The sequence below is a fragment of the Enterobacter cloacae complex sp. IR5401 genome (assembly GCF_049238425.1).
Classification (GTDB): domain Bacteria; phylum Pseudomonadota; class Gammaproteobacteria; order Enterobacterales; family Enterobacteriaceae; genus Enterobacter; species Enterobacter hormaechei_C.
The window spans coordinates 459,557-517,227 of the sequence record NZ_JBMKHN010000002.1; the positions used below are offsets into that span (position 1 = coordinate 459,557).

Annotated in this window: 54 protein-coding genes and 7 tRNA genes (2 of these 61 running past the window's edge); 47 read left to right on the forward strand and 14 right to left on the reverse strand. The window is 54.1% G+C overall.

Going from position 1 to position 57,671, the window contains the following annotated elements; genetic code table 11:
- The 3 genes from chiP to nagE all read right to left on the reverse strand — a co-directional run.
- Positions 1-1,092, reverse strand: partial view of a chitoporin ChiP gene (chiP, locus tag ACOTX1_RS05190; protein ID WP_023315635.1) — the 5' portion only. Its footprint begins 306 nt before the window's first position; the window shows 1,092 of its 1,398 coding nt (coding positions 1-1,092); its start codon is at positions 1,090-1,092; its stop codon lies off the left edge, out of view.
- A gap of 447 nt (positions 1,093-1,539) precedes the next feature.
- Entirely contained in the window at positions 1,540-3,207 is a 1,668-nt protein-coding gene (glnS, locus tag ACOTX1_RS05195; protein ID WP_023315634.1) for a glutamine--tRNA ligase, read from the reverse strand.
- A gap of 169 nt (positions 3,208-3,376) precedes the next feature.
- A complete protein-coding gene (gene nagE / locus ACOTX1_RS05200; protein ID WP_003858662.1) occupies positions 3,377-5,326 on the reverse strand; it encodes a PTS N-acetyl glucosamine transporter subunit IIABC in 1,950 nt (649 codons plus the stop codon).
- Between the two features lie 325 nt (positions 5,327-5,651).
- On the opposite strand from nagE, the gene nagB reads away from it, so the two are divergent.
- The 12 genes from nagB to ACOTX1_RS05260 all read left to right on the forward strand — a co-directional run bounded on the left by nagB (position 5,652) and on the right by ACOTX1_RS05260 (position 12,516).
- Positions 5,652-6,452, forward strand: coding sequence for a glucosamine-6-phosphate deaminase (nagB, locus tag ACOTX1_RS05205; protein ID WP_003858663.1), 801 nt, complete (start codon positions 5,652-5,654; stop codon positions 6,450-6,452).
- 55 nt (positions 6,453-6,507) lie between these two features.
- Positions 6,508-7,656, forward strand: a complete 1,149-nt coding sequence (nagA, locus tag ACOTX1_RS05210) for an N-acetylglucosamine-6-phosphate deacetylase (RefSeq protein WP_003858664.1) — start codon at positions 6,508-6,510, stop codon at positions 7,654-7,656.
- Between the two features lie 8 nt (positions 7,657-7,664).
- Entirely contained in the window at positions 7,665-8,885 is a 1,221-nt protein-coding gene (gene nagC / locus ACOTX1_RS05215) for a DNA-binding transcriptional regulator NagC (RefSeq protein WP_017694286.1), read from the forward strand.
- A gap of 45 nt (positions 8,886-8,930) precedes the next feature.
- The gene (nagD, locus tag ACOTX1_RS05220) at positions 8,931-9,683 is read left to right on the forward strand and encodes a ribonucleotide monophosphatase NagD (RefSeq protein WP_003858667.1); all 753 of its coding nucleotides are present in this window, start codon (positions 8,931-8,933) and stop codon (positions 9,681-9,683) included.
- 250 nt (positions 9,684-9,933) lie between these two features.
- Positions 9,934-11,598, forward strand: a complete 1,665-nt coding sequence (asnB, locus tag ACOTX1_RS05225) for an asparagine synthase B (protein ID WP_003858669.1) — start codon at positions 9,934-9,936, stop codon at positions 11,596-11,598.
- Between the two features lie 225 nt (positions 11,599-11,823).
- Positions 11,824-11,900, forward strand: a tRNA-Met gene (locus ACOTX1_RS05230).
- An 8-nt stretch (positions 11,901-11,908) separates the two neighbouring features.
- Positions 11,909-11,993 (forward strand) — tRNA-Leu (locus tag ACOTX1_RS05235).
- A 23-nt stretch (positions 11,994-12,016) separates the two neighbouring features.
- Positions 12,017-12,091, forward strand: a tRNA-Gln gene (locus ACOTX1_RS05240).
- 32 nt (positions 12,092-12,123) lie between these two features.
- Positions 12,124-12,198 (forward strand) — tRNA-Gln (locus ACOTX1_RS05245).
- A 17-nt stretch (positions 12,199-12,215) separates the two neighbouring features.
- Positions 12,216-12,292, forward strand: a tRNA-Met gene (locus tag ACOTX1_RS05250).
- Positions 12,293-12,333: 41 nt separating this feature from the next.
- Positions 12,334-12,408, forward strand: a tRNA-Gln gene (locus ACOTX1_RS05255).
- A gap of 33 nt (positions 12,409-12,441) precedes the next feature.
- Positions 12,442-12,516, forward strand: a tRNA-Gln gene (locus tag ACOTX1_RS05260).
- Between the two features lie 108 nt (positions 12,517-12,624).
- Here the strand turns inward: ACOTX1_RS05260 and ubiF are convergent.
- Positions 12,625-13,800, reverse strand: coding sequence for a 3-demethoxyubiquinol 3-hydroxylase (ubiF, locus tag ACOTX1_RS05265; RefSeq protein ID WP_023315632.1), 1,176 nt, complete (start codon positions 13,798-13,800; stop codon positions 12,625-12,627).
- A 135-nt stretch (positions 13,801-13,935) separates the two neighbouring features.
- Here ubiF and miaB point away from each other — a divergent pair, with 135 nt between their 5' ends.
- From miaB to ACOTX1_RS05330, 13 genes are all read left to right on the forward strand, one after another.
- On the forward strand, positions 13,936-15,360 hold the full coding sequence (gene miaB / locus ACOTX1_RS05270; protein ID WP_003858672.1) for a tRNA (N6-isopentenyl adenosine(37)-C2)-methylthiotransferase MiaB: 1,425 nt from the start codon (positions 13,936-13,938) through the stop codon (positions 15,358-15,360).
- 163 nt (positions 15,361-15,523) lie between these two features.
- Entirely contained in the window at positions 15,524-16,570 is a 1,047-nt protein-coding gene (locus ACOTX1_RS05275; RefSeq protein ID WP_003858674.1) for a PhoH family protein, read from the forward strand.
- On the forward strand, positions 16,567-17,034 hold the full coding sequence (gene ybeY / locus ACOTX1_RS05280; protein WP_003858677.1) for an rRNA maturation RNase YbeY: 468 nt from the start codon (positions 16,567-16,569) through the stop codon (positions 17,032-17,034). Before ACOTX1_RS05275 ends, ybeY begins: the two co-directional genes overlap by 4 nt.
- An 84-nt stretch (positions 17,035-17,118) precedes the next feature.
- Positions 17,119-17,997 (forward strand): CNNM family magnesium/cobalt transport protein CorC, encoded by an 879-nt coding sequence (gene corC / locus ACOTX1_RS05285; protein ID WP_003858679.1) that lies wholly within the window; start codon positions 17,119-17,121, stop codon positions 17,995-17,997.
- Between the two features lie 5 nt (positions 17,998-18,002).
- Complete coding sequence (gene lnt / locus ACOTX1_RS05290; RefSeq protein ID WP_023315631.1) at positions 18,003-19,541, forward strand: apolipoprotein N-acyltransferase; 1,539 nt, start codon at positions 18,003-18,005, stop codon at positions 19,539-19,541.
- A 383-nt stretch (positions 19,542-19,924) separates the two neighbouring features.
- Entirely contained in the window at positions 19,925-20,830 is a 906-nt protein-coding gene (locus ACOTX1_RS05295; RefSeq protein ID WP_003858681.1) for an amino acid ABC transporter substrate-binding protein, read from the forward strand.
- A 155-nt stretch (positions 20,831-20,985) separates the two neighbouring features.
- Positions 20,986-21,726 (forward strand): glutamate/aspartate ABC transporter permease GltJ, encoded by a 741-nt coding sequence (gltJ, locus tag ACOTX1_RS05300; RefSeq protein ID WP_015571133.1) that lies wholly within the window; start codon positions 20,986-20,988, stop codon positions 21,724-21,726.
- Positions 21,727-22,401 (forward strand): glutamate/aspartate ABC transporter permease GltK, encoded by a 675-nt coding sequence (gene gltK / locus ACOTX1_RS05305; protein ID WP_003858686.1) that lies wholly within the window; start codon positions 21,727-21,729, stop codon positions 22,399-22,401.
- Positions 22,401-23,126: an amino acid ABC transporter ATP-binding protein gene (locus ACOTX1_RS05310; protein ID WP_006809622.1), complete on the forward strand. Its 726-nt coding sequence runs from the start codon at positions 22,401-22,403 to the stop codon at positions 23,124-23,126. The genes gltK and ACOTX1_RS05310 overlap by 1 nt, the downstream gene beginning before the upstream one ends.
- Positions 23,127-23,245: 119 nt before the next feature.
- On the forward strand, positions 23,246-24,181 hold the full coding sequence (rihA, locus tag ACOTX1_RS05315; RefSeq protein ID WP_023315630.1) for a pyrimidine-specific ribonucleoside hydrolase RihA: 936 nt from the start codon (positions 23,246-23,248) through the stop codon (positions 24,179-24,181).
- A 305-nt stretch (positions 24,182-24,486) separates the two neighbouring features.
- Positions 24,487-24,786, forward strand: a complete 300-nt coding sequence (locus ACOTX1_RS05320; RefSeq protein WP_023315629.1) for a hypothetical protein — start codon at positions 24,487-24,489, stop codon at positions 24,784-24,786.
- A gap of 126 nt (positions 24,787-24,912) precedes the next feature.
- Positions 24,913-25,188 (forward strand): hypothetical protein, encoded by a 276-nt coding sequence (locus ACOTX1_RS05325; protein ID WP_050583760.1) that lies wholly within the window; start codon positions 24,913-24,915, stop codon positions 25,186-25,188.
- A gap of 234 nt (positions 25,189-25,422) precedes the next feature.
- Positions 25,423-25,869 carry an Hcp family type VI secretion system effector gene (locus tag ACOTX1_RS05330; protein WP_032634450.1) on the forward strand — a complete coding sequence of 149 codons (447 nt, stop codon included), beginning with the start codon at positions 25,423-25,425 and terminating at the stop codon, positions 25,867-25,869.
- A gap of 163 nt (positions 25,870-26,032) precedes the next feature.
- On the opposite strand, the gene ACOTX1_RS05335 is transcribed toward ACOTX1_RS05330, so the two are convergent.
- Positions 26,033-26,515 carry a zinc ribbon-containing protein gene (locus ACOTX1_RS05335; protein ID WP_032634656.1) on the reverse strand — a complete coding sequence of 161 codons (483 nt, stop codon included), beginning with the start codon at positions 26,513-26,515 and terminating at the stop codon, positions 26,033-26,035.
- Positions 26,516-26,730: 215 nt separating this feature from the next.
- Here ACOTX1_RS05335 and leuS point away from each other — a divergent pair, with 215 nt between their 5' ends.
- From leuS to lipA, 14 genes are all read left to right on the forward strand, one after another.
- Positions 26,731-29,313 (forward strand): leucine--tRNA ligase, encoded by a 2,583-nt coding sequence (leuS, locus tag ACOTX1_RS05340; protein WP_022650605.1) that lies wholly within the window; start codon positions 26,731-26,733, stop codon positions 29,311-29,313.
- A gap of 14 nt (positions 29,314-29,327) precedes the next feature.
- Complete coding sequence (gene lptE, locus ACOTX1_RS05345) at positions 29,328-29,897, forward strand: LPS assembly lipoprotein LptE (protein ID WP_022650604.1); 570 nt, start codon at positions 29,328-29,330, stop codon at positions 29,895-29,897.
- The gene (gene holA, locus ACOTX1_RS05350; protein WP_023315625.1) at positions 29,897-30,928 is read left to right on the forward strand and encodes a DNA polymerase III subunit delta; all 1,032 of its coding nucleotides are present in this window, start codon (positions 29,897-29,899) and stop codon (positions 30,926-30,928) included. The genes lptE and holA overlap by 1 nt, the downstream gene beginning before the upstream one ends.
- Positions 30,921-31,586, forward strand: a complete 666-nt coding sequence (nadD, locus tag ACOTX1_RS05355; RefSeq protein WP_023315624.1) for a nicotinate-nucleotide adenylyltransferase — start codon at positions 30,921-30,923, stop codon at positions 31,584-31,586. The genes holA and nadD overlap by 8 nt, the downstream gene beginning before the upstream one ends.
- Positions 31,587-31,854: 268 nt before the next feature.
- Entirely contained in the window at positions 31,855-32,172 is a 318-nt protein-coding gene (gene rsfS, locus ACOTX1_RS05360) for a ribosome silencing factor (RefSeq protein ID WP_003858696.1), read from the forward strand.
- A 3-nt stretch (positions 32,173-32,175) separates the two neighbouring features.
- Positions 32,176-32,643: a 23S rRNA (pseudouridine(1915)-N(3))-methyltransferase RlmH gene (gene rlmH / locus ACOTX1_RS05365; protein WP_003858701.1), complete on the forward strand. Its 468-nt coding sequence runs from the start codon at positions 32,176-32,178 to the stop codon at positions 32,641-32,643.
- 28 nt (positions 32,644-32,671) lie between these two features.
- Complete coding sequence (mrdA, locus tag ACOTX1_RS05370) at positions 32,672-34,573, forward strand: peptidoglycan DD-transpeptidase MrdA (protein ID WP_015571138.1); 1,902 nt, start codon at positions 32,672-32,674, stop codon at positions 34,571-34,573.
- Between the two features lie 2 nt (positions 34,574-34,575).
- The gene (mrdB, locus tag ACOTX1_RS05375; RefSeq protein WP_015571139.1) at positions 34,576-35,688 is read left to right on the forward strand and encodes a peptidoglycan glycosyltransferase MrdB; all 1,113 of its coding nucleotides are present in this window, start codon (positions 34,576-34,578) and stop codon (positions 35,686-35,688) included.
- A 16-nt stretch (positions 35,689-35,704) separates the two neighbouring features.
- A complete protein-coding gene (gene rlpA, locus ACOTX1_RS05380; RefSeq protein ID WP_003858712.1) occupies positions 35,705-36,811 on the forward strand; it encodes an endolytic peptidoglycan transglycosylase RlpA in 1,107 nt (368 codons plus the stop codon).
- 138 nt (positions 36,812-36,949) lie between these two features.
- Positions 36,950-38,161, forward strand: coding sequence for a D-alanyl-D-alanine carboxypeptidase DacA (dacA, locus tag ACOTX1_RS05385; protein ID WP_003858714.1), 1,212 nt, complete (start codon positions 36,950-36,952; stop codon positions 38,159-38,161).
- A gap of 107 nt (positions 38,162-38,268) precedes the next feature.
- Positions 38,269-38,532 carry a DUF493 family protein YbeD gene (ybeD, locus tag ACOTX1_RS05390; RefSeq protein ID WP_003858718.1) on the forward strand — a complete coding sequence of 88 codons (264 nt, stop codon included), beginning with the start codon at positions 38,269-38,271 and terminating at the stop codon, positions 38,530-38,532.
- 94 nt (positions 38,533-38,626) lie between these two features.
- A complete protein-coding gene (gene lipB, locus ACOTX1_RS05395; RefSeq protein ID WP_022650601.1) occupies positions 38,627-39,268 on the forward strand; it encodes a lipoyl(octanoyl) transferase LipB in 642 nt (213 codons plus the stop codon).
- Between the two features lie 291 nt (positions 39,269-39,559).
- Positions 39,560-40,513 carry a YbeF family transcriptional regulator gene (locus ACOTX1_RS05400; RefSeq protein ID WP_023315623.1) on the forward strand — a complete coding sequence of 318 codons (954 nt, stop codon included), beginning with the start codon at positions 39,560-39,562 and terminating at the stop codon, positions 40,511-40,513.
- Between the two features lie 207 nt (positions 40,514-40,720).
- Positions 40,721-41,686 (forward strand): lipoyl synthase, encoded by a 966-nt coding sequence (lipA, locus tag ACOTX1_RS05405; protein ID WP_006809637.1) that lies wholly within the window; start codon positions 40,721-40,723, stop codon positions 41,684-41,686.
- 80 nt (positions 41,687-41,766) lie between these two features.
- Here the strand turns inward: lipA and tatE are convergent, their stop codons facing one another.
- Together tatE and ACOTX1_RS05415 are read right to left on the reverse strand one after the other, a co-directional pair.
- Positions 41,767-41,970, reverse strand: coding sequence for a twin-arginine translocase subunit TatE (gene tatE / locus ACOTX1_RS05410; RefSeq protein WP_003858723.1), 204 nt, complete (start codon positions 41,968-41,970; stop codon positions 41,767-41,769).
- Positions 41,971-42,095: 125 nt separating this feature from the next.
- Positions 42,096-42,884 (reverse strand): deaminated glutathione amidase, encoded by a 789-nt coding sequence (locus ACOTX1_RS05415; protein ID WP_263521489.1) that lies wholly within the window; start codon positions 42,882-42,884, stop codon positions 42,096-42,098.
- Between the two features lie 67 nt (positions 42,885-42,951).
- Between ACOTX1_RS05415 and crcB the strand changes: the two genes are divergently transcribed.
- On the forward strand, positions 42,952-43,335 hold the full coding sequence (gene crcB / locus ACOTX1_RS05420) for a fluoride efflux transporter CrcB (RefSeq protein ID WP_017382474.1): 384 nt from the start codon (positions 42,952-42,954) through the stop codon (positions 43,333-43,335).
- A 219-nt stretch (positions 43,336-43,554) separates the two neighbouring features.
- On the opposite strand, the gene cspE is transcribed toward crcB, so the two are convergent.
- From cspE to ACOTX1_RS05455, 7 genes are all read right to left on the reverse strand, one after another.
- Positions 43,555-43,764 (reverse strand): transcription antiterminator/RNA stability regulator CspE, encoded by a 210-nt coding sequence (gene cspE, locus ACOTX1_RS05425; protein ID WP_002439184.1) that lies wholly within the window; start codon positions 43,762-43,764, stop codon positions 43,555-43,557.
- 190 nt (positions 43,765-43,954) lie between these two features.
- The gene (gene pagP / locus ACOTX1_RS05430) at positions 43,955-44,530 is read right to left on the reverse strand and encodes a lipid IV(A) palmitoyltransferase PagP (protein WP_032657580.1); all 576 of its coding nucleotides are present in this window, start codon (positions 44,528-44,530) and stop codon (positions 43,955-43,957) included.
- Between the two features lie 161 nt (positions 44,531-44,691).
- Positions 44,692-47,808 (reverse strand): efflux RND transporter permease subunit, encoded by a 3,117-nt coding sequence (locus ACOTX1_RS05435; protein WP_023315620.1) that lies wholly within the window; start codon positions 47,806-47,808, stop codon positions 44,692-44,694.
- A complete protein-coding gene (locus ACOTX1_RS05440) occupies positions 47,805-49,004 on the reverse strand; it encodes an efflux RND transporter periplasmic adaptor subunit (protein WP_023315619.1) in 1,200 nt (399 codons plus the stop codon). The genes ACOTX1_RS05435 and ACOTX1_RS05440 overlap by 4 nt, the downstream gene beginning before the upstream one ends.
- Complete coding sequence (locus tag ACOTX1_RS05445; RefSeq protein WP_023315618.1) at positions 49,001-50,257, reverse strand: TolC family protein; 1,257 nt, start codon at positions 50,255-50,257, stop codon at positions 49,001-49,003. Before ACOTX1_RS05445 ends, ACOTX1_RS05440 begins: the two co-directional genes overlap by 4 nt.
- 11 nt (positions 50,258-50,268) lie before the next feature.
- Complete coding sequence (locus tag ACOTX1_RS05450; protein ID WP_023315617.1) at positions 50,269-50,562, reverse strand: copper-binding protein; 294 nt, start codon at positions 50,560-50,562, stop codon at positions 50,269-50,271.
- 53 nt (positions 50,563-50,615) lie between these two features.
- Positions 50,616-51,017 carry a hypothetical protein gene (locus tag ACOTX1_RS05455; RefSeq protein WP_023315616.1) on the reverse strand — a complete coding sequence of 134 codons (402 nt, stop codon included), beginning with the start codon at positions 51,015-51,017 and terminating at the stop codon, positions 50,616-50,618.
- A 339-nt stretch (positions 51,018-51,356) separates the two neighbouring features.
- On the opposite strand from ACOTX1_RS05455, the gene dcuC reads away from it, so the two are divergent.
- The 7 genes from dcuC to ptsP form a co-directional block, all read left to right on the forward strand.
- A complete protein-coding gene (gene dcuC, locus ACOTX1_RS05460) occupies positions 51,357-52,724 on the forward strand; it encodes an anaerobic C4-dicarboxylate transporter DcuC (RefSeq protein ID WP_017382481.1) in 1,368 nt (455 codons plus the stop codon).
- A gap of 94 nt (positions 52,725-52,818) precedes the next feature.
- On the forward strand, positions 52,819-53,628 hold the full coding sequence (gene rna / locus ACOTX1_RS05465; RefSeq protein ID WP_023315614.1) for a ribonuclease I: 810 nt from the start codon (positions 52,819-52,821) through the stop codon (positions 53,626-53,628).
- A 173-nt stretch (positions 53,629-53,801) separates the two neighbouring features.
- Positions 53,802-54,125, forward strand: a complete 324-nt coding sequence (locus tag ACOTX1_RS05470; protein WP_017382483.1) for a PTS fructose transporter subunit IIB — start codon at positions 53,802-53,804, stop codon at positions 54,123-54,125.
- 27 nt (positions 54,126-54,152) lie between these two features.
- The gene (locus ACOTX1_RS05475; protein ID WP_023315613.1) at positions 54,153-55,403 is read left to right on the forward strand and encodes a PTS fructose transporter subunit IIC; all 1,251 of its coding nucleotides are present in this window, start codon (positions 54,153-54,155) and stop codon (positions 55,401-55,403) included.
- A gap of 11 nt (positions 55,404-55,414) precedes the next feature.
- Entirely contained in the window at positions 55,415-56,497 is a 1,083-nt protein-coding gene (gene ypdF / locus ACOTX1_RS05480) for an aminopeptidase (protein ID WP_023315612.1), read from the forward strand.
- Positions 56,498-56,499: 2 nt separating this feature from the next.
- Positions 56,500-57,540, forward strand: a complete 1,041-nt coding sequence (gene ypdE / locus ACOTX1_RS05485) for an aminopeptidase (protein WP_023315611.1) — start codon at positions 56,500-56,502, stop codon at positions 57,538-57,540.
- Positions 57,541-57,562: 22 nt separating this feature from the next.
- A protein-coding gene (gene ptsP / locus ACOTX1_RS05490; RefSeq protein ID WP_023315610.1) for a phosphoenolpyruvate--protein phosphotransferase crosses the window boundary here: on the forward strand, positions 57,563-57,671 show its start. The gene runs 2,387 nt beyond the window's last position; the window shows 109 of its 2,496 coding nt (coding positions 1-109); the start codon lies at positions 57,563-57,565; its stop codon lies off the right edge, out of view.

Here is a 57,671-nt window from a genome sequence, read left to right on the forward strand (position 1 = left end):
TTTCAGGTCATACATTGCCCCGAAGAAGACCGCCTTTTCGCCGTCGGCGTTAAAGTCAGAGCGGTTATCCCACCAGATATCCAGACGACCGTTAGAGGAGGCGTAGGTTGGGGTCATACGTTGCAGGAAGTAGCCCTGCTGCCCTTCTGCCTTGACCCATGTTCCCTCCAGACGCAAATCAACCTGACCTACCTTGTAGCCGAAGGTCAGCGCCTGTAACCACGCGGTGCCGTCATAGATATCATTTACGCTGCCATCACTGACCTTGTCGCGCGTACCGTAGAACTGATAGCTGGTGCTCAGCGGGCTACCCGCGATATCAAATTTGTAGCTGGCTTTAGCAAAGTACTGATCGATATAGCCTTCAGCCTGACCAAATGCAGCTTCCAGCACCAGATCGTTTTTAAAGTCGTACTTCGCTCCCAGCGAGTGGAGATAATCAACTTTGGTTTTTTTATCGTTCTGATAGAACTTGTCCATCTCAATGTGCCACGGCGCTTTGTACTCGTTGGTCCACATATAGGAGAAGCTCAACGCCCCCGCATCGCCGTAGTCAAAATTAGCACCGGCTTCCGCCCCCTGATAGGTGCCTGGCATAAAGCTCCAGTGCGGCGCTAACAGCGTCTGACCGGTTGGCTGGATATAACCTCCGCGCGCCCAGACCGGACCATATTTGAATTTTGCAGCCGCTTTATACAGGCTGATTCCGCTTTTATCGCCGGACCAGTCTTCGTCGTAGGCTTTATTGCTGGAGGAGAACGCAATTTCGTTCGGATGGCCGCTGTCGCCATTTTCGGCCATTTCAATTGCGGTGAACGCTGCAATATCGATCCCGAACATATCGGCGGCATATCCCGACTGGAAATCAAGGTTGGCGTTCCAGGTCGAGTGAGAAAGGTTGGTTTTGTATTTATCTTCAGTGACGTCTTTACGGTCACGCTCACGCTGCCAGTAATAAATACCGCCCGTGAGGGTGGAATCTTCGATGAAACCTGCTGCTTTTGCCTCTGGCGCAACCACCAGGCCCGACATTGCTGTCACACCGGCGATAGCCAGCGCCAGCGCACTACGTTTGCCACTGAACGTACGCATAGATTATTCCTCTTTGACGAATTAAAACGCCTTAAACGGCGAAAAACAGAAAAGACCAAGTGGTCAGGGGTAGTCAGAAATACCCTCGAATTAACTACCGTCTTTAGGTTATTTTTCGCGACGCGAATTATCAATGCTTTTAATCAGGCAAAAGTCAGGATTATGACGAAGAGCACATATTTCGTAGTGCTTTGTAACATTTACCGGGAAGCGAGTACTGGCGGGGGAATGCGCTAATTTTCAGTAAGTAACATTGATATTGTGAATATATTTTTCAGTGTTTCTGTTTTTGGAAAACAACAAACTTTTTTTAAATAAAATAAGTAGCACCACATTGACCTGGAATGTTGGGTTTAAATGATTACCTCGATGCTTAACGACATGATCGTTAAATAAAAAAACGCCGCATTACGCGGCGTTTGTTTCTCATTGACCAGAGCAGCGTTATTATTCGCCGATCTTAGTCCAGGTATCACGCAGACCGACGGTACGGTTAAATACCGGTTTTTCTGCCGTGCTGTAACGGCTGTCCAGGCAGAAGTAACCCTCACGTTCAAACTGGAACGCTTTACCGGCTTCAGCGGCTTTCAGAGACGGCTCGGCATACCCCTGCTTGATAATCAGAGACTCAGGGTTAATGACCGCCAGGAAGTCCTCCGCAGCGCCTGGATTAGGCACGCTGAACAGACGATCGTAGAGACGGATCTCAACCGGCAGCGCATGCTGCGCGCTCACCCAGTGGATTACACCTTTTACTTTACGACCATCCGCCGGATCTTTACTCAGCGTCTCTGCGTCGTACGTACAGAAGATGGTCGTGATGTTACCTTCCGCATCTTTCTCTACTCGCTCTGCTTTGATCACATAGGCGTTACGCAGACGCACTTCTTTGCCCAGCACCAGACGCTTGTACTGCTTGTTCGCTTCTTCGCGGAAGTCGGCGCGATCGATCCAGATTTCACCGCTGAACGGCACGTCGCGGGTGCCCATTTCCGGTTTGTTCGGATGGTTAGGCATCGAGACCTGTTCGCTTCCGCCCTGCGGATAGTTTTCGATAACCAGTTTCACTGGATCGATCACTGCCATCGCGCGCGGCGCGTTTTCGTTCAGGTCTTCACGAATGCAGGATTCCAGAGACGCCATTTCGATGGTGTTGTCCTGCTTGGTGACGCCAATACGTTTGCAGAACTCACGAATGGACGCCGAGGTGTAGCCACGACGACGCAGGCCAGAGATGGTCGGCATACGCGGGTCGTCCCAGCCTTCAACGTGCTTGTCGGTGACCAGCAGGTTCAGCTTACGCTTGGACATCACGGTGTATTCCAGGTTCAGACGAGAGAACTCGTACTGACGCGGATGCACAGGAATGGTGATGTTATCCAGCACCCAGTCGTACAGACGACGGTTGTCCTGGAATTCCAGCGTGCACAGAGAGTGCGTAATGCCTTCCAGCGCATCGCTGATGCAGTGGGTGAAGTCGTACATCGGGTAGATGCACCACTTGTTACCGGTCTGGTGGTGTTCAGCGAACTTAATGCGGTACAGCACCGGATCGCGCATCACGATGAACGGAGACGCCATATCGATTTTGGCACGCAGACACGCTTTACCTTCTTCGAAGCCACCGGCACGCATTTTTTCAAACAGCGCCAGGTTCTCTTCCACGCTACGATCGCGGAACGGGCTGTTTTTACCAGGCTGAGTCAGCGTACCGCGGTATTCACGGATTTCGTCAGCTGACAATTCGTCGACGTATGCCAGACCTTTGTTAATCAGTTCAACCGCGTAGGCATACAGCTGATCGAAATAGTCTGAGGAGTAGCAGATATCGCCAGACCAGTTGAAGCCCAGCCATTGCACGTCGTTTTTTATCGACTCAACGTATTCGATGTCTTCTTTTACTGGGTTGGTGTCATCGAAACGCAGGTTGCACTGCCCCTGGTAATCTTGCGCAATACCAAAGTTCAGGCAGATCGATTTGGCGTGACCAATGTGCAGGTAGCCATTTGGCTCCGGCGGGAAACGCGTGTGGACTGTGGTGTGCTTACCACTGGCCAGATCTTCATCGATGATCTGACGAATAAAGTTACTCGGGCGGGCTTCTGCCTCACTCATCGTGGATTCCTCAAAGCGTAAACAACGTATAACGGCATATGATCTTATAAGCCGGACGTAGTGACAACCCTTAAAACGTCCCGGAAGAAAATAATGGGGGCAATTGCTGCAAAAAAAAGCGGCGGAGGATATCCCCCGCCGCTAAAGGCATAACTCTACTCAGGAGCGATTACTTGCCTTTAATCTCATACAGTGGCGTCTGGCCTGCAACTACCTGCCCCTGCGCCTGGATCACCAGACCGCTGAAGTCGTCGATGTTGCTGCACACGACCGGGCTTATCATGGAGCGCGCGTTAGCATTCAGGAAGTCCAGATCCATTTCCAGAATCGGCTGGCCTGCCGCCACTTCAGCACCCTCTTCCACCAGGCGAGTAAAGCCCTGGCCGTTCAGCGCAACGGTATCGATACCCATATGGACAACGATCTCCGCGCCTTTTTCCGTTTCCAGGCAGAACGCATGGTTGGTGTTGAAGATTTTCACGATAGTACCGGCAGCCGGAGAGACCACGGTTTTGTCCGTTGGTTTCACCGCCACGCCGTCACCGACCGCTTTGCTGGCGAACGCTTCGTCAGGCACCTGTTCAAGCGCAACAACGTCACCTGTCACCGGAGAAACCAGCGCAGCGATGGTCACCGCGTTTGGCACAGCCTGCGGTTTTGCAACCGGCGCGTCAGCCACTGGCGCGTTATCCGTTGAGGCGGCAGCGACCGGCCCACGGGCAACCACTTTTTTCATTTCATCGCCGATAGATTCGGCTTTCGCACCCACGATAACCTGGATGGTTTGTTTGTTCAGTTTCACCACACCAGACGCACCCAGGCGTTTGCACATTGCATCGCTCACGCGCGCGGAGTCGCCTACGGTCAGACGCAGACGGGTAATACAGGCATCGATCGCTTTCAGGTTGTCGGTGCCACCCACAGCGGCAATGTAGCTGGTTGCCAGTTGGGTTAAACCCTCTTCGGTATTGCTGTTGGCTTCACTGGTCACAACATCATCTTTCGTATCTTCGCGGCCAGGCGTCTTCAGGTTAAACATACGAATAACCGCGCTGAACAGAACGAAGTAGATAACGAAGAAGATCAGGCCCATCACCATCAGGATCCAGACGTTGCTGCTTGCCGCCGGCAGGTTGTACATCAACACATAGTCGATGGCGCCTGCGGAGAAGGAGAAGCCAGCATGGATACCCAGAAGGGTGGCGACGAACAGGCTGATACCGGTCAGGATCGCATGCATCAGATACAGCAGCGGAGCCAGGAACATGAACAGGAATTCCAGTGGCTCGGTCACGCCGGTCAGGAAGGCGGTGATCGCAACGGACAGCAGCATCCCGCCAACCATTGGGCGACGCGCTTTCGGCGCAGCCAGGTACATTGCCAGCGCCGCGCCAGGCAGACCAAACATCATGATTGGGAAGAAGCCAGACATGAACATGCCCGCGGTGCCGTCGCCTGCGTAGAAGCGGTTGATATCACCGTGGAATACCGCGCCGGCCGCGTTGGTGAACTCACCAATCTGGAACCAGGCGATGGTGTTCAGTACCTGATGCAGACCGGTTGGGATCAGCAGACGGTTAATGAAACCGAAGATGCCCGCACCCATTGCGCCCGCAGACACGATCCACTCGCCACCCGCATGGATAGCATGCTGCACCGGTGGCCAAACGTAGCCAAAGATGGCGGCGAGGATCAGACAGAAAAAGCCCGTCGCAATCGGCACAAAACGTTTACCGCCGAAGAAGCTCAGGAAGTCAGGAAGTTTGATACCTGCCCAACGGTTGTACACGGCGCCACCCACCAGGCCAGTAATGATACCTGCCAGCACACCCATGTTGATTTCAGGATTGATGGTTACCATCGCTTTCGTGAGGATGAAGTAACCGACAGCCCCTGCCAGTGCCGCGGCACCCGCGCTGTCTTTTGACCAGCTTGACGCCACACCGATGGCGAAAATCAGCGCCAGGTTGTCAAAAATTGCGCCGCCTGCCTGGGCAATAAACGGCACGTTAAGAAGATCGGGTTGCCCGAATCGCAGCAGCAATGCTGCAACCGGTAGCACGGCGATAGGGAGCTGCAAAGCCCTACCGAGGCGCTGGAAAAAACCTAAAATATTCATCCTATTCCCCCTACGAGACCCTTTGTTAAGACTCGCGCATAAACTATGTTTTTATTGTGTCACGAACGATAGATACAGTTGATGATTCACTGGCAGTGTGAGTGTGTGAAAAATTAATTCGTATCGCAAATTAAACACCTATTTTTTGTGATTATTGTCACCAAATATCGTATTAAACCCTCCCTGTCACTGGCTAACGACGAAAACTTATTTTATCATTCAAAAAATCAAGGCGGATTGATCCGGCCTGAAAGGTTCCAGGTTACGCTTAGTTCAGGTTGCACTAATCATCCGCCCACTTTTACTTAAACTTTAGAGGTGAATAATGAGACTGATTCCCCTGGCAACAGCTGAACAAGTCGGAAAATGGGCTGCTCGTCATATCGTTAACCGCATCAACGCGTTCAAACCAACAGCCGATCGTCCTTTCGTTCTCGGTCTTCCAACCGGCGGCACGCCCCTGACCGCGTATAAAGCTCTGGTTGAAATGCACAAAGCGGGCCAGGTTAGCTTTAAACACGTTGTGACCTTCAACATGGACGAATATGTCGGCCTGCCAAAGGAACATCCGGAAAGTTACCACAGCTTTATGCACCGTAATTTCTTCGATCACGTTGATATTCCGGCTGAAAACATTAACCTGCTGAATGGAAACGCGCCTGATATTGACGCAGAATGCCGTCAGTATGAAGAAAAAATCCGTTCCTACGGTAAAATCCACCTGTTTATGGGCGGCGTAGGCAACGATGGTCATATCGCGTTCAACGAACCGGCATCTTCACTGGCTTCCCGTACCCGTATTAAAACGCTGACCCATGATACGCGCGTGGCTAACTCCCGCTTCTTTGACGGAGACGTCAATCAGGTGCCTAAATACGCGCTGACCGTGGGCGTGGGCACGCTGCTGGATGCCGAAGAAGTGATGATTCTGGTGCTGGGCGCGGTGAAAGCGCAAGCGCTTCAGGCTGCCGTTGAAGGCAACGTGAACCATATGTGGACGATCAGCTGCTTACAGCTGCATCCAAAAGCGGTTGTCGTGTGTGACGAACCGTCCACCATGGAGCTGAAAGTGAAAACGCTGAAATACTTCAACGAGCTGGAAGCTGAGAACATCAAAGGTCTGTAATTGAATAACCGCCTCTTTTATCCGGGGCGGTCGCTTTTTTTAACCGGGGGTCGATATGTACGCTTTAACTCACGGTCGGATTTATACCGGCCATGAAATTCTGGATGACCATGCGATTGTAATCGCCAATGGCCTGATTGAACGTGTTTGCCCGCTGGCGGAACTGCCGCCGGAGATCGAACAGCGTTCACTCAATGGAGCTGTAATCTCCCCCGGTTTCATCGACGTACAGCTTAACGGCTGCGGCGGTGTCCAGTTTAACGATACCGCAGAGGCGGTGACGGTTGAAACGCTGGAAATCATGCAGAAAGCCAACGAGAAATCGGGCTGCACCAGCTATCTGCCAACGCTGATCACCAGCAGCGATGACCTGATGAAACAGGGTATCCGCGTCATGCGCGAATACCTGGCAAAACATCCGAATCAGGCGCTGGGGCTGCACCTGGAAGGGCCCTGGCTGAATATGGTCAAGAAAGGCACCCATAACCCAAACTACGTGCGCAAACCGGATGCCGAGCTGGTGGATTACATGTGCGCCAATGCCGATGTGATCACCAAAGTGACGCTGGCCCCGGAAATGACCGGCACGGACGTTATCAGCAAACTGGCCGCCGCCGGGATTGTGGTATCTGCGGGCCATTCGAACGCGACGCTGAAAGAGGCGAAGGCCGGTTTCCGCGCAGGCATTACATTTGCCACACACCTTTATAACGCGATGCCCTATATTACTGGCCGCGAACCGGGACTGGTTGGCGCAATTCTGGATGAACCAGACGTCTACTGCGGCATTATCGCCGACGGCTTGCATGTCGATTACACCAACATCCGCAACGCCAAACGCCTGAAAGGCGACAAGCTCTGCCTGGTGACGGATGCTACCGCTCCGGCAGGAGCGAATATTGACCAGTTCATTTTTGCTGGTAAAACAATATACTACCGGAATGGACTGTGTGTGGATGAGAACGGCACGCTGAGCGGTTCTTCTCTGACGATGATCGAAGGGGTACGTAACCTCGTTGAACATTGCGGCATCGCGCTTGAGGAAGTGCTGCGCATGGCCACGCTTTATCCGGCGCGCGCCATTGGCGTCGATAAACAGCTCGGTGGTATTGCGCCAGGTATGGTTGCAAACCTGACGGCGTTCACACACGATTATAAAATTATTAAGACCATCGTTAATGGTAACGAGGTCGTCACTGAGTAAGTAAAAGTATGACACCAGGCGGACAAGCTCAAATCGGTAATGTCGATCTCGTTAAACAACTTAACAGCGCGGCGGTTTATCGCCTGATCGACCAGCACGGGCCAATCTCACGCATTCAGATAGCCGAACAAAGCCAGCTTGCTCCCGCCAGCGTGACAAAAATTACACGTCAGCTTATTGAGCGCGGCCTGATCAAAGAAGTCGATCAGCAGGCCTCCACCGGGGGCCGCCGCGCGATTTCCATCGTCACGGAAACCCGCAATTTTCAGGCCATTGGCGTTCGCTTAGGACGTCATGACACCACTCTTACGCTCTACGACCTGAGCAGCAAGGCCATTGCCGAAGAGCATTACCCCCTTCCTGAGCGCACGCAGGAGACGCTTGAACATGCGTTACTGAATACCATTGCGCAGTTTATCGAAAGCTGTCAGCGCAAGATCCGTGAACTCATCGCCATCTCGGTGATTTTGCCCGGCCTGGTTGACCCGGAAAGCGGCGTTATTCGCTACATGCCGCATATTAAGGTAGAGAACTGGGGGCTGGTTGAGGCGCTGGAAAAGCGCTTCAAGCTGACCTGCTTTGTTGGTCACGATATTCGCTCGCTGGCGCTGGCGGAGCACTACTTTGGTGCGAGCCAGGACTGCGAAGACTCTATTCTGGTGCGCGTTCACCGTGGTACAGGTGCGGGCATCATCTCGAATGGCCGCATTTTTATTGGTCGTAACGGTAACGTAGGCGAGATTGGTCATATCCAGGTGGAACCGCTTGGCGAGCGTTGCCACTGCGGTAATTTTGGCTGTCTTGAAACCGTTGCCGCCAACGCCGCCATTGAACATCGCGTTCGCCATCTGCTGGAGCAGGGTTACCAGAGCCGCGTCACGCTGGACGATTGTAAGATCGGCGCCATCTGCAAAGCGGCAAACAAAGGCGATGCGCTGGCCTGCGAAGTGATCGAACAGGTAGGACGCCACCTGGGTAAGACCATCGCCATTGCCATCAACCTGTTTAATCCGCAAAAGGTGGTGATTGCCGGCGAGATCGTTGAAGCCGAAAAAGTGTTACTGCCCGCCATTGAAGGCTGCATCAATACCCAGGCGCTGAAGGCATTTCGCCAGAATTTGCCGGTGGTGCGATCTACGCTCGATCACCGCTCGGCAATTGGCGCATTCGCCCTGGTAAAACGTGCCATGCTGAACGGGATCCTGCTGCAACATTTGCTGGAATCCTGATCGGATCTTATAGTAACGCCTTCTTTTTTTGATGTCGGATTGTCCATGACCATTAAGAATGTAATTTGTGATATCGACGGCGTGCTGATGCACGACAACGTTGCCGTGCCGGGTGCTGCGGAGTTTCTTCACCGCATCATCGATAAAGGAATGCCACTGGTTCTTCTCACGAACTACCCTTCACAGACTGGTCAGGATCTGGCAAACCGCTTTGCTACTGCGGGCGTCAACGTCCCGGACAGCGTGTTTTATACCTCTGCGATGGCGACCGCGGATTTCCTGAAGCGTCAGGAAGGCAAAAAAGCCTATGTGGTTGGTGAAGGTGCGCTGATCCACGAGCTGTATAAAGCGGGCTTCACCATCACCGACGTGAACCCGGACTTTGTCATCGTGGGCGAAACGCGCTCCTTTAACTGGGAGATGATGCATAAGGCAGCCTACTTTGTCGCCAACGGTGCGCGTTTTATCGCCACCAACCCGGACACGCACGGTCGCGGTTTTTATCCCGCCTGCGGTGCGCTGTGTGCCGGTATCGAAAAAATCTCGGGCCGTAAGCCGTTTGTTGTCGGTAAACCGAGCCCGTGGATTATCCGCGCCGCACTGAATACGATGCAGGCACACTCAGAAGAAACCGTCATTGTGGGCGACAACCTGCGTACCGATATTCTTGCTGGCTTCCAGGCGGGGCTTGAAACCATCCTGGTGCTTTCTGGCGTTTCACAGCTTGATGACATTGATACGATGCCGTTCCGGCCAAGCTGGATTTACCCCTCTGTCGACGAAATCGACGTTATTTGATTCAGAACCACGCCTCAGGGCGTGGTTTTTCATTTCTGCTGTCTGAAAACATCACTTCATCTAACGAAATCAGCTCTTCATTGAGAAATCATCAATAGAATCGCTTAAGGCATACTCTTTTTTTAAGATTCGGCAATTGCCATTGCACTTTTTACGTTTTCATCGGTAAAACGCTTGCGCCCCCTCCCCTTTTTGCGGCATTTTCATAAGCAAGCAACATCACAACGCAACAGGGTTAACGGAGAAGGTTATGTGTTCTATTTTTGGCGTACTGGATATTAAAACTGACGCGGGCGAACTGCGTAAAAAAGCACTCGAATTGTCCCGCCTGATGCGCCATCGCGGTCCGGACTGGTCAGGCGTTTACGCCAGCGATAAAGCGATTCTGGCTCACGAACGTCTCTCCATTGTTGATGTCAACGCTGGCGCACAGCCGCTGTATAACGAGAAAAAAACGCACGCGCTGGCTGTTAACGGTGAAATTTACAACCATCAGGCGCTGCGCGCTGAGTACGGCGATCGCTACGCGTTTCAGACCGGCTCAGACTGCGAAGTGATCCTGGCGCTGTATCAGGAGAAAGGCCCGGAGTTCCTCGACGACCTGCAAGGTATGTTCGCCTTCGCCCTGTACGACAGCGAAAAAGACGCTTACCTGATTGGCCGCGACCATATTGGTATTATCCCGCTGTACATGGGACACGATGAACACGGTAACTTCTACGTTGCCTCAGAGATGAAAGCCCTGGTACCGGTATGCCGCACCATCAAAGAGTTCCCGGCAGGTAGCTACCTGTGGAGCCAGGACGGCGAGATCCGCCCGTACTACCAGCGCGACTGGTTTGATTATGAAGCGGTGAAAGACAACGTGACGGACAAAGCGGAACTGCGTCAGGCGCTGGAAGAGTCAGTGAAAAGCCACCTGATGTCAGATGTCCCCTACGGTGTACTGCTCTCCGGCGGTCTGGACTCCTCCGTGATCTCCGCGATCACCAAGAAATTCGCCGCACGTCGCGTGGAAGATCAGGAGCGCTCTGAAGCCTGGTGGCCACAACTGCACTCCTTTGCCGTGGGTCTGGAAGGGGCACCTGACCTGAAAGCCGCCCAGGAAGTGGCGAACCATCTTGGCACGGTGCACCATGAAATTCACTTCACCGTACAGGAAGGTCTGGATGCGATCCGCGATGTGATCTATCACATTGAAACCTATGATGTGACCACCATTCGCGCCTCCACGCCGATGTATTTGATGTCGCGGAAGATCAAAGCGATGGGCATCAAGATGGTGCTCTCCGGCGAGGGTTCTGACGAAGTGTTTGGCGGTTACCTCTATTTCCACAAAGCGCCAAACGCCAAAGAGCTGCATGAAGAAACGGTGCGTAAGCTACAGGCGCTGCACATGTTTGACTGCGCGCGCGCCAACAAAGCGATGTCCGCCTGGGGTGTGGAAGCCCGCGTGCCGTTCCTCGATAAGAAATTCCTCGATGTGGCGATGCGCATCAACCCACAGGACAAAATGTGCGGCAACGGCAAAATGGAGAAACATATCCTGCGTGAATGTTTTGAATCCTACCTGCCGGCGAGCGTGGCGTGGCGTCAGAAAGAGCAGTTCTCCGATGGCGTAGGCTACAGCTGGATCGACACCCTGAAAGAGGTGGCGGCGAAACAGGTTTCTGATCAACAACTGGAAACTGCGAGCTTCCGTTTCCCGTACAACACGCCAGCCTCGAAAGAGGCGTATTTGTACCGTGAGATCTTTGAGGAGCTGTTCCCGGTTCCAAGCGCAGCCGAGTGCGTACCGGGTGGTCCTTCGGTCGCCTGCTCTTCTGCTAAAGCCATTGAATGGGATGAATCCTTCAAAGCGATGAACGATCCGTCAGGACGCGCGGTGGGCGTTCACCAGTCTGCTTATAAATAATGTCCAGACTATAATCAGGCCCTCCGGGGCCTGATTTTTTTGCCTCTCTTTTCCCGGCATAAAATCGATTAATAACCAATAATTGTCGAATATTCGGCCTCGCTGTTCGCAACCTAACCAAACAGTCACATTCCGGCTATTTTCATTGAAAAAGGTGTTGACGCTGCAAGGGTCTATACGCATAATGCGCCCCGCAACGCCGATAAGGTAACGCGAAAAAAAGATGGCTACGTAGCTCAGTTGGTTAGAGCACATCACTCATAATGATGGGGTCACAGGTTCGAATCCCGTCGTAGCCACCATCTTTTTTGCGGGAGTGGCGAAATTGGTAGACGCACCAGATTTAGGTTCTGGCGCCGCAAGGTGTGCGAGTTCAAGTCTCGCCTCCCGCACCATTCCCAGGTAAGCGTTGCACGGATGGGGTATCGCCAAGCGGTAAGGCACCGGTTTTTGATACCGGCATTCCCTGGTTCGAATCCAGGTACCCCAGCCATATTTCTTCGATCATGCGGTTCTCCGCGGTATTGGGGTATCGCCAAGCGGTAAGGCACCGGTTTTTGATACCGGCATTCCCTGGTTCGAATCCAGGTACCCCAGCCATCGAAGATTGCAGTACTGGCTACGTAGCTCAGTTGGTTAGAGCACATCACTCATAATGATGGGGTCACAGGTTCGAATCCCGTCGTAGCCACCATATTTACGTTATCGAATACGATTCGGTAAACTGAACATTGTTGGGGTATCGCCAAGCGGTAAGGCACCGGATTCTGATTCCGGCATTCCGAGGTTCGAATCCTCGTACCCCAGCCACTTTAAGTCGTTAAGCAGTTTGTTTAACGCAATTGGGGTGTCGCCAAGCGGTAAGGCTCTGGTTTCTGATACCAGCATTCCGGGGTTCGAATCCCTGCACCCCAGCCACTTTAAACAAACAAGCCCGCTCTGCGGGCTTTTTTGTTTTTGTTGTTTAGAATAGTGCGGCCTGATGCCTTCCCCCTACCCCTCTCCCACGGGGAGAGGGAATAAAGATCAGAGTCCGAGGGCGTACTTCAGGGCCTGACGCTTCAGACCACCGGCACGTTCCGCTGCCATCAATCCAATATTGCGCACTATGCGCACCGGACCAACATCATTGCTGAACCCGGCATAGAACAGATCCATCCCCGACTGCATAATGAAGTTATCCGCCATACGGCGCGTCTGGTAGCGCTTCAGAACCTGATGGCTGGCCCAGGCTTCCGCGTGGGCGCGAGCGTTACCCAGCACATCCAGTAACGCATCGACGTCACGGTATCCCAGATTCACCCCCTGCCCCGCCAGCGGATGAATGGTGTGCGCCGCGTCCCCCACAAGCACCAGTCCTTCACGGGCATACTGCAACGCATGGCGTCGCATCAGCGGGAATGCGCCGGCGGCAACCGGGGTCACGTTGCCCAGACGGCTCGGGAAGTGCTGGCGGATTTCGCGCTGCAACTGATCCATGGACAGCCCCTGCAACTGTCGAATGCGCGCCGGTTTGTCGTACCACACCAGCGAAGCCCAGTTATCAAACAGCGGTAAGAATGCATGCGGGCCGTTCGGCGTAAAATGCTGCCAGGTGCTTTCGCCCGGCGCGTTTGCTGACTGAACGGTGATCAGCATGCAGGACTGCTGGTACTGCCAGGCATGGATCCCAATGCCTGCCATCTGCCTGACCTGCGAGTTCGCGCCATCCGCCCCCACCACCAGCTTCACGGCCAGCTCATCGTCGTTGTCCAGCGTCAGGAGATACCCGCCCTCATGACGATGCAGGCCTTTCAGCGAGTCCGGCACGCGCAGCGTCACCTTCGGGTGCGCCTCCAGCGCCTGCCAGAGTGCCTGCTGGAGCACGTTGTTTTCCACCATATAGCCCAGGCGCGGCAGTTTCAGCTCGGCGGCATCAAACGACACGTGAGCTTTTTCCCACTCCCAGGTTTCGAGACGGCTGTAAGGATGCGCGCGCATCGCCAGCACCGCCTCCCAGACGCCCAGCCCGCGAAGCAGATCAACAGAGGCCGCGCTGATGGCGGAAATACGTACGTCCGGTTGGCTGGCAGGATCGAATGCCGGCGGAGCCGCCTGTTCAATAACGGTTACGTCAAATCCTTGCTGCGCCAGCCCCAGCGCCAGTGCGCCGCCGACCATACCGCCGCCAACAACGGCAACTTCGGTGTTCAGGAGTGTCATGGTCACTATTCCTTATTGAAGAATACCTTAAGTTTACCGGATTTTTGCGGCCCTGAGGTTGACAACCTTCATACTGGTCACAACCGCACCAAAGCATTACAATACGCGGCTTGCAATCCTGAGCTGAGCAAGTCGATGACTAAAAAACTCCATATAAAAACCTGGGGCTGTCAGATGAACGAATACGATTCATCGAAGATGGCCGATCTGCTGGATACCACCCACGGATACCAGCTGACTGAAAATGCGAAAGAAGCCGATGTGCTGCTGCTGAACACCTGTTCAATTCGTGAAAAAGCACAGGAAAAAGTCTTTCATGTGTTAGGCCGCTGGAAGCTTCTCAAACGGAAAAATCCGGACCTGATCATTGGCGTGGGTGGCTGCGTCGCATCGCAGGAAGGTAAGCTGATCCGCCAGAGAGCCCCCTATGTGGATATCGTTTTTGGCCCTCAGACCCTGCACCGCCTGCCAGAGATGATTAATCAGGTTCGCGGCAGCCGTAGCCCGGTGGTTGACGTGAGCTTCCCGGAGATCGAGAAATTTGACCGTCTGCCAGAGCCGCGCGCTGATGGCCCGACCGCCTTCGTCTCCATCATGGAAGGCTGCAACAAATACTGTACTTACTGCGTGGTGCCTTATACCCGCGGTGAAGAAGTGAGCCGCCCGGCAGACGATATCCTGTTTGAAATCGCGCAGCTTGCCGCGCAGGGCGTTCGCGAAGTGAACCTGCTGGGGCAGAACGTGAACGCCTGGCGCGGGGAAAACTACGACGGTACCACCGGCAGCTTTGCTGAACTGCTGCGTCTGGTGGCGGCGATTGACGGCATCGACCGCATTCGCTTTACCACCAGCCATCCGATGGAATTTACCGACGACATTATTGACGTCTATCGCGATACGCCAGAGCTGGTGAGCTTCCTGCACCTGCCTATCCAGTGCGGCTCTGACCGCGTGCTGAACCTGATGGGTCGTCCACATACGGTGCTGGAGTATAAGTCCACCATCCGCAAGCTGCGTGAAGCGCGCCCGGATATCCAGATTAGCTCCGACTTTATCGTCGGCTTCCCTGGCGAAACCGCTGATGACTTCGAGCGCACCATGAAGCTCATCGGCGAGGTGAATTTCGACGTCAGCTACAGCTTTATCTTCTCTGCGCGCCCGGGCACCCCTGCGGCCGATATGGTTGATGATGTACCGGAAGAAGAGAAAAAGCAGCGTCTGTATATTCTACAGGAGCGTATCAACCAGCAGGCCAACGCCTGGAGTCGTCGCATGCTCGGCACTGTCCAGCGTATTCTGGTGGAAGGCACCTCCCGTAAGAGCATCATGGAACTGTCTGGTCGAACCGAAAATAACCGCGTGGTGAATTTTGAAGGCACCCCGGACATGATCGGTAAGTTTGTGGACGTCGAGATTGTCGAAGTGCTCACGAACTCGCTGCGCGGGAAGGTGGTACGCACTGAGGATGAAATGGGTCTGCGAATTGCACAGACTCCGGAATCCGTTATCTCTCGCACCCGCAAGGTCAACGACTCTGGCGTAGGTATTTACCAGCCGTGATCCTCCTGGCCTGCCTGTCCGGCAGGCCTTGTATTTCCTCTCATCACCCCCAATATCTACCGCAACGCTTGCGCCTTTATTCTGTGGCGTGAATAATTTCGGTAATGACCGTTTTATTACGCCGTGTGGCCACAGGTCAGTTAACCAATTAAAGAGGAACAGTTTGAACATAGATACGCGTGAAATTAGCCTTGAGCCCGCAGACAACGCTCGCCTGCTGAGCCTGTGCGGGCCGTTTGATGACAACATCAAACAACTGGAGCGACGTCTGGGTATCGAAATCAATCGTCGCGATAACCATTTCAAACTCACCGGACGCCCAATCTGCGTCAACGCCGCGGCAGATATTCTCCGCAGCCTGTATGTTGATACCGCCCCGATGCGCGGTGAGATCCAGGACATTGAACCTGAACAGATCCACCTGGCCATCAAAGAGGCGCGCGTGCTTGAGCAGAGCGCGGAGAGCGTGCCGGACTATGGCAAAGCCATCAACATCAAAACTAAACGCGGCGTGATTAAGCCTCGTACCCCGAACCAGGCGCAGTACATCGCCAATATTCTCGACCATGACATCACCTTCGGCGTGGGCCCGGCGGGTACGGGTAAAACCTATCTGGCCGTTGCTGCTGCGGTCGATGCGCTTGAGCGTCAGGAGATCCGCCGTATCCTGCTGACCCGCCCTGCTGTTGAAGCCGGTGAAAAACTGGGCTTCCTGCCGGGCGATCTGAGCCAGAAGGTCGACCCGTATCTGCGCCCGCTGTATGACGCGCTGTTCGAAATGCTCGGCTTCGAGAAAGTTGAAAAGCTCATCGAGCGTAACGTGATTGAAGTGGCCCCGCTGGCCTACATGCGTGGCCGTACGCTTAACGACGCGTTCATCATTCTGGATGAGAGCCAGAACACCACTATCGAACAGATGAAGATGTTCCTGACGCGTATTGGCTTTAACTCGAAAGCGGTTATCACCGGTGACGTCACCCAGATTGACCTGCCGCGTAACACCAAATCGGGTCTGCGTCACGCCATCGAAGTCCTGGCCGAGGTAGAGGAAATCAGCTTCAACTTCTTCCACAGTGAAGACGTGGTACGCCATCCGGTGGTCGCGCGTATCGTTAACGCTTATGAGGCCTGGGAAGAGGCAGATCAGAAGCGCAGGGCCGAACTGGCCGCAGAACGTAAGCGCGAAGCGCAGGAGCATGAACAGAAATGAGTCAGGTGATCCTCGATTTACAGCTGGCCTGTGAAGATAATTCCGGCATGCCAGAAGAGGCACAGTTTCAGAAATGGCTGGATGCCGTTATCCCCCAGTTTCAGGAAGAATCAGAGGTCACGATTCGCCTGGTGGATGAAGCAGAAAGCCATGAGCTCAACCTGACCTACCGCGGGAAAGATAAGCCGACCAACGTGCTCTCTTTCCCGTTCGAAGCCCCTCCGGGCATTGAGATGCCGCTGCTGGGCGATCTGATCATCTGCCGTCAGGTGGTTGAGCAGGAAGCCAAAGAGCAGCAAAAGCCGCTGGAAGCGCACTGGGCACACATGGTGGTGCACGGTAGCCTGCATCTTCTGGGTTACGACCATATTGAAGATGACGAAGCGGAAGAGATGGAATCCCTCGAGACAGAGATAATGCTTGCTCTGGGCTATGAGGATCCGTACATTGCCGAGAAAGAATAGTCAGTCACTGACTACCATGCCGCCGCGCAGGGACATAGCGCGGCGGTTAACGTTGAACTAACAAGAGAACCCTTAACAAACGCCATGAGCGACGACAATTCACACAGTAGCGACACGACAACCACTAAAAAGGGATTTTTCTCCCTCATTCTGAACCAGCTTTTCCACGGCGAACCGAAAAACCGTGATGAACTGCTGGAGCTGATTCGTGATTCCGGGCAGAACGACCTTATCGACGAAGATACGCGCGAAATGCTCGAAGGGGTGATGGACATCGCCGACCAGCGCGTCCGCGACATCATGATCCCCCGCTCGCAGATGATTACCCTGAAACGCAACCAGACGCTGGACGAGTGCCTCGATGTGATTATCGAATCGGCTCACTCACGTTTCCCGGTCATCAGCGAAGATAAAGATCACATTGAAGGGATTTTGATGGCGAAAGATCTGCTGCCGTTTATGCGCAGCGATGCCGAAGCCTTCAGTATGGAAAAGGTGTTACGCCCGGCCGTGGTTGTGCCGGAAAGTAAGCGTGTGGATCGGATGCTGAAGGAGTTTCGCTCCCAGCGCTATCACATGGCGATTGTTATTGATGAATTTGGTGGCGTTTCCGGTCTGGTCACAATCGAAGACATCCTTGAGCTGATCGTGGGCGAAATCGAAGACGAGTATGACGAAGAAGAGGATATCGACTTCCGTCAGCTGAGCCGCCACACCTGGACCGTGCGCGCGCTGGCCTCCATTGAAGACTTCAACGATACCTTTGGCACCAGCTTCAGCGATGAAGAAGTGGACACCATTGGTGGTCTGGTGATGCAGGCCTTCGGCCATCTTCCGGCCCGCGGTGAAACCGTTGACATCGATGGTTACCAGTTCAAGGTCGCAATGGCTGACAGCCGACGTATTATTCAGGTTCACGTCAGAATGCCGGACGACTCACCGGTGCCAAAACTGGAAGATTAATGTAAATGGCATTTGCCCCACTCTTTGAACGCCAGCGCGTCCGTTTGCTGCTGGCGCTGTTACTCGGAGCCAGCGGTACGCTGGCTTTTTCTCCTTACGATATCTGGCCAGCCGCTATTCTCTCCCTGATGGGGCTACAGGGGCTTACCCTGAACCGTCGTCCGGTACAGGCCGCGGCCATCGGCTACTTCTGGGGGCTGGGACTGTTTGGCTCTGGTATCAACTGGGTCTACGTCAGTATCGCGCAATTTGGCGGAATGCCGGGGCCGGTTAACGTCTTCCTGGTTGTGCTGCTCGCCGCCTATCTTTCGCTCTACACTGGCCTGTTCGCGGGCATCCTGTCTCGCCTGTGGCCAAAAACGACCTGGCTGCGCGTGGCGATAGCGGCACCCGTTGTCTGGCAAATCACCGAATTTCTGCGCGGCTGGGTACTGACCGGCTTCCCGTGGTTGCAGTTCGGCTATAGCCAGGTAGACGGCCCGCTGAAAGGCCTGGCCCCGGTCATGGGCGTGGAAGCCATCAACTTCCTGTTGATGATCGTCAGCGGCCTGCTGGTGCTGGCCCTGGTGACACGTAACTGGAAGCCGCTGGTTGCCGCGTTAATCCTGTTTGCCCTGCCCTTCCCGCTGCGTTATATCCAGTGGTTTACGCTGGAGCCCGCGCGCGCCACGCAGGTTTCTCTGGTCCAGGGCGATATCCCGCAGTCCCTGAAATGGGATGAGAATCAGCTGCTGAACACGCTGAAAATCTACGCCAACGCCACTGAAAAGGTGATGGGCAAATCGCAGCTCATCATCTGGCCTGAGTCTGCGATCCCAGACCTGGAGATCAATCAGCAGCCCTTCCTGAAGATGATGGACGATCTGCTGCGCGCACGCGGCAGTACGCTGATCACCGGAATTGTGGATGCGCGTCTCAATCAGCAGAACCGCTATGACACGTACAACACGATCATTACGCTCGGTAAGGGCAGCGAATACAGCTATACCTCCACCAATCGTTACAACAAAAACCACCTTGTACCGTTTGGCGAATTTGTTCCGCTGGAGTCTATTCTGCGCCCACTGGCACCGTTCTTTGATTTGCCGATGTCCTCATTCAGCCGGGGCCCTTACGTTCAGCCGCAGCTGCATGCGCACGGTTTTGCCCTGACGGCCGCCATTTGCTACGAGATTATCCTCGGCGAGCAGGTGCGCGATAATTTCCGCCCGGACACCGACTATCTGCTGACCATCTCAAACGATGCGTGGTTCGGTAAATCGATTGGTCCGTGGCAGCACTTCCAGATGGCGCGAATGCGTTCTCTGGAGCTGGCGCGTCCGTTGCTGCGCAGCACCAATAACGGCATTACCGCCGTGATTGGTCCGCAGGGTGAAATCCAGGCCATGATCCCGCAATTTACCCGTGAGGTGCTGACTACTAACGTCACGCCAACTACCGGGCTCACCCCTTACGCGCGCACCGGGAACTGGCCGCTGTGGATTTTGACCGTGCTGTTCGGCTTTGGCGCAGTGCTGATGAGCCTGCGTCAGCGTCGTAAATAACCTTACCTTCTGTTGCCGGGTGGCGGCTACGCCTTACCCGGCCTGCTCTCCGGCGCCGGCGCCACCCGACAATTTCCTCCCAAACTTCAATTCTGGCACGCCTGTTGCTTTGTTTAATTACATCAACGCTGTCTGGCTTAACGTGCAACCTTGTCGCACCAGCGTAGATCATCGGTAGCACCGAAATGGTGCAACGAGGGATTATTGCCTCTGAATGGTGCGGCGCGCTTCGCAAAAATAAACAATAACGCAGCAAAATCTTTACATTAAGCCAGACTAAATGTTAACAAGCTTGCATAACACTGCACTCGCATTGCGCGAGATATAACAACATCACAATGGGTATCTATGCGTCACTGGCGCTGATAAGAAAGGAGTTGGGTATGCAATTACGTAAACTGGCCACAGCAATGCTGGTTATGGGAATGTCTGCGGGGGTTGTCCACGCTGAAGACGCTCCGGCAGCAGGAAGCACTCTCGACAAGATTGCCAAAAACGGCGTGATCGTGGTCGGCCACCGTGAATCTTCTGTCCCGTTCTCTTACTACGACAACACGCAAAAAGTCGTGGGCTATTCACAGGATTACTCCAACGCCATCGTTGAAGCCGTGAAGAAAAAGTTGAACAAACCTGACCTGCAAGTGAAGCTGATCCCCATCACTTCACAGAACCGTATTCCTCTGCTGCAAAACGGCACATTTGATTTTGAATGTGGCTCAACCACCAACAACCTTGAGCGTCAGAAACAGGCCGCTTTCTCGGACACCATCTTCGTTGTGGGCACCCGCCTGCTGACGAAGAAAGGCGGCGACATCAAAGATTTTGCTGACCTGAAAGGCAAAGCGGTTGTCGTGACCTCCGGTACCACGTCCGAAGTGCTGCTGCACAAGCTGAACGACGAGAAGAAAATGGACATGCGCATCATCAGCGCGAAAGACCATGGCGACTCCTTCCGTACCCTGGAAAGCGGCCGTGCCGTCGCGTTTATGATGGATGACGCTCTGCTGGCAGGCGAGCGCGCCAAGGCGAAGAAACCAGACAACTGGGAAATCGTCGGTACCGCCCAGTCGAAAGAAGCCTACGGCTGTATGCTGCGTAAAGGTGACGAGGACTTCAAGAAACTGATCGATGACACCATCGCTCAGGCGCAAACCTCCGGCGAAGCGGCAAAATGGTTCGACAAATGGTTCAAGAACCCAATTCCACCAAAAAACCTGAACATGAACTTTGAACTGTCTGACGACATGAAAGCGCTGTTCAAATCACCAAACGACAAAGCTCTTAACTAATTAGAACGACAGGGGCGGGATCTCCTGCCCTCTCGATTGTCGGGAAGCATGGACAGACTATACGTTGAGTGGTCGTTCCCCACTCAGCGCAAAAATTGAGCTTCTCACCAATCTTCGAGGGTAGCGCTGCTACCCTTTTTTTTCTGGAGTTTACTATGTCAATTGACTGGAACTGGGGCATCTTTCTGCAACAAGCCCCGTTCGGCAACACCACCTATCTCGGCTGGCTGTGGAGCGGCTTTCAGGTTACCGTTGCATTATCGATAACGGCGTGGATTATCGCGTTTCTTGTCGGTTCGCTGTTCGGTATTCTGCGTACCGTCCCTAACCGTTTTCTCTCTTCGATTGGCACGCTCTATGTGGAACTGTTCCGTAACGTTCCGCTGATCGTGCAGTTCTTTACCTGGTATCTGGTGATCCCGGAACTGCTGCCGGAAGATCTCGGCATGTGGTTTAAGGCCGAGCTGGATCCTAACGTACAATTTTTTGTCTCCTCTATGCTGTGTCTGGGGCTGTTCACCGCTGCGCGCGTCTGCGAGCAGGTACGTGCCGCCATACAGTCACTGCCGCGCGGGCAAAAGAATGCGGCACTGGCGATGGGCCTGACTCTGCCTCAGGCCTACCGTTACGTACTGCTGCCGAACGCTTACCGCGTCATCGTTCCGCCGATGACGTCCGAAATGATGAACCTGGTAAAAAACTCGGCTATCGCCTCAACCATTGGTCTGGTAGATATGGCGGCGCAGGCGGGCAAACTGCTGGATTATTCCGCTCACGCATGGGAATCCTTCACGGCGATCACGCTCGCCTATGTTCTGATTAACGCATTTATCATGCTGGTGATGAACCTGGTTGAACGCAAAGTACGCCTGCCGGGCAATCTGGGGGGCAAATAAATGTACGATTTTGACTGGAGTTCCATTGTTCCCTCCATGCCCTATCTGCTGGATGGACTGGCAATCACCTTAAAGATCACCGTTATCGCCATTATCGTCGGTATTGTCTGGGGCACCCTGCTGGCAGTGATGCGCCTGTCGAGCTTTAAGCCGCTCGCCTGGTTTGCCACGGCTTACGTTAACGTGTTCCGCTCCATTCCACTGGTCATGGTGCTGCTGTGGTTTTATCTGATTGTTCCCGGCTTTTTACAGAACGTACTGGGACTGTCGCCAAAGACCGATATCCGCCTGATCTCTGCCATGGTGGCGTTTTCCATGTTTGAAGCCGCCTACTACTCAGAGATCATCCGCGCCGGTATTCAGAGTATCTCGCGCGGGCAGTCCAGCGCTGCGCTGGCGCTCGGTATGACGCACTGGCAGTCTATGAAGCTCATTATTCTGCCGCAGGCGTTTCGCGCCATGGTTCCGCTGCTGCTGACGCAGGGCATCGTCCTGTTCCAGGATACCTCCCTGGTCTACGTGCTGAGTCTGGCAGACTTCTTCCGTACCGCCTCCACCATTGGCGAACGTGACGGAACGCAGGTTGAGATGATCCTCTTCGCGGGCGGGGTCTATTTTGTGATTAGTTTAAGCGCATCGCTGTTGGTCAGCTGGCTGAAGAAAAGGACGGTATAATGATTTCCCTGAAAAATGTTTCTAAATGGTATGGGCACTTTCAGGTGCTGACCGACTGCTCAACAGAAGTGAAAAAAGGCGATGTGGTGGTGGTCTGCGGCCCGTCCGGTTCCGGTAAGTCCACGCTTATCAAAACCGTTAATGGGCTGGAACCTGTCCAGCAGGGCGAGATTGTCGTTAACGGCACCAAAGTGAATGACCGCAAAACCAACCTTGCCCAGCTTCGCTCCCACGTAGGGATGGTGTTCCAGCATTTTGAGCTGTTCCCTCACCTCTCCATCATTGAGAACCTGACGCTGGCGCAGGTGAAAGTGCTGAAGCGCGACAAAAAAGCGGCGCGCGAAAAGGGCCTGAAGTTGCTGGAACGCGTCGGGCTGTCTGCACATGCGGATAAGTTCCCGGCGCAGCTTTCGGGCGGCCAACAGCAGCGTGTGGCAATCGCGCGTGCGCTGTGCATGGATCCGGTGGCTATGCTGTTTGATGAGCCGACGTCCGCGCTCGATCCTGAGATGATCAACGAAGTACTGGACGTCATGGTGGAGCTGGCGCACGAAGGGATGACCATGATGGTGGTGACGCACGAAATGGGCTTCGCCCGTAAAGTGGCCAACCGCGTGATCTTCATGGATGAAGGGAAAATTGTTGAAGACTCACCAAAAGAAGAGTTCTTCGCAAATCCTAAATCTGAACGTGCAAAAGACTTCCTCGCCAAAATCCTGCATTAATCTTTTTAGTGCGCAATCTGCGGATTGCGCACTGCTTCACGATTTAGATCTCTTTTTCTATTCGGCTTCAAATCACAGCGTTAACCTTGTCACAAATAATGCTGAGAATGGAGAACGCTATGGCACAGCCAATTATTCTCGACTGCGATCCGGGTCATGATGACGCGATCGCACTCGTCCTTGCTCTTGCTTCCCCTGAACTGGACGTAAAAGCTGTCACCTCCTCCGCCGGAAACCAGACGCCGGATAAAACCTTGCGAAACGTGTTGCGCATGTTGACGCTGCTGAAACGCACCGATATTCCTGTCGCAGGTGGCGCCGTTAAGCCGCTGATGCGCGAGCTGATCATTGCGGATAACGTTCACGGTGAAAGTGGGCTGGATGGTCCGGCGCTGCCGGAGCCGGATTTCGCACCGCAAAACTGCACTGCCGTCGAGCTCATGGCGAAGGTGCTGCGTGAGAGCGCAGAGCCCGTGACGCTGGTGGCTACCGGCCCGCAGACCAACGTAGCGCTGCTGCTGAACAGCCATCCTGAACTGCACAGCAACATCGCCCGTATCGTCATCATGGGCGGGGCAATGGGGCTGGGGAACTGGACGCCAGCAGCAGAGTTCAACATCTTCGTTGACCCGGAAGCCGCGGAAATCGTCTTCCAGTCGGGCCTGCCGATTGTGATGGCGGGGCTGGACGTTACCCACCGCGCACAAATTATGGCGCAGGACATCGAACGATTCCGTTCTGTGGGCAACCCGGTTGCAACGACCGTGGCAGAGCTGCTCGACTTCTTTATGGAGTATCACAAAGCCGAGAAGTGGGGCTTCCACGGCGCCCCGCTGCATGACCCATGCACCATCGCCTGGCTGCTGAAGCCGGAAATGTTTACCACGGTCGAGCGTTGGGTTGGTGTGGAAACACAGGGGAAATATACCCAGGGAATGACGGTGGTGGACTATTACTCGCTAACGGGAAACAAGCCGAATACCACGGTGATGGTGGATATCGATCGGGAAGCGTTTGTGGATTTGCTGGCGGAGCGGCTGGCTTATTATATGTAGTCCGAAAAAACAGTACATTATTGGGCATTTTAGGCGGTTCTGCTGCCTAATGCCCTTATCATGCCTCCCTCACACTAAAAACCTCATTAAATAAAACAAGCAAGAAAAAACAGAACGCTTTTATTTGATAATAGCTAAACCATTAGCCCCACCCATTTGTCACAATTATTATTACTTGCTACTGATTCACTCCTCATATAAAAACAATGAATTCTTTTATGGATACTTTCAAAAGTGAGATAAACATCACTTTGCTTCGCAAGGACATGTTCGATGATCGAATGAACATAGCAAGGGAGCACGTTATGTATTACAGCGAAGAAATTATTAAGCAACCTGGAACTGACAAAGAGCTATCTGTGCGGTTAGATAAAGCGTTAATAGGCGTTAAAGAAGTCGTACAAGATTATGTAAATGGTCTTGGCGATGCCACAACACGCTTACTTTATTATACATCCTGTCTTACAGAAAATTATCAAGATGTTTGTAAAAAACTTGGTTCTGAAGATGTCAGATTTATTTGCGCTCTATATGAACTAGTCAAACATAGAAATGTTATGTTTCGAATGTTGAATATATATATAGAAACCCTCTTAAAAATATAAAAGCGATGTAGAAAAGAAAACAATCCTTGAAAACTTAACGCCATTCGCCAAAAACTATTCCATTAAATACATTTCAAAAATGGTTTGATTTACTCTATAACATCATACATATGCTACGGAAACAAAATGAATTTATTTGTTCAGAATGCATTAATGAAAAAAATAGGAAGCAGAGTTGGGTGGGTCATAGGAGGACTGAATATTTATGGGATTGTACAACGTGCTGCTGATAGCGCAGATAATCTCAAAAATTTCTGCCCAATATTTTATTACGCCTTATATAGAGAGGGGTTAGAAATGATGTATTTCTTGATCGAACCCATGATCATGAAGTCTGGCTATCTAAATATTAGCACAGCATCTGATGAAGAAATTGTCAGAGCACTTAAGAGAATGATGTGAAAATGCTTAATTTGATGAATAATCTATTAAGAAGATGTATCAGGCGTTTTTATAATAGTATCAAAGATGATTGCATCAACAATATTATAGGCTGTGGAATAATTTTCCTTATAGCCATAATCTCCATTTTGGTTTCTATTTTTGTCGATAATAACAAAATTACATTTGGAATTATCACCTTGATAGTAACACTAACACTTTCACTAATATTTTTTTTCAAAGGGAAAGAATGAAATGACTATCCCGGCACATATTTGGCTCATCGATGACAATGGCTCACCTTTGACAGGAGAGTGTTTAATGCCATCACGATTGGGTTCCACTGAGCTTAAGTCCTTTAATCATTCGGTATGGATTCCTACAGACCATAATACAGGGAAACTGACTGGAACACGTCTTCATGTACCGATTAGATTTGAAAAAGAGATAGACCGGCTCACACCCTATCTATTCAGAGCCGTATGCGAAGGAAGAATACTGATTGAAGCTTTAATAAAAATGTATAAAATTAATGATGCAGGAATAGAACTGGAATATTTCAATATAAAGCTGGAAAATGTAAAGATAACTCAAATCTCCCCCGTTCTATTTCCAGTAGGTATTGCAAGTAAACATATGGAAGAAGTTGAAATTCGCTATGAGTCTATAGAATGGAAGTACACTGAAGGAAACATAATGTAAAAAGACTCGTGGAATGAAAGGGTCACAGCCTAAAGAGGGTGGAAATCTTTCGGGAAACGTTTGGATATTTACTGGCGGAGCGGCTGGCTTATTATTCTGCGGCCTGATGCCCTCACCCCGACCCTCTCCCACAGGGAGAGGGTGCAAACAGTTTTGCTTTTACCTACGGCTCAAACGGCCGACGCTGGAACTGGTCGTGCCCGCACTTCGGACACAGCGACAACACCTCCGGCGTATAAACGGCAATATGGTGGTGGCACTTCTCACACACCAGGTTCCCCAGCCCCACTACTTCGCCGCTGTGATAGACACCGTGGTGGTTTAAATCCTGGAACACCTCGCGCCACTCCAGTTGAGTTTTATCGGTAATATCCGCCAGCTCCTGCCACAGGCTCTCTTTAATTACCCGCATAAAAACACTGTCGGCGATCTCGTCCTGGCTCTCTTCATAGCTTCGCGCGAACTCCTCCAGGTCGCGGCGCACGGCGCGCGTTACCTCTTCCACTTCGGTTCGCGTTAACTCACCCGTTTGCGTCACGCGTGCGCGTGCCTGTTCGACCAGCGCGTCGATATCACGCTCGCCGTTACGCAGCCGTTCCGTCAGAGTCGCTAACAGTTCACGGTAAAATTGAGCAACCTTGTTCATCATTTTGCCTCCCGGGTAAGTAACTGTCTCTAATAATAGACCTTATTTCGTCGCCGCTTTGTCAGGTGAAGCACAGACCCGGTAAAATTCCTGCAAAGTGCATTTGCGTGAAAGGCTGTTTTGACGCGGGCGTTTGGGCTATGCTATGCGGATCTGAATTACCACATCCATTGGCTACATTTGTAGCTGTATTGAACACAGGACCACTGGCTGCCATGCAAGAGCAATACCGCCCGGAAGAGATAGAATCAAAAGTCCAGCAACACTGGGACGAGAAGCGCACCTTTGAAGTAACCGAAGACGAGAGCAAAGAGAAGTATTACTGCCTGTCGATGCTTCCCTATCCTTCTGGTCGACTACACATGGGCCACGTGCGTAACTACACCATCGGTGACGTGATTGCACGCTACCAGCGCATGCTGGGCAAAAACGTTCTTCAGCCTATCGGCTGGGATGCGTTCGGCCTGCCTGCTGAAGGCGCGGCGGTGAAAAACAACACGGCACCGGCTCCGTGGACGTACGACAACATCGCGTACATGAAAAACCAGCTGAAAATGCTGGGCTTCGGCTATGACTGGAGCCGCGAGCTGGCAACCTGTACCCCGGAATACTACCGCTGGGAGCAGAAATTCTTCACCGAGCTGTATAAAAAAGGCCTGGTGTACAAGAAGACCTCTGCCGTTAACTGGTGCCCAAATGACCAGACCGTTCTCGCGAACGAACAGGTTATCGATGGCTGCTGCTGGCGCTGCGACACCAAAGTAGAGCGTAAAGAGATCCCGCAGTGGTTTATCAAAATCACCGCCTACGCTGACGAACTGCTGAACGATCTGGACAATCTGGACCACTGGCCAGATACCGTTAAGACCATGCAGCGCAACTGGATCGGCCGTTCCGAAGGTGTGGAAATTACCTTCAACGTTGAGAACTACGATCAAACCCTGACCGTCTACACCACCCGCCCGGACACCTTCATGGGCGCGACCTACCTGGCCGTGGCCGCAGGTCACCCGCTGGCGCAGAAAGCGGCAGAAAACAATCCAGAACTGGCGACCTTTATCGACGAATGCCGCAACACGAAAGTGGCCGAAGCCGACATGGCGACGATGGAGAAAAAAGGCGTTGATACCGGCTTCAAAGCGATCCACCCGCTGACGGGCGAAGCGATCCCTGTCTGGGCCGCCAACTTCGTACTGATGGAATACGGCACAGGCGCCGTGATGGCCGTGCCGGGTCACGACCAGCGCGACTACGAATTTGCCACCAAATACGGCCTGACCATCAAGCCTGTTATTCTTGCTGCTGACGGCTCTGAACCCGATCTCTCTGAGCAAGCGCTGACTGAAAAAGGCACCCTGTTTAACTCCGGTGAGTTCAGCGGCCTGAGCTTTGAAGAGGGCTTCAACGCCATCGCCGACAAGCTGGCCTCCCTGGGCGTGGGCGAGCGTAAAGTGAACTACCGTCTGCGCGACTGGGGCGTTTCCCGTCAGCGTTACTGGGGTGCGCCAATCCCAATGGTGACGCTGGAAGATGGTACCGTGATGCCAACGCCAGAAGATCAGCTGCCGGTGATCCTGCCGGAAGACGTGGTCATGGACGGCATCACCAGCCCGATCAAAGCCGATCCTGAGTGGGCGAAAACCACCGTCAACGGTCAGCCAGCGCTGCGTGAAACCGACACCTTTGACACCTTTATGGAATCCTCCTGGTACTATGCGCGCTACACCTGCCCGCAGTACAAAGAAGGCATGCTGGATTCTGATGCAGCAAACTACTGGCTGCCGGTAGACATTTACATCGGTGGCATTGAACACGCCATCATGCACCTGCTCTACTTCCGCTTCTTCCACAAACTGATGCGTGACGCAGGCCTGGTCAACTCCGACGAGCCGGCAAAACAGCTGCTGTGTCAGGGTATGGTGCTGGCAGATGCGTTCTACTACGTTGGCGCGAACGGCGAGCGTAACTGGGTTTCTCCGGTTGATGCGATTGTCGAGCGCGACGAGAAAGGCCGTATCGTGAAGGCGAAAGACGCTGAAGGTCATGAACTGGTTTATACCGGCATGAGCAAGATGTCCAAGTCTAAAAATAACGGCATCGACCCGCAGGTGATGGTTGAGCGTTATGGTGCGGATACCGTGCGTCTGTTCATGATGTTCGCCTCCCCGGCAGATATGACCCTTGAGTGGCAGGAATCCGGCGTTGAAGGGGCCAACCGCTTCCTGAAGCGCGTCTGGAAACTGGTTTACGAGCACACCTCTCAGGGCGATGCGCCAGCGCTGAACGTAGCTGCACTGACTGAAGATCAACAGGCGCTGCGTCGTGATGTTCATAAAACCATTGCGAAAGTCACCGATGATATTGGTCGTCGTCAGACCTTCAATACCGCAATTGCGGCTATTATGGAACTGATGAACAAGCTGGCGAAAGCCCCGCAGGATGGCGAGCAGGATCGCGCGTTAATGCGTGAAGCGCTGCTGGCGGTCGTTCGCATGCTGAACCCGTTCACGCCGCACGTTAGCTTTACCCTGTGGCAGGAGCTGAAAGGCGAAGGCGATATCGACAATGCGCCGTGGCCAGTGGCGGATGAATCCGCTATGGTGGAAAACACCACGCTGGTGGTGGTGCAGGTTAACGGTAAAGTGCGCGGTAAAATTACCGTCGCGGTCGACGCAACCGAAGAACAGGTTCGCGAGCGCGCAGGCCAGGAGCATCTGGTCGCGAAATACCTTGAGGGCGTTACCGTACGTAAAGTGATCTACGTACCTGGTAAATTGCTGAATCTGGTCGTTGGCTAAGCGCGGGAGGAAACGTGCGACAACTGGCAACAATACTCTTATCTCTGGCGGTGCTTGTCACCGCTGGCTGCGGCTGGCACCTGCGCAACACCACGGCAGTGCCTGCGCAGATGAAAACGATGATCTTCGACTCATCCGATCCGAACGGACCGCTGAGCCGGGCCATTCGTAACCAGCTGCGTTTGAACGATGTTAAGCTGATCGAGAAGGGAACCCTACGTCAGGATGTTCCTTCGCTCCGTGTCCTGAAATCAACGCTGTCACAAGATACGGCCTCGATCTTCCAGGATGGGCGGACGGCGGAATATCAGATGGTGCTAACCGTTGATGCGGCCGTCTTGATGCCAGGTAAAGATATTTACCCTATCAATACCAAAGTCTACCGCTCGTTCTTCGATAACCCGCAGACGGCGCTGGCAAAAGACGCCGAACAGCAGATTATCATCAAGGAAATGTATGATAAGGCCGCGGAACAGCTGATCCGCAGGCTGCCTGCCATTGCCGCGTCGACGAAAAAAGGCGCTGACGTTATCGAAACACCGGATGCCAGCACGCCGGATATGCCAACGTCTCTGGGTAACTGATGATCAGGTTGTATCCTGAACAACTCCGCGCGCAGCTCAACGAAGGGCTGCGCGCGGCCTATCTGCTACTCGGCAACGACCCCCTGTTACTACAGGAAAGCCTTGATGCGGTTCGCCATGCGGCAGCCGCGCAGGGTTTCGATGAGCATCATACGTTCCAGATCGATAACAGTACCGACTGGAACGCTATCTTCTCGCTTTGTCAGGCCATGAGCCTGTTTGCCTCTCGTCAGACAATCCAGATCCTGCTGCCTGAGAATGGTCCTAACGCTGCCATCAATGAACAGCTGGCTATGCTGGTGAGTTTGTTACACGGCGATCTGCTGCTTATCGTACGCGGCAACAAACTCACAAAAGCGCAGGAAAACGCTGCCTGGTTTACCCGGCTAACCCCCAGTGCGGTGCTTGTCTCCTGCCAGACTCCAGAGCAGGCGCATCTGCCAAAATGGGTTGCCGCGCGAGCAAAGCAGCACAATTTGCAGCTGGATGAGGCCGCCAGTCAGCTCCTGTGCTACTGCTACGAAGGCAACCTTCTGGCACTGGCGCAGGCGCTGGACAGGCTCGCCCTGCTGTGGCCCGATGGCAAGCTGACGCTGCCGCGCGTGGAACAGGCGGTGAATGATGCCGCGCACTTTACCCCCTTCCACTGGGTTGATGCGCTGCTGTCGGCGAAAAGTAAACGTGCTCTGCACATCCTGCAACAGCTGCGCCTGGAAGGGAGTGAGCCGGTCATCCTTCTCCGTACGCTCCAGCGCGAATTACTGCTGCTGAACAACCTTAAACGCCAGTCAGCACACACGCCCCTGCGCGCCTTATTCGACAAACATCGCGTCTGGCAAAACCGTCGGGCGATGACCACGGAGGCGATAAACCGCCTGAGCCAGGAGCAGTTGCGTCAGGCAGTGCAACTTCTGATGCGCGCCGAACTGACGTTAAAACAGGATTACGGTCAGTTTGTCTGGGCGGAGCTGGAGAGTCTCTCTTTGCTGCTCTGCCATAAGGCTCTGGCAGACGTATTTATCGATGGGTGATATGCATTCTTTACAGGCAATGTATGGCGGGACCTTCGACCCGGTGCACTATGGGCATCTTAAGCCGGTAGAAATCCTCGCGAATTTGATTGGCTTGCAGCGGGTGATCATCATGCCCAACAATGTTCCGCCGCACCGTCCTCAGCCAGAAGCAACCAGCGGGCAGCGTAAAGCGATGCTCGCGCTGGCTATCGCCGATAAGCCTCTCTTCACACTGGATGAGCGTGAACTGCGTAGAGATACCCCTTCCTGGACATCGCAAACGCTGCGGGAGTGGCGCGCTGAGCAGGGGCCCATGAAACCGTTGGCGTTTATCATCGGCCAGGATTCCTTGCTCAACTTTCCCAGCTGGTACCAGTACGAAACCATTCTGGAAAACAGTCATCTGCTGGTCTGCCGCCGTCCGGGCTACCCGCTGACCATGCGCGACGCGCAGCATCAGCAGTGGCTTGACGCACATCTGACGGACAATATAGAAGACCTGCACAGTCTCCCCGCCGGGAAAATTTACCTCGCTGAAACGCCGTGGTTTGATATTTCCGCGACCCTCATCCGCGAGCGTCTCCAGCAGGGTTTAGACTGTGACGATCTCCTCCCCTCGCCCGTGCTGGCCTATATCCATGCGCACGGTCTGTATCAGAAAAGTACAGATGTCTGAGCATCGCCGGCGAAATTGTCCGTTAATGATTATCCTGCCTTGACAGGCTAAGCCATACTGATATCCTCCGCTGCCAGACTTTCCCGCCGATCGCTGCTTTACAGAAATTGTTTTACAAAAATGGCGATGCAATCTCAGGCGGAGGGTGGGATGATACCCGCCTTCAAAAGCCGGGCGGTGACATTTGTCCCGCGACTGGCGTCAGTTCAGGTATACTGACTGGCCACGAATTCATAGTTGTACAATCTCATTCACCCAGGGGGAAAACTTGCAGGGTAAAGCACTCCAGGATTTTGTTATCGACAAAATTGATGACCTGAAAGGTCAGGACATCATCGCTATCGACGTTAAGGGTAAATCCAGCATCACCGACTGCATGATCATCTGCACCGGCACCTCAACTCGTCACGTTGTTTCGATTGCTGACCATGTTGTTCAGGAATCGCGCGCGGCAGGGCTGCTTCCGCTGGGCGTTGAAGGTGAAGCGACCGCTGACTGGGTGGTTGTCGATCTCGGCGATGTGATTGTCCACGTCATGCAGGAAGAGAGTCGTCGCCTGTATGAGCTGGAAAAACTCTGGGGTTAATGCGTGAAGTTGCAACTGGTCGCCGTCGGCACCAAAATGCCGGACTGGGTACAAACCGGTTTTACTGAGTATCTGCGTCGTTTCCCAAAAGATATGCCGTTCGAACTGGTGGAGATCCCAGCAGGAAAGCGCGGCAAGAACGCAGATATCAAACGTATTCTCGATAAAGAGGGAGAGCTGATGCTGGCTGCCGCAGGCAAAAACCGCATCGTGACCCTCGATATCCCGGGCAAACCCTGGGATACGCCGCAGCTGGCGCACGAACTGGAGCGCTGGAAGCAGGATGGTCGGGACGTCAGTCTGTTGATTGGCGGACCAGAGGGGTTATCTCCCGCCTGCAAAGCGGCAGCAGAACAAAGTTGGTCACTCTCGGCGCTGACGCTGCCCCACCCGCTTGTACGGGTTCTCGTGGCAGAAAGTTTGTATCGCGCATGGAGCATCACTACCAACCACCCTTATCACCGCGAGTAATGACTGACCAGGGTAATTTAAGCAGCGGATGAAACTACAGAATTCTTTTCGCGACTATACGGCTGAGTCCGCGCTGTTTGTGCGCCGGGCGCTGGTCGCCTTTACGGGGATTTTGCTGCTTACCGGCGTGCTGATCGCCAACCTCTATAATCTGCAAATTGTCCGCTATACCGATTACCAGACCCGCTCAAACGAAAACCGTATCAAGCTGGTGCCCATTGCGCCCAGCCGCGGCATTATCTACGATCGTAACGGCACGCCGCTGGCGCTTAATCGCACCATCTACCAGATAGAGATGATGCCCGAGAAAGTGGATAACGTGCAGGATACCCTGAACGCGCTGAGAAGCGTTGTCGACCTGACTGATGACGATATCGCTGCGTTCAAAAAAGAGCGCGCACGTTCTCACCGCTTCACCTCCATTCCGGTAAAAACCAACCTGACAGAAGTGCAGGTCGCCCGTTTTGCCGTTAACCAGTACCGTTTCCCCGGAGTGGAAGTCAAAGGCTATAAACGCCGCTACTATCCTTACGGCTCCGCGCTGACGCACGTCATTGGTTACGTCTCCAAAATCAACGATAAAGACGTCGAACGCCTTGATAAAGACGGCAAGCTGGCTAACTACGCCGCAACCCATGATATTGGCAAGCTGGGGATCGAACGTTATTACGAAGATGTGCTGCACGGTCAGACCGGGTATGAAGAGGTTGAAGTTAACAACCGTGGCCGTGTGATCCGACAACTGAAAGAGGTGCCCCCGCAGGCGGGGCATGACGTCTATCTGACGCTCGACCTGAAGCTACAGCAGTATATCGAGACGCTGCTGGCGGGTAGCCGTGCTGCGGTTATTGTGACCGACCCGCGTACCGGCGGCATTCTGGCGATGGTTTCGATGCCAAGCTACGATCCGAACCTCTTCGTGGATGGCATCTCCAGCAAGGATTACTCCGGCCTGCTCAACGATCCAAACACGCCGCTGGTAAACCGCGCGACGCAGGGGGTTTATCCTCCAGCTTCAACGGTTAAACCGTATGTCGCCGTGTCTGCGCTGAGCGCGGGCGTCATCACCCGTAATACCAGTCTGTTTGACCCCGGTTGGTGGCAGTTGCCTGGCTCTGAGAAACGCTACCGCGACTGGAAAAAATGGGGCCACGGCCATCTGAACGTGACCAAATCACTGGAGGAGTCGGCGGATACCTTCTTCTATCAGGTCGCCTACGACATGGGTATTGACCGTCTGTCTGAATGGATGAGCAAGTTCGGCTACGGGCATTACACCGGTATAGATTTGGCGGAAGAGCGTTCCGGCAACATGCCAACCCGCGAATGGAAGCTGAAGCGCTTTAAAAAACCCTGGTATCAGGGTGACACCATTCCGGTGGGGATCGGCCAGGGCTACTGGACGGCAACGCCGCTGCAAATGAACAAGGCGATGATGATCCTCATCAACGATGGCGTCGTGAAAGTGCCGCACCTGCTGCAAAGCACCGTTGAAGACGGCAAAAAAGTGCCATGGATACAGCCGCACGAGCCGCCGGTGGGTGACATTCATTCCGGATACTGGGAAATCGCGAAAGACGGCATGTACGGTGTAGCCAACCGCCCTAACGGGACGGCGCACAAATATTTCGCTGGCGCACCGTATAAGGTAGCCGCGAAATCAGGTACGGCTCAGGTCTTCGGTCTTAAAGCGAATGAAACTTACAACGCACATAAAATTGCCGAACGTCTGCGTGACCACAAGCTCATGACGGCGTTTGCCCCTTATGATAACCCGCAGGTTGCGGTGGCGATGATTCTGGAGAACGGCGGCGCAGGCCCGGCGGTGGGTACCATCATGCGTCAAATCCTCGACCACATCATGCTGGGTGACAACAACACCGAACTGCCAGCTGAAAACCCGGCAGCCGCTGCGGCGGAGGACCAATAATCATGACGGATAATCCGAATAAAAAATCGCTGTGGGACAAGATCCACATCGACCCAGCCATGCTGCTGATTCTGCTGGCTCTGCTGGTCTATAGCGCCCTCGTTATCTGGAGCGCCAGCGGCCAGGATATCGGCATGATGGAGCGTAAAATCGGCCAGATCGCCATGGGTCTGGTTATTATGGTGGTGATGGCGCAAATACCGCCGCGCGTGTACGAGGGCTGGGCGCCCTATCTCTATATTTTCTGTATCATTTTGTTGGTGGCAGTAGATGCTTTCGGCGCCATCTCGAAGGGGGCGCAACGCTGGCTGGATCTGGGGATTGTCCGCTTCCAGCCGTCGGAAATCGCCAAAATCGCCGTCCCGCTGATGGTGGCGCGCTTTATTAACCGCGACGTCTGCCCGCCGTCGTTGAAAAATACCGCCATTGCGCTGGTGCTGATTTTCCTGCCGACGCTGCTCGTGGCCGCACAGCCGGACCTCGGTACCTCGATTCTTATCGCCCTCTCCGGCCTGTTCGTCCTGTTCCTGTCCGGCCTGAGCTGGCGTCTGATTGGTATCGCCGTGGTGCTGGTTGCCGCGTTTATTCCTATCCTCTGGTTCTTCCTGATGCATGATTACCAGCGTCAGCGCGTTATGATGCTGCTCGATCCCGAGACCGATCCGCTGGGCGCAGGCTATCATATTATTCAGTCGAAGATTGCGATTGGCTCCGGCGGCCTGCGCGGCAAAGGCTGGCTGCACGGTACGCAGTCGCAGCTCGAATTTTTACCGGAACGCCACACCGACTTTATCTTTGCCGTTCTGGCTGAGGAGTTAGGGCTGGTTGGCATCCTGGTTCTGCTTGCACTCTACGTGCTGCTGATCATGCGAGGTTTGTGGATTGCCGCACGCGCCCAAACCACCTTTGGTCGCGTGATGGCAGGCGGATTAATGTTGATTTTGTTCGTTTATGTCTTCGTAAATATTGGTATGGTGAGTGGGATTCTGCCGGTTGTCGGCGTACCGCTGCCGCTAGTGAGTTACGGGGGCTCGGCACTGATCGTGTTGATGGCCGGGTTTGGTATCGTCATGTCGATCCATACCCACAGGAAAATGTTGTCCAAAAGCGTATAAAAATAAGGGGATCGCAATGCGTAAGCAGTGGCTGGGGATCTGCATCGCAGCAAGTTTACTTGCCGCCTGTACAAGTGATGATGGTCAGCAACAGGCAACCGTCGCGCCGCCGCAGCCTGCGGTCTGTAATGGCCCGATTGTTGAGATTAGCGGTGCCGATCCCGTTTATGAACCGCTGAACGCCAGCGTGAATCAGGATTATCAGCGCGACGGTAAAAGTTATAAAATCGTTCAGGATCCTTCCCGTTTCAGCCAGGCTGGCTTTGCTGCCATCTATGACGCTGAGCCCGGTAGCAACCTGACCGCGTCGGGTGAAACCTTCGATCCGATGCAGATCACGGCGGCACACCCGACGTTGCCTGTCCCGAGCTATGCACGCATCACTAACCTGGCGAATGGCCGAATGATCGTGGTGCGTATCAACGATCGCGGGCCTTACGGCACCGATCGCGTGATCTCCCTGTCCCGCGCGGCGGCCGACCGTCTGAACACCTCAAACAATACTAAAGTGCGTATCGACCCGATTATCGTGGCGCAGGATGGTTCACTGTCTGGCCCGGGCACGGCCTGTACCACGGTCGCGAAACAGACCTATGCCCTGCCCGCTCGCCCGGATCTGAGCGGTGGTATGGGGGGCGCTTCAACGCCGGCAGAGCCCACACAGCCGCAGGGTGAAGTGCGTGCTATCAGCAACGATACGCTGCAAAGTGAAGACGCGACAGGCGCCCCGGTGAAAAGCAGTGGTTTCCTTGGCGCACCCACCACGTTAGCGCCGGGCGTGATTGAATCAAATGAACCTGCCCCAGCGCCTGCGCCCGTCGTTGCTGCACCCGCTGCACAACCCGCCCCGGTGACCGCGCCTGCTGCTACGCAGACTGCGGCGCCTGCGACGGCGAGCGGCAGCTACGTGGTTCAGGTTGGCGCTGTCAGCGATCGGACCCGTGCAGAGCAATATCAGCAGCGTTTAAGCAAACAGTTTGGCGTGCCAGGCCGCGTTGAGCAAAACGGTGCGGTATGGCGTATCCAGATGGGTCCGTTTGCCAGCAAATCGCAGGCAGCATCCCTGCAACAGCGTTTGCAGAGCGAGGCGCAGCTCCAGTCGTTTATCGCTGTTGCAAAATAATTATTCGGTGGTATCCGAAATGTCAGTTTGTGTAAACCACGTTAACACTCTCATGATGAAAGTCGGATGCCTGCCCGTATAGCATTTGCTATAGTAAGGCACTTTTTTAATTCCATCACGGATGTCGTAGTTCTGACCATGAAGACCACTTTTTCTGCTCGTTTTGTGCAGCGCATGGCGCTGACCACGGCCCTTTGCGCTGCTGCGTTCTCCGCAGCTCACGCGGATGACCTGAACATCAAGACCATGATCCCTGGCGTTCCGCAGATCGACGCGGAATCCTACATCCTGATTGATTACAACTCCGGCAAAGTTCTGGCAGAACAGAACGCCGATGCCCGCCGCGATCCGGCCAGCCTGACCAAAATGATGACCAGCTATGTTATCGGCCAGGCTATGAAAGCAGGCAAATTCAAAGAAACCGACCTGGTGACTATCGGTAACGATGCGTGGGCAACCGGCAACCCCGTGTTCAAAGGTTCATCGCTGATGTTCCTGAAACCTGGCATGCAGGTTCCGGTCTCTCAGCTTATCCGTGGCATCAACTTGCAGTCCGGTAACGACGCCTGCGTGGCCATGGCTGATTTTGCCGCGGGCAGCCAGGACGCGTTTGTGGGCCTGATGAACAGCTACGTCTCCGCGCTGGGTCTGAAAAACAGCCACTTCCAGACCGTTCACGGCCTGGACGCCGAGGGTCAGTACAGCTCCGCGCGTGACATGGCGCTGATCGGTCAGGCGCTGATCCGCGACGTGCCAAACGAGTACTCTATCTACAAAGAGAAAGAGTTCACCTTCAACGGCATTCGTCAGACCAACCGTAACGGCCTGCTGTGGGACAACAGCCTGAACGTCGACGGTATCAAAACCGGCCACACCGATAAAGCTGGTTATAACCTGGTGGCCTCCGCCACTGAAGGCCAGATGCGTCTGATCTCTGCCGTGATGGGGGGGCGTACGTTTAAAGGACGCGAAACGGAAAGCAAAAAACTGCTGACCTGGGGCTTCCGCTTCTTCGAAACCGTGAACCCGCTGAAAGCCGGTAAAGAATTTGCCTCTGAACCTGTCTGGTTTGGCGATAACGACCGCGCTTCCCTGGGCGTGGACAAAGATCTCTATCTGACTATCCCACGCGGTCGTATGAAAGATCTGAAAGCCAGCTATGTGCTGAATACCACCGAGCTGCACGCCCCGCTGCAAAAGAATCAGGTCGTGGGTACTATCAACTTCCAGCTGGATGGCAAAACCATCGATCAACGCCCGCTGGTGGTGCTGGAGGAGATTCCTGAAGGCAATTTCTTCGGCAAAATCATTGATTACATTAAGCTGATGTTCCATCACTGGTTTGGTTAAAAATTGAACACTTGAAAGTGTGATTTTGATCCCCATATACTACGTATCAGTAAAACTCCCGCCCCGTGGCGGGAGTTATTATTTTTTACACACACGCCGGAGCTGACATGAAAACCAAACTTAACGAACTGCTTGAATTCCCTACCCCTTTTACTTACAAAGTAATGGGTCTGGCGAAACCTGAGCTGGTTGATCAGGTGGTTGAAGTGGTACAGCGCCATGCGCCGGGCGACTACTCTCCATCAGTCAAACCGAGCAGCAAAGGTAATTACCACTCGGTCTCAATCACCATCACTGCGACACACATTGAGCAGGTTGAGACGCTGTACGAAGAGCTCGGCAATATCGAAATTGTTCGTATGGTGCTGTAGTCCCTCTGCGGTTACCCGGTTTGCCGGGTAACCCACTTCCCCGCTGTGATATACTCCGCGTTACCTATTCTCCCTTGTCTTCGGAGACGTCCTTTTGTACCAGGATAAAATTCTTGTTCGCCATCTTGGGATACAGCCTTACGAGCCAGTCTCTCAGGCTATGCATGACTTTACCGATATGCGCGATGACACCACCCCTGATGAAATCTGGCTGGTTGAACACATGCCGGTGTTTACTCAGGGCCAGGCAGGAAAAGCCGAACATTTATTGATGACGGGTGATATCCCGGTGATCCAGAGCGATCGCGGTGGACAGGTAACCTACCACGGCCCGGGCCAGCAGGTAATGTATGTCCTGCTTAACCTGAAACGCAGAAAGCTGGGCGTACGTGAGCTCGTGACCTTACTGGAACAGACCGTGGTGAACACGCTCGCTGAGTACGGTATCGACGCTCATCCTCGCGCCGATGCCCCGGGCGTCTACGTGGGAGAGAAGAAAATCTGTTCGCTGGGGCTGCGTATCCGTAAAGGCTGCTCGTTCCACGGGCTGGCGCTGAATATCAATATGGATCTGACCCCTTTCCAGCGCATCAACCCATGCGGGTATGCGGGTATGGAAATGACGCAAATGCGCCAGTGGGTCGCTACCGCCACGCCTGAGAATATCCGCCCCGTGCTTTTGAAGAAGTTTTTAGCGCTGCTTAACAATCCTGACTACGAATATATTGCTGCTTAACACACTTCCGGCAGTGGTTCGGTTATTTGACCAGCCACTGCTTAATTGCCGCATTTACGCTTTACAATAAACCGCATATTCTATATTTTCGAGTCGCCCATATATTAGCGTCCCATATTAATTAGAACCTTAATAGTACCATCACCGGGTATCGTGTAACGTGCGTGATAATCACCCAACTGCTTGTTTTCGATAAACAAGGGAAACTTACGAAACACTTTACGAATCTCTGCAAGCATAATAAATAAATTCAACTATCATTCATATTGTGAATGGATACGGAGTAAGAGCGTGGAGCCTACTAATTTACCAGCCAAACGCCTGAATGAAACCAGCGGCGAAGATAAGCCGCAAATTTTCCGGACTTTACGTAATATTGATCTCAATTTATTGACTATTTTTGAGGCGGTATATGTCCACAAAGGTATCGTTAATGCTGCGAAAATTCTTAATCTCACACCCTCTGCTATTAGCCAGTCAATTCAAAAATTGCGCGCGATATTTCCCGATCCCTTATTTATTCGTAAAGGCCAGGGCGTAACCCCCACCGCGTACGCCACCCATCTGCATGAGTACATCAGCCAGGGTCTGGAATCGATTCTGGGCGCGCTGGATCTCACCGGCAGTTACGATAAGCAACGAACCATCACCATAGGCACCTCTCCCTCTGTGGGCGTTCTGGTCATGCCCGCTATTTACCAGGCTGTTAAACAGCATGCGCCACAGCTGCTGATCCGCAATGTGCCCGTTAACGATCCGGAAACTCAGCTGGCGCAATTCCAGACGGACCTGATCATCGACAGCAACAGCTTCGCGGCCAGAGCATTAGGGCATAACGTTCTCTATACCGACTCTCTGGCGCTCGTTTGTCGTCAGAATCATCCTGTATTGAGCGCACCTTTGACGCCTGAAAATTTGCGTCATTACGAACATGCAACCTTTATGTCCGAGGGGCAGGGCCCGGATCCGCTGCGCCAGCGTATTGACGAACTGTTCCCGGACCGTCTGATCAGCTTCAGCAGTTACAATATGTTTACCCTCGCGGCCCTGATTGGCAGCAGCGATTTGCTCTGTATTATGCCTGTGCGTCTCTTCGCTTTGCTTCAAAAATGCTGGCCGCTGGAGAGCATTCCATTGAGTCAACTTACGACGGAATCTGTTGAAATCTCACTGCATTACAACAAGCTAAGCCTGCGCGATCCGGTGCTGGAAAACGTCATTAACGTGATCCGCCAGGCTTTCTGATCCCGCCTTTCAGCGCAAGCCCCTGCCGCAAGCGGGGCAAAAGGCACAAAACAACAACTATTTTACAAATTGGCGACCTGGCAGGCTGCTTTATCGCCCCTTTAAATGATATACTGCCTGTCGTTCGTTCAAAAATAGTTGATAATTACAACATTCCCTTGAATTGAAACGCTTTCCTTCGATATTCGCAACTGGAACACGCACGCTATGAGTAAACCCATTGTGATGGAACGCGGTGTTAAATACCGCGATGCCGATAAAATGGCCCTTATCCCGGTTAAAAACGTGGCTACAGAGCGCGAGGCGCTGTTAAGAAAACCGGAATGGATGAAAATCAAACTTCCGGCCGACTCTTCGCGTATCCAGGGGATCAAAGCGGCGATGCGCAAAAATGGTCTTCACTCTGTCTGTGAAGAGGCCTCGTGCCCTAACCTTGCTGAATGTTTCAATCACGGTACCGCGACATTTATGATTCTGGGTGCCATCTGCACCCGCCGCTGTCCGTTCTGTGACGTTGCCCATGGCCGTCCCGTTGCGCCAGACGCTAACGAACCGCAAAAACTGGCGCAGACGATTGCCGATATGGCGCTGCGTTATGTTGTTATTACCTCCGTTGACCGTGACGATCTGCGCGATGGCGGTGCTCAGCATTTTGCTGACTGTATTACCGCCATCCGCGAAAAAAGCCCGAACATTAAGATTGAGACGCTGGTGCCGGATTTCCGTGGCCGTATGGATCGCGCGCTCGATATCCTGACCGCGACGCCACCAGACGTGTTCAACCACAACCTGGAGAACGTACCGCGTATCTACCGTCAGGTACGTCCCGGTGCAGACTACAACTGGTCGCTGAAGCTGCTGGAACGCTTTAAAGAAGCCCATCCGCATATTCCAACCAAGTCTGGTCTGATGGTCGGCCTGGGTGAAACCAACGCTGAGATCATTGAAGTGATGCGCGATCTGCGCCGCCACGGCGTCACCATGCTGACGCTGGGCCAGTACCTCCAGCCAAGCCGTCACCACCTGCCTGTACAGCGTTACGTAAGCCCGGATGAGTTCGATGAAATGAAAGCCGAAGCGATGGCGATGGGCTTTACCCATGCCGCGTGCGGGCCGTTTGTTCGCTCCTCTTATCACGCCGATATGCAGGCGAAGGGCGAAGAAGTGAAATAAAGCTGTAAAATTTATTTACAGTAAAACAAAAAACCGGCCTCGTGAGCCGGTTTTTTTATGCAAGCCTTGCAGCATTGCCATTACTCTTTGTGTGAAAGCTTCTGTGCAGTGATGTCATCTTCGGCACTTTTCTTCGCTGCCGCGTCGTCATCGTTCATTGCTTTCTTAAAGCCCTTAATGGCAGCACCCAGGTCTCCACCCAGCGTGCGTAACTTCTTGGTACCGAACAGCAGGACGACCAGTGCGGCAACCACCAGCAGTTTGGTAATACTAATCTCACCCATAAATACCTTCTTTACATGAAACAGGCTGCATTCCGCCAAAAAACCTGAACGTATTAACGGTCATTTGGCGCGTGCACACAATAGCAATCTGTAACAAGGTGAATCAAGCATTGTTGAAAAAAACATCACATTAATTGCGGTGGCGCAAACCTGCGGTTGCGCAGAACAGGTAATTGCTGCCGCGCAAGCGCTATTCGGGCTGAAATTATCTCCGTCAGCAATAACGCAGGCGTCTCTGCCGCCGCCGCAACCGTCACTCCCAGCGGATCGACAACTCTGCTCTGCCCAATATTTTTGTTACCACATTCACCCGCGGCTACCACGTAACAGGTGGTATCCAGCGCGCGTGCTGCCAGCAGCGTCGCCCAGTGATGCTCCTTAAGCGGTCCTTTGACCCACGCGGCGGGCAGAACCAGCACCTCCGCCCCCTGCAATGCCAGGTTCAGCGCCAGCTCGGGAAAACGGATATCGTAGCAGGTCATCAGGCCAACCTTAAAACCCTCCACCTCAATCAGCGGCGGAAGTACACTCCCCGGATCGACCAGGCGCGACTCCTGAACGCTGAACGCATCATACAGATGAAGTTTGGCGTAGCTCGCGACAATGGCACCCTCACGTATCGCCACCAGCGTGTTCACCGCGCGCCCCGGCGAGGACGGAATATGGACCGTCAATATGGTGGTGAGCGTGTTGCCAACGCTTTCGGCCAGCAGTCGTTTCAGAAACGCCCCTGCCAGCGTTTGCGCAGACTTTACCGACAGGTCCGGATCGCCATCATCACGGGCCAGTAACGCCTCGGGAAGTACCAGCAACGACGCCCCCTTTTGCTTCGCCGCATGCATCAGGGAGACGCATTTTTCCGCGTTTTCATTCCAGTCCGGCGTCACCGCGAACTGCCCTACTGCAACATACATAATTGTCTCCCGGTCAAAAACAGCGTTACACTCGACGCACTTACACAGCAAATAGCAGGTATTGACAGTGTTACAACTACTTATAGCCGTTTTTATTGGTGGAGGCACGGGTAGCGTTGCGCGGTGGCTCTTAAGCATGCGGTTTAACCCTCTGCATCAGGCCATTCCGATGGGGACACTGGCGGCAAATCTGATCGGGGCGTTTATTATTGGGATGGGGCTGGCCTGGTTTAATCGCATGACCAACATCGACCCTATGTGGAAGGTTCTGATTACAACCGGTTTCTGCGGCGGCTTAACAACGTTTTCTACCTTCTCTGCGGAGGTGGTGTTTCTGTTTCAGGAAGGCCGGATGGGCTGGGCGCTGACGAACATTGCCGTTAACATGCTTGGCTCGTTTGCGATGACTGCGATCGCATTCTGGTTATTTTCCTCCGCCAGCGGACATTAAGCACGGCAACCTTAATGTTGGCTTAATTTTTCTCTGTCACTCTTGGCTCAATATTGAACGAGGGTGATAGCATGAAAGAAAATCTCTTAGGCGCAGGTATGGTATTGCTAAGCGTCGCGATCGTCGCCAGCTTCCTGAAGATCTATCTTATCGGTTGATTCAGAACGAAAAAAACCCGCTCATTGAGCGGGTTTTGAAATTCTTGCTGACGCGTCTGAATTACAGAGCGATTACGTTAGCAGCAGAAGGGCCTTTGGCACCGTTAGTGATTTCGAACTCTACGCGCTGACCTTCAGCCAGAGTTTTGAAACCATTAGACTGGATTGCAGAGAAGTGTACGAACACGTCTTTGCTGCCATCTTCAGGAGTAATGAAACCGAATCCTTTGGACTCATTAAACCACTTAACGTTACCTTTAATCTTAGACATCAAAATTACCTTTACATTAAAAAACGACACAAATGCTGTGTCGGGTATCAGTACAACAATTGTGAGGCGTTTTGTCCAGCGGATCTTTGATAAAAAGTGACAAAAGTCGCGTTAATTTTCGCTGTCCGATTTTTATCCTTTACATTTTAATGTCTGTGCATTTTTTGGCCGATTTAGCAGAAAAATTCAGTTAAAACTGAAACCGCATCCAGGCAAAGTAAACGTTACCGTTGTTATAGGTACCCGGTATGTAGGTCATCTGAAACGTCGCCGGACCGTAACCAATGGAGGCAAGCGGCAGCAGTACCGGAACAGGAATGTATTTCCAGTTATCACGCGCCGTAAACCCTGCCGTATAGCCCAGCCCGAGACGGAAGTTGTCGTCTGATAACGGACGCCAGGTTTTTTCCCAGCCGTAACCGCCAATAGGCTCCCATTTATTGTAGGAGTCCTTAAACGCCATCAGGTACAGGCCATGCCAGTTACCTTTTTCATCCCAGCGAGACTGACCGAAGCCGCCCCCCCACGGACGTTCGTTATAACGGTCTGTTTTTTCTTTATCGTAGGCGAAACGTGCATGCCACGTAATGGCCGGAATATAGAGATCGTAATGCTCAGGTTCATTCCATGTTTGCGCGACGTTATCCGTGAAGGTGGTGAACCAGCCTTTATCCGCTGTATTGCTGTCTGCATTAACAGCAGACGCAAACGATAACTGCCCAATAATAAACAACAAAATCAGGGGAAATTTAATTCGTACGATCACAATGCCATTACCATATTTAGTATTCGGTGCAGACCTTAACACAGAATACTTGAATGAACGCTTAACAGCATGGGTGTTATTCCTAATTACCATCCCGTTCCTGGGAATTATCTGAGGATACATAAACTGCATGCCTGAATAAGCACATGCAGTTGACATATTTAACGTTGATGTAACAATTTGTAGAGTGCGGGAATAACTAACATCGACAATAACGGTGCCGTTACCATGCCGCCAATCATCGGCGCGGCAATACGTTGCATCACCTCCGAGCCACTCCCACTGCCCCACATGATGGGCAGCAGTCCTGCCATAATAGTGGCGACCGTCATCACCTTCGGACGCACGCGCAGCACGGCACCTTCGTGGATCGCCCGCATCAGCACCGTATTTCCCCCTTCTGGCTCCAGCCTGTGATATTTATCGATCGCATGATTCAAATAAAGAACCATAATTACGCCGAATTCTGCCGCCACTCCGGAAAGGGCGATAAAGCCAACAGCCCCCGCCACTGACAAATTATATTCAAGCAGCCACAATAACCACACGCCCCCAATAAGCGCGAACGGCAATGTCCCCATTATTATCAGGACATTTGATATCCGCCTGAAGGTTAACCATAAAAGGACGAATATAATCATCAGCGTGACAGGTAAAACTATTTTGAGCCTCGCGGTCGCCCGTTCCAGATATTCAAACTGCCCGGACCAGGAGAGAGACACGCCCTGCGGCAATACCACCTTCTCCTCCACCCGTTTTTGCATTTCATCCACGGCGGACTTCAGATCGCGCCCGCGCAAGTCAACATAGATCCAGCTGGAAAGGCGCGCGTTTTCACTTTTTAGCATCGGTGGGCCTTCCGTCACGACGATATCGGCCAATTCCCCCAGCGCCACCTGGCTACCGCTGGCGGTCACTACCGGCAACACCCGCAACGCGTCGACGTTATCACGCAAATCGCGGGGATAACGCAGGTTGATGGGATACCGCTCGCGTCCCTGGATCACCTCGCCAATGTTATCGCCCCCGACCAGCGTGGAGACCAGGCTTTGCAGTTCATCGACGGAAACGCCGTAGCGCGCGGCTTTTTGCCGATCGATACGAATATCCACGTAGCGTCCGCCTTCCAGACGCTCCGCCAGCGCAGAGGAGACGCCAGGAACGTCCTTCACCACCTGCTCAATCTGCCGGGCCACACGCTCAATGTCGGAAATATTATCGCCGTTCACCTTAATGCCGACCGGGCTTTTGATCCCGGTTGCCAGCATGTCCAGACGGTTACGGACAGGCGGCACCCACACATTGGCAATGCCCGGCAGCGACACGGTTTTATCGAGCTCCTCCACCAGCTTTTGCGGCGTCATTCCTGGCCGCCACTGCTCGCGGGGCTTAAAGTGGATGGTTGTTTCCAGCATGGTTAATGGCGCGGGATCGGTTGCCGACTCTGCCCGACCGGCTTTGCCAAACACGCTCGCCACCTCCGGGACGCTTTTGATCAAGCGGTCCGTCTGCTGAAGCAGCCGTGATGCCTCGCGAGCAGAGATCCCCGGCAGCGTGGAGGGCATATAGAGTAAATCTCCTTCATCCAGCGGCGGCATAAATTCGCTTCCCAGGCGGCTCAGCGGCCAGAGCGTGGCGATCAGCAGCAGACATGCCAGTGCCAGCGTCGTTTTCGGGAAGGTCAGTACCTTGTCCAGCAGCGGCTCATACAGGCGGATCAGGAGGCGGTTGATCGGGTTTGCCTTCTCATCCGGGATTTTCCCGCGAATGAAAAAGCCCATTAGCACCGGCACCAGGGTGATCCCAAGCCCGGCGGCCACGGCCATCGACCAGGTTTTGGTGAACGCCAGCGGCGAGAACATTCTCCCCTCCTGCGCTTCCAGCGAAAAAACCGGTATAAATGACAGCGTGATGATTAACAGGCTGCAAAACAGCGCCGGTCCCACTTCAACCGCCGCCTTTTCCGCCAGACGCCAGTATTCCCCCGGCGCGGGCTCCTTGCCCGGATTATCATGCCGCCACTGCTCCAGCACCTTGTGCATGTTTTCAATCATCACAATTGCGGCATCCACCATCGCCCCGATGGCAATGGCGATCCCGCCGAGCGACATCATATTCGCGTTAATGCCCTGATAGTGCATCACCACAAAAGCCCCGAGGATCCCCAGCGGCAGAGAGACCATCGCCACCAGCGCGGAGCGCAGGTGGAACAGGAACAGCGCACACACCAGTACCACCACGGCAAACTCTTCGAGCAGCTTGTGCGTCAGCGTTTTGACCGAGTCCTCAATCAGCGTGGAACGATCGTAGACCGGAACAATCTCGACGCCCTGCGGCAGCGTTTTTTGCAGCTCGCTCAGTTTCGCTTTTACCGCGCGAAGGGTTTCCAGCGCGTTCTGCCCGTAGCGCATCACGATTACGCCGCCAGCAACCTCCCCTTCACCGTTAAGCTCCGCCACACCCCGGCGGATCTCCGGGCCAATGCCAATGGTGGCGACATCTTTCAGCAGGACAGGTACGCCATCGCGGGTGGCGATCACCACATTGCGAAAATCCTCCAGCGAGCGCAAATAGCCCGTTGTCCGCACCATATACTCCGCTTCGCCCATCTCCAGCAGGGCGCCGCCGCTCTCCTTATTGGCGGCCTGCACCGCGCCGGATAGCTGGCTGTGGGTAATATTCAGCGCGCGCATTTTCGCCGGGTCCGCCACGATCTGATACTGACGCACCATTCCGCCAATACTTGCCACCTCAGATACATTCGGTACCGTCTTAAGCTCGAACTTAAGCGTCCAGTCCTGTAGGGCCCGCAGATCTGCCAGGCTGTGTTTTCCACTACGGTCGATCAGTGCATATTCGTAGATCCAGCCGACGCCCGTCGCATCCGGCCCCAGCGACACCTTCACGCCCGGCGGAAACTGCGCCTGTACCTGGCTTAAATATTCCAGCACCCGGGATCGCGCCCAGTAGAGATCGGTGCCATCCTCAAACAGCACATACACATAAGCGTCACCAAACATTGAAAAACCGCGCACGGTTTTGGCGCCCGGCACAGACAACATGGAGGTTGTCAGCGGCCAGGTCACCTGATCTTCAATCACCTGCGGCGCTTTCCCGGGGTAACTCGCTTTGATAATGACCTGCACATCAGACAGATCGGGCAACGCGTCCAGCGGCGCGCGCTGCACCGCCCACCAGCCCCAGCCTGCCATCATCAGTGCGGCCAGGATCACCAGCAGGCGGTTATGCAACGAGGCGCGAATCACAGCGGCAATCATGGCGTCACCTCCGGCATCACGCTACGCAGGCTGGCTTCGGAATCAATGAGGAATTGCCCGGACGTCACCACCTTATCGCCCTCTTTGACCCCGGACAGGATCGCCGTCCAGCCCTGCGCCGTCAGGCCGGTTGTCACCGTCACAGGCCGGAAATAACCGTCCCCGGTAGCCAGCAGCAGACGCGCAGACTCTCCGCTGTTAATCACCGCCTCTTCCGGCACCGCCAGCACCGGCGGGCCTTTCATCTCTTCCGCACGTCTGACGGAGAGGTACATGCCCGGCTTCAGCTTATGTGCGGAATTTTCCATCACGATACGGGCTTTCAGGGTTCGCGTGGTCGTCTCCATCTGCGGCAGCAATTCGCTGACCGTGCCGTGGAATTGCTCCCCCGGCCAGCTTTCTGACGTTGCGACCACGTTGCTGCCCACTGCCAGAGACTGCGCCTGCGTTTGCGGGTAATCGACCACCAGCCAGACCGGATCGAGGCTGGCGATCTCAAACAGCGGCGCCGTTGCGGTGATTTGCGCCCCTTCCCGCACGTCCAGCTTCACCACATAGCCGGCCCGGTCAGCGCGCAGGATGAGCGTGGTCTGCGGCTTGCCGCTACGCTCCAGCAAACGAATGACCTCTTCCGGCATAAACTGCAACGCCAGCCGCTCGCGTGCGGCGCGGGTCAATGCGGCATCGCCAAGCTGACGAACTGCGAGATACTCCTGCTGAGCGGTGGTCCATTGCGGGATCCACAGTTGCGCCAGCGCCTCTCCGGCTTTCACCTGCTGCTGTTGCGCATTAACAAACAATTTTGACACCACGCCATTGGCCGGAGCTGACACCACCGAGACGTTACGTTCATCCGTTGCAACCGTGGCAAAGGCCGAGAACGGCGAAACCAGCTGGCGCATCTCAACGTTGGCGGTTTTCATCCCCAGGTTTTGCTGCTGTTGAGTGCTGATGGCCACGCCTGACGCCGCCTGCGCTTCATCAGCGTAGCGCGGGACCAGATCCATATCCATAAAGGGGGATTTACCCGGCTTATCGAAGCGCTGACCGGGTACCATGGGGTCGTACCAGTAAAGCACCTTACGTTCAGAGGGTTGTGCAGCCGCAGCCGGCTGATGCGTCTGCTTCTGTCCGACAAAATAGCCGCCAGCGGCAGCTATCGCGATGGCAATCGCCATTAACGTTGTTTTTTTCATTGCGCCAGCTCCTGCGGGATCAGCCAGTTCACGGCAGCCCAGGTTCGCGCCATTTCGCGCTCCGCCTGGTTCACCGCCAGTTCCGTATCCAGTACGCCACGACGCGCCTCCAGCAGGGCCGGAAGCGCCGACTGTCCAGAGCGATATTGCGCCGTCAGTACCGCCAGCCGTTGACGCTGCAACGGTAGTACCTCGTCCCGCTGTCGCTGCCACACCGTTTGCGCAGCCTGATACTGCGCCACCAGCGTTTGCACCTGGGCAATGTGTTCGCGCTTGAGCAGCGTCAGTTGATCCACCGCCTGCATAGAGCGGGAAACATCGGCGGCGTAATCCTTGTCCTGACGTTTTGACTGGAACAGTGGCAGATCCACGCTGAACATCACGCCAGCCATATCGTCATAGCCTTCAGCGCGGTGGGCGTAATAGACCTCCACATCCACATCGGGTATCGCCGCCACGGCAGATTGCGCTGAACGCGCTTTCGCGGTCTCTGCTTCACGTCGCGCGGCCTCCACTTCCGGGTGCCTGACGATCCCCTCCTGCAACGTTTTTTCATTGGCAGGAAGACGCTGATAACGCGGCAGCGGACCGCGAACCTCCGTTATAGCGTGCCCCGTTAGCTCCAGCAGGCGGCTTTGCGCCAGCTGCACATCCCGCTGCGCCAGCGTCTCTTTGTCGCGCATGGCGCTGAGGATCATTTGCAGGGCCAGTACGCTGTCCGGCATTGCGCTTCCCGCCCCGACGCTCGCCTTCTGCACGCCGCGCTGACGTTCCGTTTCACGGACCAGCGTTCTGGCCGTGTTCAGTGCCTGCTGGGCCAGCGCCAGATCCAGCCAGGCCTGGGCGGTATCACGCTGAAGCGCGGCGCGGACGGCTTCGGATTTTGCCAGCACGCTTCGCGCCTGCGCCTGCAAGGTCTGCGCTTTACGTTCCCGCTTCTCTGAGCTGACGTAGCTTTGCATGATGCCAACCTTCTGCATGGTCATCCCTTCGCGCGTCAGCCGCCGATCGTTGCTGCCCTGTACCGGCACGTTTTCGATGCCGAATTTCAGTTTTGGGTCAGGTAATTGCGTGGCGGAAACCGCCATTGCATCCAGCGCCTGCGCTTCGTTACGGCTGGCGGAGAGTTCTGCTGAGTAGCGCTGGGCTTCGGTCAGGGTGTGTTCGAGCGTCCACGGCTCCGCCTGCGCGGCGGAGGTTAACAGGCCGAACAACACCCCACCGAGCCACAGGCTCAGTGTGTGTTGTTTCAAGGTGACCTCGCTTAGCGTGCTGGCGTCAGCGAGATAATCTGGAAACCGTCACCCGCACGCTCAAGCGTAAAGGTCACCTCATCCCCCGGTTTGGCGCCATTCAGCGTGGCGCCGGCAGATAAAGTAAACGGCATGGTCATTGCTGGCCATTTTAGTTCCGGTATGGCCTCGTGCCGGAGCATGACGGCGCTGTCAGAGATCGACTGAACCACGCCGCGGCCCTGCCAGGTCTGGTTTGCCTGGGCGGTATAAGAAGCGAAAGAGACGGACGCGCCAACCAGCGCGGAAAGGAATACGGTACGCATGATAAAACTCCTGTTAAACGTTAAGTAAATAAAATCAACGAATTAACAGGTTTTTACTCCCGAAACCGGCAATAGCGGATCGTTGCCGGCGGCCCCACAGCAGGAGGGGTAACGGACCACGCAGAATGGCTTGCAGACGAGCACTCTGGGGTCGTTAAGGTCAGGGTCATGGCGGCAGGCAGCGCCACCAGATGCGGCTGGGCAGGATCTTTTTGTACCTGATCCGGCACACAATGTTTTTCACACAGCGGTGAAGCACCGGCAGCATAATGCGGCCCCGGTTGCGCCATCATCTCCATGTGCTGGATAGTGGCCACCTCACCGCGCAAATCCATTGAACATTGATGGGAGGCGACGGCCACCTGAGTCTGGATCAACAGCCAGCCAAACGCCAGCAAAAACATCAGCAGATGTTTTTTGATAAAGCGCAGGCGATATGTCCAGCTGGCGTACATATTGAGATCGTCGGACAGGAGAAAGTGAACCGAGTATAAGCAGGCTAAAGAATGAAAGAGAAGTGGTTTTAAAGAGATTTACGTTTTAAATCGATTGTCGGCAAGTAATACTCAAAACCTTAACACTTCACCATCAATTTAATGACATATAATATCTATTCATCAGGTCAATAACGTCTTAATATAAATGACGCAGGGTTAGCAAAAATATCGTCATCAGTGCCTTTAGTAGTCTCTTTCTTGATTTTAATCAGCAAGGACTGGACATTTATTCGGCACATTTCAGCTTCTTTTTTATTGATTATTTGTCTCTCGGGCAGCAAGGAAATAGGGGAAATCATGCTTACTTTTCTCGAACTCCTCATTGGAGTCGTGGTCATTGTCGGTGTAGCACGCTACATCATTAAAGGTTACTCAGCCACCGGCGTGCTATTTGTCGGCGGCCTGACGCTGCTGATCATTAGCGCGCTAATGGGTCATCAGGTTTTACCCGCCAGCGAAGCCAGTACCGGATATACCGCTACCGATATTGTGGAATATATAAAAATTCTGCTGATGAGCCGCGGCGGCGATCTGGGCATGATGATCATGATGCTCTGCGGATTTGCTGCCTATATGACCCATATCGGCGCGAATGATATGGTGGTAAAGCTGGCTTCTAAGCCGCTGCAATATATTAACTCCCCCTATCTGCTGATGGTCGCGGCCTATTTCCTGGCCTGTCTGATGTCATTAGCCGTTTCCTCAGCAACGGGCCTTGGCGTGCTGTTAATGGCAACTTTATTCCCGGTAATGGTTAACGTCGGGATCAGCCGTGGTGCAGCGGCGGCTATTTGCGCCTCTCCGGCGGCGATTATTCTCTCCCCTACTTCCGGTGACGTAGTGCTGGCCGCGAAAGCCGCGGAAATGTCGCTAATTGACTTCGCCTTCAAAACCACACTGCCGATCTCCATCACCGCTATTCTCGGCATGGGCGTGGCGCATTTCTTCTGGCAGCGCTATCTCGATAAGAAAGAGAACGTCAGCCACGAAATGATGGACGTCAGCGAAATCACCACTACCGCCCCGGCGTTTTATTCCATCCTGCCCTTCACGCCGATTATTGGCGTGCTTATTTTCGACGGCAAATGGGGCCCGCAGCTGCACATCATCACTATCCTGGTGATCTGTATGCTGCTGGCGGCCATCCTGGAGTTCGTTCGTGGTTTTAACACCCAGAAAGTGTTCACGGGTCTGGAAGTAGCCTTCCGCGGTATGGCGGATGCCTTCGCGGGCGTGGTGATGCTGCTGGTTGCCGCGGGGGTGTTTGCCCAGGGGCTGAGCACCATCGGCTTTATTCAGAGCCTGATCTCTATCGCCACCTCGTTCGGCTCGGCCAGCATTATCCTGATGCTGGTGCTGGTGGTGCTGACCATGCTGGCGGCGATGACCACCGGCTCCGGTAACGCGCCGTTCTACGCCTTTGTTGAGATGATCCCTAAGCTGGCACACTCCTCCGGCATCAACCCGGCTTACCTGTCCATTCCAATGCTTCAGGCCTCCAACCTGGGTCGTACCATTTCTCCGGTATCGGGCGTGGTGGTTGCGGTTGCGGGGATGGCGAAAATCTCTCCGTTTGAAGTGGTAAAACGCACGTCAGTGCCGGTGCTGGTTGGCCTGATTATCGTTATTATCGCCACCGAAGTACTGGTTCCCGGCGCTGCCTAAGCGAAATTCCTGATATCCAAAAAGCGCCTGCGGGCGCTTTTTGTGCTTTAATAACCCCCAGAAATTAATCGCGCCCAACCAATCAGGAAAGCAAATGTTCAGGAAGGATATCGTTATCCCGTCTGGCGCAGTAGCGCTTGCACTCTGTGTCTTCTCAATTCAGGCAGATCCGCTTAAGCCAACCCAGTACGGCGATTTCGATCGCTACGTTCTGGCCCTTTCCTGGCAAACCGGATTTTGCCAGAGCATGGTCGAACGTAACCGTGACGAACCGGAAGAGTGTCGCCTGCAAAAAGAGAGCAGCAACAAAACCGATTTTCTGACCGTCCACGGCTTATGGCCAGCATTGCCGAAATCGATTGCCGCTCGCGGAGTGGATGAACGCCGCTGGATGCGCTTCGGCTGCGCCACTCGTCCGGTTCCGAATATGCCGGAAGCAAAAGCCAGCCGCAAATGTGACGCCGCAGAGACCGGACTATCGCTAACGGGCGCGGCGAAGCTGAACAGCGTGATGCCCGGCGCGGGCGGCAACTCCTGCCTTGAACGTTATGAATACGCGAAACACGGCGTCTGCTTTGGTTTTGATCCCGACGCTTACTTCGGCACCATGGTGCGCATGAACCAGGAAGTGAAGCACAGCGCGGCAGGAAAATTTCTGGCGGAAAACTATGGCAAAAGCGTCCGCCGCAGCGACTTCGATACAGCCGTGGCCAAAAGCTGGGGAAAACAGAGCGTAAAAGCGTTCAAGCTTACCTGCCACGGCAATCCGGCTTATCTGACCGAAATGCAGATCTCGCTGAACGCCAGCACCATCAACAACCCACTCTCTGACGGCTCCTTTGCGCCACAGCCGCATCCGGGCAACTGCGGCAAACAGTTTGTCATTGATAAAGCCGGTTACTGATGCTGCGCCGGGCAACTTTTTGCCCGGTTTTTCATTGGCTTCCGTGATATGACGATTAACCTCACACTTCCGCTCACACGCATCATTTTTCCAGCAAAAGCATTATTAATCTGGTAAACATCACTGAAACCTCCCCGTCATAATCGTGGCGTTATCTACAGGAGGAATTTCACATGGCTAAAAAACTGATTGCACTGTGCGCCTGCCCGATGGGCCTGGCACATACCTTCATGGCAGCCCAGGCGCTGGAAGACGCGGCGACGGAAGCCGGTTATGAGGTAAAAATTGAAACCCAGGGCGCGGACGGGATCCAGAATCGCCTGACCCCGCAGGATATTGCCGACGCTGACATTATCATCCACGCCATCGCGATCACCCCGGAAGACAATGAACGCTTCGAAACGCGCGACGTGTATGAGATTACGCTTCAGGACGCCATTAAAAACGCGGCAGGCACCCTGAAAGAGATCGAAGAGATGATTGCAGCAGAACAATAATAATCTTCACATCCAGGGGTTTTCGTCATGGCTATTAAAAAACGCAGCGCGGTTCGCCCGGACAGTCACGAGGGTGACACACTTGCCATCAAATCCGCACCGGTTGCCGCCGGTGCGTCTTTCTGGAAAGAGCTTCCACAGCACATTATGTCGGGGATATCCCGCATGGTGCCAACACTTATCATGGGCGGGGTTATCCTCGCCATTTCACAGCTCATCGCCTACGTCTGGCTGGAGATCCCGCCTGACACCGGTATTCTCGACGCGCTTAACTCAGGCAAATTCACCGGTTTCAATCTCTCGCTATTGAAATTTGGCTATCTGACTGAATCGTTCGGCGGGCTGCTGTTCAGCTTCGCCATCCCAATGTTTGCCGCCTTTGTCGCCAACTCTATCGGCGGAAAACTGGCCTTCCCGGCCGGGTTTATTGGTGGCCTTGTCGCCACGCAGCCGACGCTGGTGCTGAACTTTGATGCGGAAAAACTGACCTGGCTTGCCACCAAACCCGTGCCCTCCACGTTTATTGGCGCGCTGATTATCGCCATAGCCGCAGGCTATCTGGTCAAATGGCTGAATAGCCGCATTAACGTTCCACAGTATCTGCTGGCCTTTAAAAGCACTTTTCTGATCCCAATCCTCTCGGCGCTGTTTGTGATGCTGGCGATGTATTACATCATTACGCCGATTGGCGGCTGGCTGAATGCAGGTATGCGGACCGTACTGCTGGCGGCGGGTCAGGCGGGCTCCATGATGTACGCCATCGGGATGGCGGCGGCCACGGCGATTGATCTTGGCGGCCCCATTAACAAAGCGGCGGGATTTGTTGGCCTGGGGCTGACAACCGATCATGTCCTGCCCATCACTTCCCGCGCCGTGGCGATTGTTATTCCGCCCATTGGTCTGGGGCTGGCCACGCTGATTGACCATCGTCTGACCGGCAAACGCCTGTTTAGTCCGCAGCTTTATCCGCAAGGCAAAACGGCCATGTTCCTCGCCTTTATGGGCATCAGTGAAGGGGCCATCCCGTTCCTGCTGGAAAATCCGCTTGCGACGCTGCCGGCGTATATGGCGGGCGCGATCGCCGGTGCAATGACCGCCACCGCGCTCGGTGCCGTGCAGTGGTTCCCTGAATCGGCGATCTGGGCGTGGCCACTGGTCACCAATCTGGGGGCGTACATGCTCAGTATTGTGGTCGGGGCGGCGATCACCGCGCTGTTGGTAGTGATTATTCGTAACAGTCTGCACAAGCGCGGGAAACTCGCTATCAACACGCTGTAACGGGGAGAAACATGGAATTACTGAGAAGGCTTCGTGCCTGGCTGGCTGCGGAAAAACTGGACGGCGTGCTCATCTCTTCGCGCCAGAATAAACAGCCGCACCTGGGCATTTCAACCGGTTCGGGCTATGTACTGGTGACACAAACCGCGGCACATATCCTGGTGGATTTCCGTTACTACAGCGATATCGCTTCACGAGCGGCGGGCTATGAGATGCACCTGCTTAACACGGAGAACCCGCTTGCGCAGGCGGTAAATCAGATTATTGCGAAGGAAGCTCTCACCCGTCTTGGCTTTGAGGGTGAATACGTGAGCTGGCAAACAGGCGTGCTGTGGCGCGATACGCTGAATACCGCCCTTTGCAGCACCTCGCTTGACGCGCTGCGGCAGATAAAAACCGCTGACGAAATCGACCGTATCCGTGCAGCATGCGGCATTGCCGACCGCGCCGCACAGCACATCCGGCGTTTCATTCAGCCCGGTATGCGCGAACGTGAAGTCGCTGCCGAGCTGGAGTGGTTTATGAAGCAGGAGGGTGCGGACAAGCCCTCTTTCGACACCATTGTCGCCAGCGGGCCGCGCGGTGCGCTGCCCCACGGCAAAGCCTCTGACAAAGTGATTATGCCTGGCGAGATGATCACCCTTGATTTCGGCGCCCAACACCAGGGGTATTGCTCGGATATGACAAGGACCTTTCTTGTCGCCGGGCAAAACACGCCGCCGGAGGAACACCCTCTCTATGCGGTGTACCAGATCGTTCTGGCGGCACAACAGGCAGCTATTGATGCCATCCGCCCCGGCGTTTCCTGTCATCAGATCGATAGCGCCGCACGTTCCGTGATTGAACGTGCAGGTTACGGTCCGCAGTTCGGGCATAACACCGGCCATGCCATTGGTATTGATGTTCATGAAAATCCACGTTTTTCCCCTACCGACCGCACCCCGTTGCAGCCCGGCATGGTGCTGACCGTTGAGCCGGGGATCTACCTTGAACACCTGGGCGGGGTACGAATTGAAGATGTGGTGCTGGTGACGGAAACGGGTGCGGAGGTGCTTTATACCTTCGACAAACAGCTATTGCTGACGGGAGAATAAGAGTGGACAGAGATTTACTGCGCGCCCTGAGCGAAGCAGACGCCATTGCGGCCTCAGAGCAAGAGGTGCGCGACATCCTGCTCAGTGAGGCGCAAAAGTACCATAAAGAGGTTCAGTTTGATGGGCTGGGTTCCGTGCTTATCCGCGTCAACCAGAGCCGGGGCCCGAAGGTGATGGTCTGCGCCCATATGGATGAAGTCGGTTTTATGGTGCGTAGCGTCTCGCGCGAAGGGGCCATTGATGTCCTGCCCATCGGCAACGTGCGCATGATGGCCCGTACCCTTCAGCCGGTGCGCATCACCACGCGTAACGGGGAAAAAATACCGGGACTGCTGGATGGGGATCTGAAAGGAGAAAACGTTGACAATTTGCGTGTCGACATTGGCGCGACGTCGGCGGAGGAGGTGTTCGCCGCCGGTATCGACGCAGGCGACCGCGTGACGTTCGATACACCCTTTCAGACCCTTCCCCACAATCGGGTGATGGGTAAAGCCTTCGACGATCGTCTCGGCTGTTACCTGCTGATTGCGCTGCTGCGCGAGCTGCACCAGACGCCGCTCGACTGCGAGCTTTGGCTGGTGGCCAGCTCAAGTGAAGAGGTCGGCCTGCGCGGCGGCCAGACCGCCACGCGCGCCATTCATCCTGATATCGCGCTGGTGCTGGATACCGCCTGCTGGTCAAAAAATTTCGATTATGGCAGCGCCAACCATCGCCAGATCGGTGCGGGCCCGATGCTGGTGCTGTACGACAAAACGCTCATCGCCCCAGCCAAACTGATTGCGCTGGCTGAGACAATCGCGCGCTCGCAGGGGATCCCGCTGCAAAAAGACATGTTCAGCAACGGCGGAACGGACGGCGGGGCGATCCATCTCTTCGGCACTGGCGTGCCGACTCTTGTGCTTGGTCCCCCTACCCGACACGGGCACTGCGCGGCATCCATTGCCGACGAAAAAGACATTCATCACACCCAACAACTGCTTGTCGCGCTTGTGGCAGGCATGAACCGTGAGACCGTGGATCATCTGACGGACTTCAGATGCTGATCTCACGCGGCCAGGAGGAAGTATGCTTTCAATTGAATTTTTCTGCCCACTGCCCAACGGCCTGCATGCGCGTCCGGCCTGGGCGTTAAAAGAGCAGTGCAGCGCATGGCGCAGCGACATCCGTTTTATCA

Coding starts and splice junctions, on each gene's coding strand:
- glnS (WP_023315634.1), bottom strand. CDS start 3,207: ATGAGTGAGGCAGAAGCCCGCCCGAGTAACTTTATTCGTCAGATCATC.
- nagE (WP_003858662.1), bottom strand. CDS start 5,326: ATGAATATTTTAGGTTTTTTCCAGCGCCTCGGTAGGGCTTTGCAGCTC.
- nagB (WP_003858663.1), top strand. CDS start 5,652: ATGAGACTGATTCCCCTGGCAACAGCTGAACAAGTCGGAAAATGGGCT.
- nagA (WP_003858664.1), top strand. CDS start 6,508: ATGTACGCTTTAACTCACGGTCGGATTTATACCGGCCATGAAATTCTG.
- nagC (WP_017694286.1), top strand. CDS start 7,665: ATGACACCAGGCGGACAAGCTCAAATCGGTAATGTCGATCTCGTTAAA.
- nagD (WP_003858667.1), top strand. CDS start 8,931: ATGACCATTAAGAATGTAATTTGTGATATCGACGGCGTGCTGATGCAC.
- asnB (WP_003858669.1), top strand. CDS start 9,934: ATGTGTTCTATTTTTGGCGTACTGGATATTAAAACTGACGCGGGCGAA.
- ubiF (WP_023315632.1), bottom strand. CDS start 13,800: ATGACACTCCTGAACACCGAAGTTGCCGTTGTTGGCGGCGGTATGGTC.
- miaB (WP_003858672.1), top strand. CDS start 13,936: ATGACTAAAAAACTCCATATAAAAACCTGGGGCTGTCAGATGAACGAA.
- ybeY (WP_003858677.1), top strand. CDS start 16,567: ATGAGTCAGGTGATCCTCGATTTACAGCTGGCCTGTGAAGATAATTCC.
- corC (WP_003858679.1), top strand. CDS start 17,119: ATGAGCGACGACAATTCACACAGTAGCGACACGACAACCACTAAAAAG.
- lnt (WP_023315631.1), top strand. CDS start 18,003: ATGGCATTTGCCCCACTCTTTGAACGCCAGCGCGTCCGTTTGCTGCTG.
- ACOTX1_RS05295 (WP_003858681.1), top strand. CDS start 19,925: ATGCAATTACGTAAACTGGCCACAGCAATGCTGGTTATGGGAATGTCT.
- gltJ (WP_015571133.1), top strand. CDS start 20,986: ATGTCAATTGACTGGAACTGGGGCATCTTTCTGCAACAAGCCCCGTTC.
- gltK (WP_003858686.1), top strand. CDS start 21,727: ATGTACGATTTTGACTGGAGTTCCATTGTTCCCTCCATGCCCTATCTG.
- ACOTX1_RS05310 (WP_006809622.1), top strand. CDS start 22,401: ATGATTTCCCTGAAAAATGTTTCTAAATGGTATGGGCACTTTCAGGTG.
- rihA (WP_023315630.1), top strand. CDS start 23,246: ATGGCACAGCCAATTATTCTCGACTGCGATCCGGGTCATGATGACGCG.
- ACOTX1_RS05320 (WP_023315629.1), top strand. CDS start 24,487: ATGTATTACAGCGAAGAAATTATTAAGCAACCTGGAACTGACAAAGAG.
- ACOTX1_RS05325 (WP_050583760.1), top strand. CDS start 24,913: ATGAATTTATTTGTTCAGAATGCATTAATGAAAAAAATAGGAAGCAGA.
- ACOTX1_RS05330 (WP_032634450.1), top strand. CDS start 25,423: ATGACTATCCCGGCACATATTTGGCTCATCGATGACAATGGCTCACCT.
- ACOTX1_RS05335 (WP_032634656.1), bottom strand. CDS start 26,515: ATGAACAAGGTTGCTCAATTTTACCGTGAACTGTTAGCGACTCTGACG.
- leuS (WP_022650605.1), top strand. CDS start 26,731: ATGCAAGAGCAATACCGCCCGGAAGAGATAGAATCAAAAGTCCAGCAA.
- holA (WP_023315625.1), top strand. CDS start 29,897: ATGATCAGGTTGTATCCTGAACAACTCCGCGCGCAGCTCAACGAAGGG.
- nadD (WP_023315624.1), top strand. CDS start 30,921: ATGGGTGATATGCATTCTTTACAGGCAATGTATGGCGGGACCTTCGAC.
- mrdA (WP_015571138.1), top strand. CDS start 32,672: ATGAAACTACAGAATTCTTTTCGCGACTATACGGCTGAGTCCGCGCTG.
- mrdB (WP_015571139.1), top strand. CDS start 34,576: ATGACGGATAATCCGAATAAAAAATCGCTGTGGGACAAGATCCACATC.
- rlpA (WP_003858712.1), top strand. CDS start 35,705: ATGCGTAAGCAGTGGCTGGGGATCTGCATCGCAGCAAGTTTACTTGCC.
- dacA (WP_003858714.1), top strand. CDS start 36,950: ATGAAGACCACTTTTTCTGCTCGTTTTGTGCAGCGCATGGCGCTGACC.
- ybeD (WP_003858718.1), top strand. CDS start 38,269: ATGAAAACCAAACTTAACGAACTGCTTGAATTCCCTACCCCTTTTACT.
- lipA (WP_006809637.1), top strand. CDS start 40,721: ATGAGTAAACCCATTGTGATGGAACGCGGTGTTAAATACCGCGATGCC.
- tatE (WP_003858723.1), bottom strand. CDS start 41,970: ATGGGTGAGATTAGTATTACCAAACTGCTGGTGGTTGCCGCACTGGTC.
- ACOTX1_RS05415 (WP_263521489.1), bottom strand. CDS start 42,884: ATGTATGTTGCAGTAGGGCAGTTCGCGGTGACGCCGGACTGGAATGAA.
- cspE (WP_002439184.1), bottom strand. CDS start 43,764: ATGTCTAAGATTAAAGGTAACGTTAAGTGGTTTAATGAGTCCAAAGGA.
- ACOTX1_RS05435 (WP_023315620.1), bottom strand. CDS start 47,808: ATGATTGCCGCTGTGATTCGCGCCTCGTTGCATAACCGCCTGCTGGTG.
- ACOTX1_RS05440 (WP_023315619.1), bottom strand. CDS start 49,004: ATGAAAAAAACAACGTTAATGGCGATTGCCATCGCGATAGCTGCCGCT.
- ACOTX1_RS05450 (WP_023315617.1), bottom strand. CDS start 50,562: ATGCGTACCGTATTCCTTTCCGCGCTGGTTGGCGCGTCCGTCTCTTTC.
- ACOTX1_RS05455 (WP_023315616.1), bottom strand. CDS start 51,017: ATGTACGCCAGCTGGACATATCGCCTGCGCTTTATCAAAAAACATCTG.
- dcuC (WP_017382481.1), top strand. CDS start 51,357: ATGCTTACTTTTCTCGAACTCCTCATTGGAGTCGTGGTCATTGTCGGT.
- rna (WP_023315614.1), top strand. CDS start 52,819: ATGTTCAGGAAGGATATCGTTATCCCGTCTGGCGCAGTAGCGCTTGCA.
- ACOTX1_RS05470 (WP_017382483.1), top strand. CDS start 53,802: ATGGCTAAAAAACTGATTGCACTGTGCGCCTGCCCGATGGGCCTGGCA.
- ACOTX1_RS05475 (WP_023315613.1), top strand. CDS start 54,153: ATGGCTATTAAAAAACGCAGCGCGGTTCGCCCGGACAGTCACGAGGGT.
- ypdF (WP_023315612.1), top strand. CDS start 55,415: ATGGAATTACTGAGAAGGCTTCGTGCCTGGCTGGCTGCGGAAAAACTG.